Source organism: Anaerostipes faecalis (genome assembly GCF_018982945.1).
Taxonomy (GTDB): domain Bacteria; phylum Bacillota; class Clostridia; order Lachnospirales; family Lachnospiraceae; genus Anaerostipes; species Anaerostipes faecalis.
Genome location: NZ_JABRXE010000011.1, coordinates 1 through 57,671 on the forward strand (window position 1 = coordinate 1; position 57,671 = coordinate 57,671).

A 57,671-nucleotide genomic window follows, 5' to 3' on the forward strand; every position below is an offset into this window, starting at 1 on the left:
GCTACAATGTCCATGAGAGTAATCCTCCTTGATATTTGTTTTTTTGGTCGAAAACTATTATATCATTAGAAAGCGATTACTCTCATTTCTTTTTTCTTTATCCAACTAACAATTTCTTTACACCAATCTAGTGAAATGTAAAAAGGCACAGCAAAACAGATTTTTCTGTATTACTGTGCCCTGTCAGCAATTAATTAAAATATTTAAAAAGAAATCCTATCTTACTTCACCTGATTCTTTACTGTTTCTGCAACTGTTTCCAGATCATCCTGTGTCAATTCTTTCTCAGATTTTACCACAATGACATAATTCTTTCCACTTTTAGATGTAATTCCACCAAAAGCATTGTATGCTGTCTCATTGTCGATTTCTTTTACCATAGGAACAAAATCTCCATGTTCCGTTTCGATCACATCCCCGATCTCATAATCGTGTCCCTGTTCTTCCAGTGTGATAACCTCATTGGAGATTGTCTCATCAATATCTTCTTCCATAATCTCCTGTGACTTTCCCTCACATTTCTGAATACTGACATTCATACCATTAATCTCAAAACTGCTATCAGAAGCCTTAGTACTGATATGATTCTTCAATGCCATTCCTCCCGCTACAGATAAACATACTCCAACGGCTACCAGAAATTTTTTATTCATTATAATTTTTCTCATAATACTCCCTCCATCCAAAAGCATTACTTTATCAATATGCTTTATTATAACCGATTTTTATTAGAATTTGCCATCTATTTTATTACATTTTTCTTAATTTTATATTTTCCGGAAATATCTTCCTACTGCTCCAAAGAAACCTTTCCTTCGTTTTGGCACCTTTCTTTGATGTTCTTTAGATTCTTCCAGAAAATACTGCTGAGAATTAATAATTTCTTCCTTTTTATCCTTTTTCACATATTCTCCACTACTCTCAAGTCTAGTGGCTAAAACATTATCTTTTCGTAAAATCATCATCATCTCTTTGATTCGTTTCTGAATCTTCGGATCATATACCGGACATGCAATTTCTACTCTGCGCTTGGTATTTCGGGTCATCATATCTGCAGATGACAGATATATCTTCATATCATCCCCAACTCCAAAACTATAGATTCGGGAATGTTCCAGAAATCTTCCTACAATACTCTCCACATGAATATTCTCCGTTTTTCCGGGAATTCCAGGGCGAATACAGCATATACCCCGAATAAGCAAAAATACAGGAACACCTGATGAAGATGCCTCAGATAATGCATCAATAATCTGACGATCCGTTAGAGAATTCATTTTCATAAAAATTCCAGACGGCTGAAAACTGTCAGCTTTCATCTTTTCTCTGTAAATATATTTTATGATATTTTCTTTTAATCCAGCAGGTGCTACCAGCAAATGCTTATATTGACCATTGAGATTATAAGTGGACATATTCTGAAAGAACCTGGCAGCATCCTGCCCGATTTCCATAGACGAAGTTAAAAGACTTAAATCTGTATATATCTTTGAAGTACTTTCATTATAATTTCCTGTTCCAATCTGAGTAATATAATAAACACCTTTACCGTTCTTTTTGGTAATAAGACAAACTTTTGAATGTACTTTATATTCTTCCATTCCATACATAACCTTACAGCCTGCCTCTTCAAGAATTTCTGAATAATTTATATTATTCTCTTCGTCAAACCTGGCTCTAAGTTCCATCAAAACAAGAACCTCTTTTCCATTTTCCGCCGCTTCACACAGATATTTTACAATTTTCGCCTGTTTAGCCAGACGATAGATTGTAATTTTAATAGAAATCGTTTCTTTATCTCTTGCACTCTCCTTCAACAGCTCAACAAAAGTATCCATTGTTTCAAATGGAAATGATAAAAGTTTATCTCCCTCCAGAACCTGTTTTGTAACAGATTCTCCCGGTGTGATATCTCTGTTAACAGCCGGTGAAAAAGGTACATAGCTGCCTGCTTTCTTTTTAGCTTCCGGAATCCGGTCTGTCAGATCATAAACATACTTCATAATCAGGGGAGTTTCACTTTGAAATATATCCTGTGGACAAAGCTTAAGTCGATCCATAAGATATTTTTCGATCAAACGATGTTCTTTCCCGTAAACTTCCAGTCTCACCGGTTCCAGACGACTTCTCATTTTTATAATTTTCTTCATATGCTCCCGATAATCATCAGTAGTTTCATATATCTCATCATCTGGATTGATATCTGCGCTTCTTGTCACCGATAAAACACATTTTTCCAGTATAGTATAATTTTCAAAAAGGCTGTCACAAAATTCAAGTATAACCTCTTCCAAAAGAATAAATCTTTGTTTCTCTTTTGAAAGAAAAATAATGGAATCCAGATCTTTTGGAACACTGATAATGGCAAAATAATTCTTGTCTTTCTTTTTCAGCATGAGACCAATCTGTAAGACCTTGTTTGGAATATGCGGGAAAGGATGTTGTTTTCCCATTACGATTGGCGAAAGAATTGGCTGAATCATTACTTCAAAATAATCTTTTAAATATTTCTTTTCCTCCTTAGTCAGCTGTTCATATGTACACCGTTCAATTCCTTCTTTTTCCAGGGTCTGTGATACATCTTTAAAAATACTATCACGTAACTTATACAAAGGTCTCACCTTTTGAGCAATCTTTTCCAGTTGTTCTTCCGGTGTAAAATTAGATCTGATGTCCCGATGATCATCATGAATCATACTCATTTCATGAATACTTCCTACTCTGACCATATAAAATTCATCCAGGTTGTTTGTAAAAATCTCCAAAAATTTCAGCCGTTCCAAAAAAGGATTTTCCTTTTTACCTGCTTCCTTTAGTACACGCTCATTAAATTTAAGCCAGGACAATTCTCTGTCCTGAGTGTAAGAATAATCATATTTCTTACCCATGGTATCCCCTCCGTAATTTTTGTCTTTGGAAATCCCTTCCCAAACTATATTTATCATTACCTGAATTTCTCCGCAGTAATATCAGTTAATTATACCATATAAATAGTTACTTTTAAGTTATATTTATGTTAAATAATTTTAATAAAAAAATCCAGGAATTTCAATTCCTGGATTTATGCTAAACAAATTTTAATAAGCAAATTTTTCTTCAAAGTATGCTTTCAGATCTTTGATTTTTACACGTTCCTGTTCCATAGTATCACGATCACGAACAGTAACTGCTCCATCTTCAAGAGAATCAAAGTCATATGTTACACAATATGGTGTTCCGATTTCGTCCTGACGACGATAACGTTTTCCGATATTTCCACGCTCATCAAATTCACAATTATACTGTTTTGCCAGTTCTTCGTAAACTTTCATAGCTCCTTCACTTAATTTCTTGGATAATGGAAGAACACCGATCTTTACAGGTGCAATTGCCGGATGGAAATGCATAACTGTTCTTGTATCTCCGCCTTCTAATTCTTCCTCATCATAAGCTGCACATAAGAAAGCCAGTGTCACACGATCTGCCCCTAATGACGGTTCAATTACATATGGAATATAACGTTCTTTTTTCACGTCATCAAAATATGTCAGATCTTCACCTGAAGTATTCTGATGCTGTGTCAGATCATAATCTGTACGGTCTGCAATTCCCCAAAGTTCTCCCCAGCCAAACGGGAACATAAATTCAATATCAGATGTGGCTTTTGAATAATGAGATAATTCTTCTTTTTCATGATCACGAACTCTCATCTGATCTTCTTTAATACCTAAATCCTGAAGCCATTTAATACAGAATTCTTTCCAGTATTCAAACCATTCTAAATCTGTATCTGGTTCACAGAAAAATTCCAGTTCCATCTGTTCAAATTCACGAGTACGGAATGTAAAGTTACCTGGAGTAATTTCATTACGGAAAGATTTACCAATCTGCCCGATTCCAAATGGAATTTTCTTTCTTGATGTTCTCTGAACATTTTTAAAGTTCACAAAGATACCCTGTGCAGTTTCCGGACGTAAATATACAGTACTTTTCGCATCTTCTGTAACACCCTGGAAAGTTTTAAACATCAGATTGAACTCACGAATTTCTGTAAAATTTTTCTTTCCGCAGGAAGGACATGCAATATTATGTTCTTTAATGAATTCTTCCATCTGATCCTTTGTCCATCCATCCACAGAACCTTCAATTTCCATTCCATTTTCCTGCATATAGTCTTCAATAAGTTTATCTGCACGGAAACGTTCATGACATTCTTTACAATCCATCAACGGATCAGAAAAACTTCCCAAATGCCCTGATGCAACCCATGTCTGAGGATTCATAAGAATTGCACAGTCAACACCTACATTATATGGACTTTCCTGAATGAATTTTTTCCACCATGCTTTCTTCACATTGTTTTTCAATTCAACACCAAGATTTCCATAATCCCATGTATTCGCAAGTCCTCCGTAAATTTCAGAACCACTATAAACGAATCCACGAACTTTCGCTAAGTTAACGATTTTCTCCATTGTTAATTCCATTTTTAATTCTACCTCTTTTATTTCTTTGTCTATGATGTTTAATTGTATCTTGTAATGCATATTTTTTCAAGATATATTTGAAATATGCATAGTTTTAAATATAACAAATATATTAATTGAATATTACTTTTTTGTTTTTTTTATATTATAATGCTTGTATACTACTATATAGGAGATATAAAGAAAGGGAATTTAAACCATGTATCAGATTGATTATACCAATGTTGGTAAAAGAATGAAAACATTGCGTAAACAAGCTGGATATACTCAGGAACAAATCGCAGATGCCCTTGATGTTACTGTTGCTTTCATTAGTAATATTGAAAATGACCGCGTCAAAATGAACCTGAGAGTTTTATCCTATTACGCAAAACTCTTGAACGTATCTATTGACTATTTACTTCGTCCGGAATCCGATGAGAATGGTGAAAAGGACAATGTTTTAAACAAAGAAATTCTTCGTCTTCTTGAGAAATTCTCAACTGATGATAAAGAAAAAATGGTCAAAGTTTTACGTATTTTATGTAAATAATATTCATTCAAAAAAAAGAAACTTTAAAGTGTTTGTCTGCTCCTATATTTACAAACACTTTAAAGTTTTTCTTTTTAATTTAAAAATGCCAGTGATTTAAATTCATGATCCAGATGTACTCTCATAAATTCTTTTACAATTCTTTTCAGCTCCAGCAAAACCTCCTGGCTTACCCGAAAAGTATATAATTTCTCAACAGGACTTGTTATAATAAACTGTAATGTATAAAGAGTAGAAGGACTTACCGGAAGCATTTTTCTTCCACAGGATGAACAAACAACTCCTCCCTCTGCCGGATGAAATCCTGTCAGATTATCTTTTCTCTGACATCTGACACATTGAAAAACCTCCATACCAATTCCATAAAATGCAAGTATTTTTATCTCATAAATATAACGGATCAAAGCCGGAGAAATTGTCTTTTTTTCCAATGCCCTAAGACTTTGATAAATCAGTTTTAAAATCTGCAATTCATCATTATTTTCCCGGGTCAGATAAGATGCAAGTTCACAAAAATAGCTTCCATAATAAATAAGATCCAGATCTTTTTTCAGATTATCAAAATAATTATCCACCTCTGCCCACATCAGGTTAAACGAATTCTTCCCTTCATACAAAGAAAATTTACCAAAGGTAAAAGGCTGGCATGCAGCTGCATAAGGACTGGTTGCTTTTTTTGCCCCACGGGCAAAAGCGGAGATTCTTCCCCGCTCTTTCGTAAGCAATACGATCCTCCGATCATATTCTCCAATATTTCCTGTCTGCAATACCAGACCTGTTACCTTAATTTCCTGCCCCATATTTAGACTTCTTTCTTATCGTATCCATAATTTTTCAATAACAGGTCACTATCTCTCCAGTCTTTTTTTACCTTTACCCAAAGCTGCAGGTTGACTTTTATATCCAGAAGATTTTCCATTTCAATTCTCGCCTGGCTTCCAATCTTTTTAAGCATAGATCCCTGTTTTCCAATGATAATTCCTTTATGGGAATCTCTTTCACATATGATTGTTGCATCAATGTCAATAATATGTCCATGACGTCTTGTCTTCATGGAATCAATGACAACTGCAATTCCATGCGGAATCTCCTGACTCAGCAAACGCAATGCCTTTTCTCGGATTAATTCTGCACAGATCTGACGCTCCGGCTGGTCAGTAATCGTATCTTCATCAAAATACATAGGTCCTTCATCCAGATATTTAAAGATTGTATCAATTACATCATCTGTATTTTTACCTTTCAGAGCAGAAACCGGAATAATTTCTGCAAAATCGCACACATCCTTATAAGTATCGATTGCTTCAAAAATGTCTTTTTCCTCTACCGTATCAATCTTATTGATTACAAGAATAATCGGAGTCTTAACTTTGGAAAGCTGTTCAATGATATAACGCTCTCCCCCTCCGATAAATGTACTTGGTTCAACCAGCCAGAGTACAACATCAACTTCATTTAATGTTCGTTCAGCTACCTGAAGCATATAATCTCCCAGTTTATTTTTGGCTTTATTAATACCTGGTGTATCCAGAAAAATAATCTGACCCCTGTCATCCGTATAAACTGTCTGAATACGATTTCTTGTTGTCTGAGGCTTGCTTGATGTTATCGCAATCTTCTGGCCAATCAAGCGATTCATCAATGTGGATTTTCCAACATTTGGACGACCTATGAAGGTTACAAAACCTGATTTAAACTTTTCTGTCATTTCATTTCCTTTCTCTTAAAGTACATGCTTAATCTCATCAAAACAGTTATCTGCCTGATTCAATTTTTCTTCATTACCTACACAGCAGCGATTTCCCGCATCAACTACAGTGCGGATCAACGGAGCCAATGCACGAATATCTTCTTTTGTACAGGATAATACCTGATTTCTATCCTTCTGTAAATCCTCTTCTGTCTTACCCATTAAATAAGCATGAAAACTTCTCACACCCATATCATCCGGTTCCATAGGCATATCCATATTGCTGATAGTTCCGATAATATATTTCTTCATATCCCTTTCATCTACATCGAAAGTTTCAACATAATCAGCCGCATGCTGGTACACCTGATAGGTCTCTGTCAGATTTGGATCTCTGTAACTGACAAACATGGAATCACCCTGTGTTCCAAAGCTGCACATACATCCATATGCACCGCCTTTCACCCTCAGCTGAATCCAGAGATATTCATAGGAAAAGATTACCTGCAGTACCTTTAAGGCTCCTGTATATTCGTATCCCTTTTCCATAAAGTTACCTGCACATGCAGCATACTGTACCCCTCCAGCTGTGGCAAAACCTTCATTTTTATGAGTACAGATTACTTCTGCTCTTTCTCTGTTTTTCTGATCTTCATAAAGTCGGTCTGCAAAATGTTTCAACTGATCTGCCATAAAAGAAGGTTCTTTTTCATTTCCAGTGTAGCTTACAATCATGTTCTGTTTCTGGAAAATAGCACGGCTGACGTTTCTCATTCCCTCAACGATATGTTCATATTCATCCTCAAAATTTTCATACCATTTTTTCACTGATTCATACATGGTCACACCCTGGATTACTTCACGATATGCCGCATATTTTGAAAAATATGACATGGCACGATTGGCAGCTGTCTTATGACCAGTCTCTGTAAGCTGAATTTTCAGGTTAGTATAAATCTGTCCTATAATTTCCTTGATACGCTTTTTATCTTCCAATTTACTTTCAAAAGCAATCTCTTCCATCAGTTCAAATGCTTTCCCTGCATTTGGATAGAAACATTTGGTTTTCAGCACAAACATTGGCAGAAATTCATTATCTTTTTTAGGCAGCACATTCATCGTAGCTGCAATTCCTCCGGTTTCGATGCTGATTTCATTTCCAAGCTCCTGATAAGTGTGTGTCTTAGTATCTACACCTGTGAGAATTTCTGTCAGTAGCGAAGCATACGGAACAAGATCCATAGGAACAAAAGTCATATCAAATGCCAGTTTCAGATAACAGATCTGATTAGTGAAATATTCATGCCATAAAACTTTTATGCCATCCAAATCTACTTCTGTATTAGAAAAAGGTTTTACTTCTTTTCTAATATCCTCAATATCAAGAACCGGAATCTTTTCCATTTCTTCTTTTGTGGAAGGCTTCTCCTGAATTTCCTTCAGATGTCGGGTCTCATCCACAAGTTTTTCTATTTCTTCTTCAGAAAGAGAATCTTTGTATTTTTGTAATATTTCCACTTCTTTTTGATCTTTAATCTTTTGAAGTCCTTTTTTCGGCTTCATGACCACAATGGATTTATGCTGATTTTTCAAAAGCCACTGTTCTATCAACTGTTCAAAATAACCTGTATCCATTCGTTTTCTAAGAATTTCAAATACTTCATTAGTCTTAATATGGATAAATGGTTTTTCATCATCATACAGCCAGCTGTCAAACATCTGAAGGCCATACATAAGCCCCTTTGGAAAACGTCCGAAGTTTGCTTCTTTATATTTAAATTCATAATAGTTAAATGCAGCTTCCAGGCTTCTCTTGGGAATTCCATCTTCTACAATCTTCTGCAAAGTCTCTTTAATAATCTTTACAAAATCCTGTTCCTGCTCATCCCTGGCTTCCTGTGCAACAATGGAAAATACCGGCTGCTCAATTCCGTTATCATAAGAACTGGAAATATCCTTTCCTATTTCAGCATCCATAAGAGCTTTCTTCACCGGTGCTCCTGGAGCTCCAAATAATGCTCTGTCGAGAATCTGAAAAGCCAGATAAAGTTCTCTATCAAGACTTGTTCCAATTACCGCATTATAAGAAAAATATGTCTTTTCCTCTTCCGGATCATTTTCACCAACCGGATAATACTCTTCAATTCGCTTGATCTGTTCAAATGCCTTCTGTTCTTCCCAAGATGAATCAATATTTTTATAATCAAAATCTTTTAAATAATGTTCATGAATAAAATCCAGATATTTATCCACATCCATATCTCCGTAAAGATAAATATAGCTGTTAGACGGATGATAATATGTCTTATGGAATTCCAGGAACATGTCATAGGTCAGATCCGGAATAGCTACCGGATCTCCTCCTGATTCAAAACCATATGGCGTATCTGGAAGAAGTGATTTCTGAATAATTCTTGCCAGCTGCTGATCAGGTGATGAAAATACACCTTTCATCTCGTTAAATACAACTCCATTGTAAATAACTGGAGCATCTTTATCCTCCAGATCATAATGCCATCCTTCCTGTTTTAAAATTTCCGGCTTTTTATAAATATTAGGATAAAAAACTGCATCAAGATACACATGTACCAGATTAAAGAAATCTTTATCATTCTGACTGGCTACCGGATAAACGGTTTTGTCAGGATATGTCATTGCATTTAAAAATGTATTTAGAGACCCTTTTACCAGTTCCACAAATGGATCCTTTAAAGGGAATTCTCTGGAACCACATAAAACAGAATGCTCAAGAATATGAGGAACTCCTGTATCATCTTTTGGCGGAGTCTTAAATCCTATCTGAAATACTTTATTATCATCATGATTGGAAACCACAACAACTCTGGCACCCGTCTGATTATGACGTAAAAGATATCCGGTACCATCCAGCTCTTCAATTTTTTCCTCTTTTATCATTGTATAATTTTTATTCATACAATACTTACTCCTTTTTCTTTCTATTATACCTAACTTTATTTTTCTTATAAATGGATTCTTGTAAAAACCTAAAACAAAGAGGCGCCGTATAAATACAACGCCTGTCATAAACGGACCTGTCCGCTTTCATTTTATTTTAGGAAGCCATTTATAATCTGCTCTTCTGCCTCTGTCTCTGTAAGTCCCAGAGTCATCAGCTTAATCAGCTGTTCCCCTGCAATCTTTCCAATGGCAGCTTCATGAATCAATGATGCATCAGGATTATCTGCACTGATTTCAGGAATTGCACTGATTTTTGCATCTCCAATAATAATGGCATCACACTCTGTATGTCCATTACATTTTGCATTTCCATGAACCTTGGAAATAAATGTCTGAGAAGATGAATCTTTTGCAACAGAACGGGATACAATGTGCGCTCCTGATTCCTGTCCATCAAGATTAACTTCAAACTCGCTGACTGCATTCTGCTGTCCATGTGTCATTAAACGTTCCATAACAGTCAGAGTAGCACCTTCATCAAGTTTTGCAGTTGTCAGTCGTTTTGTTGAATCTACACCTTTAATCTGAGCTGTATCCATTTCCATATAACCATTCTTTCCAATTTCAACAATGGTTTGCGGATTCATGATACGCTTTCCGTCTCCATCTCCACTTCCATAATGTTTTTCAATATAACGAACCCTGGCATTTTCTTCAATAAAGAATCTGTGGATTCCATCATGTTTACTGTCTTTATTTCCGCCATTGTGAATTCCACAACCAGCAATAATCGTTACATCTGCATCTTTTCCAATATAAAAGTCATTATAAACAAGATCTGTAAGACCTGCCTGACTTAAAACAACCGGAATATGGACACTCTCGTTTTTTGTTCCAGGCTTGATTTTAATATCAATTCCATCCCCATTATCTTTTGGAATAATTTCAATATTTTCTGAACTCTGTCTTACAAGTCCTTTTCCATTTGCACGAATATTAAAAGCTCCTACTGGGATTTCATGAAGACCGGACACTTCCTCAAGCAAATGTTTCTGAATCGGATCCATTTTTATATCCATTTTAGCATCCCTCCTTCTTCCAGCAGCGACATCCAGGTTCATCTGCACTATCAAGTAACTTAGGCAAAAAGTTTTCAGCAGTTTCATGCTCAAGAATTTCTCCATCTGCAATGACAATAATTTCATCTGCAATTCTTAAAATTCTCTCCTGATGGGAAATAATCAGAATAGATCCCTGAATATCTTCTCTCATTTTTTCAAAAACTTTGATCAGATTCTGGAAACTCCACAAATCAATTCCAGCTTCCGGTTCATCGAAAACAGATAACTTAGTACCTCTGGCAAGAATCGTAGCAATCTCGATACGTTTCAACTCTCCTCCGGAAAGACTTCCATCAACTTCACGATTCACATAATCCTTGGCACACAAGCCAACCTCTGACAGATAATTACAAGCTTCCCCTCTGGAAATATCATGTCCTGTAGCAAGCTTAATCAAATCATAAACTGTAATACCTTTAAAACGAACCGGCTGCTGAAAAGCAAAGCTAATACCCAGATTAGCACGTTCAGTAATATTTAAATCAGTAATATCAGTTCCGTTCCAGATAATCTGTCCAGATGTCGGTTTCTCAATCCCAACAATAATCTTCGCCAAAGTTGACTTTCCACCACCATTAGGACCTGTAATAGCAATAAATTTCTGATCATCCAGGCTCAGGCTGATGTCCTTAATAATTTCTTTTTCACAATCCTTCTCATCTCTTACAGAAAATGAGATATTCTTCAGTTCTAACATGTTTCCTCCATCCTAGAATCATCTAGATAATTCCATGATGATTCGATATAATACATCGTCTACTATGCTACTATAAACACTCAAAAAAAGAAAGAGTCTCAGATGGTTTTTTTACGTATTTTTACCATATCAAAAACATTTTGGGGCAAAAATCTTTTTTTCCATATATATCTTTTAATATTTTTTAAAAATATTCTTTAAAGTATTGAATATATTTCTATAAATTGATAATATATAAAATGTATAGAAATTAATATATTTTTATTGAATACAAATGTAAAATATTGTAAAATGTATATATCTTATAACTCTTCTGAAATCATATCTATTTTTCATATGGCAGTTCTGCCGGATTTTCAGAAATAACAACAGGATATATACATAGCATCCTCTTTTTCTGATGTTGTGCATATATCACGACAACAGAAAAGGAGGTTCCAATGGGTGAAAAAGACAAGATAGAAAAGCTTTTTATGGATTATGAAGATGTTTTTGCTGATATCATCAACGTCCTGCTCTATAACGGCAGACAGGTCATAAAATCAAAAGAACTGGCACAGGCCAACGTGATATCCCATTACAAATCAGATGATTCCATGATTCATGAACAGGAAAGAGATATCGCCAAGTTCTGGGTGAAGAATCATACCCGCCAGGCCCTTCTCGGGATAGAGAATCAGACTGCCGCTGATGACGATATCGCATTACGGATTATGGGATACGATGGAGCATCCTACCGCGGACAGCTCTTATCTGAACATAAAGAACGTCCCTATCCGGTCTGTACACTGGTACTATATTTTGGAAACAGTCACTGGAAAAGCAGCAGGTCACTGAAAGATCGGATTCCCTCTTACAACGAATTAGAAAATCACTGGAACGATTATCCGGTCAGAATATTTGAGATATCTTTTCTAAAGGAAGAACAGATTAATCTGTTCCAGAGCGACTTTGGAATCATCGCAGATTATTTTGTAAAACGTCAGAAAGGCATTGAGTATGAAGGAAACCATAAAGAAATCAAACATATAGATGCCATGATGAAATTCATGGCAGTATTTGCAGGAGATCAGGAGTTTTTAAAATTACATTTTACAGAAGGAGAGAAAATTACCATGTGTGAAGTTGTACAGAAGATAAAAGAAAACGGCAGAATTGAAGGCAGAATTGAAGGCAGACATGATGCTATCCTGGATTTATTGTCTGAAACAGGGCAGGTTCCGGAATACCTTAATCATAAGATTACAGATCAGACGGATCAGAAAAAATTAAAACAATGGCTTTTTATTGCCTCCCATTCTTCTTCCATACAAGAATTCGAAGAAAAAATCCAGTAATTTAAACACGTACTTTTTTCTCTTCCCCTCTCTCTTTCCATCTACATAAAAATCACCTTACACTGACGAAACATCTGCACCGAGCTTCGCGAGGGAAGCGTTTGAAAATGGGTATCTCCATTTTTTCCCTTTCTACTTTCTCTTCCCTCCTCTCTTTCCATCTACATAAAAAATCACCTTACACTGACGAAACATCTGCACCGAGCTTCACGAGGGAAGCGTTTCGGAACGGGTACGGTGATTTTTTTATTTTATCGTTTTATTGTTTTTACTGTTGAATAACTGCTTATATAGTATTTTCCTCCTACTTTTTTATAGGAACGAACTTTAAAATAATATCTTTTTCCTTTCTTCAGTTTCCCTTTAGTGTAAGATGAATATTTTCCTGAAACTGTTTTTATTCTCTTATATCCAGAATTTTTCTTTGTGGACATATAGACTTGATATCCTGTTGTTCCACTGACTTTTGTCCAATAAATTTTAATAGATTTTTTACCTGTACGTTTTAATTTTGTAATTCGGTTTGTCTTAGGTTTTATAGTAACAGTACAATAAGCGCGTTTTCCATTTGATGTCATTGCAGTAATAGTAACGCGTCCTGCCGATTTTGCAGTTACCACACCCTGACTATTCACTACTGCAATACTGCTATTGGAAGTCTTCCACTGCACATTCTGCTTAGGATTTGTTGATGAATATACTGTAGCTGATAGTTTATAAGAAGTACCGTTTGTCAAATTTAATGTTGTTTTATTTAAACGAATTCCTGTAGTTAATGGTGCCGGTCCCCAAGATCCTAACTTGAAATTCAAGTCAACATTTCCGGATATTCCATCAATACAACCAGCACTTGTATACTGCCACATATGATAGCTGCCTTTATATGAACAACTGCTATTATACTGAGCCACCCATTTTGGATACTGACTAAAAACGGAAGATGTCAACTTATTGTTGAACCATGTTGTATTCGCATAAACACCTACATTAGTATATCCTGCCTCTTTTAAGGTATCAAAAAACGTCTTAGCAATCTGTCCTAATTCATCCGCCCCAAGATTAGCTTGTGTATTGTCTTCCATATCATAATAAATCGGATAGGTTAGATGCTTACCTTCCAGCAGTCGAATTACATGCTGTGCTTCACTTTTTGCAGCTTCTGCGGATGTAGCTTTCCCATATAAATAAGCCCCATAAGGAATTCCCAATCTCTCACATTCTCTGGAATTATAATCCCATTTTGGATCATCTGCATAAGTAAAATCTCTTCCATATCCACATCGAATAATCGCATAATCAACTTTACCTGTTGACTTCACTTTCTGCCAATCAATATCTCCATTATGGTAGCTAACATCAATTCCCTGTGCAGTCGCATTTTGAGGAATCGTCACCTGAATAATACTGCTATTCGTTATTGTTCTAGCCTTGTTTTGAATCTTTTCTTCCAGATTCTGCTTCAAATTTCCATCCTCATAACGCCAGCTATTTGCCTGATCATTTTTCTCTTCAACAGAAGCCACTGTCTCCTGCTTTTCAGCAGCCCAAATCCTATGTATATTACAAAAAAACATAAGACTGCTAAACAATAATAAACATAGTCCTATAATAAAACTAATTATTACGTATAACCTTTCATTTTTCCTCATAAATACACCCTTAAACCTTTCATAAAGTCAGTATAACATGAAAAAAGAAAAGAAAAAGGAAGTATTTCTTAAGATTCGTTCCGCATCATAAACGCTGAAACGCTTCCCTCGCTACGCTCAGTCCAGATGTATTCAGCTTTTTATGATGCTCCACACTAATTTATTTCATCCACACCTCTATTGCAATCACCACCCCATGTCTAAACACAGTTTATGCTTCTTCTCCTCTCTTCCACCTCTATTGAAATCACCTTACCCTGACGAAACATCTGGACTGAGCTTTGCGAAGGAAGCGTTTCGGAACGGGTACGGTGATTCTATCTACACTCCCATTTTTGCCATTTCTTTTTTTAGTCTTTTTATGATTTTCTTTTCCAGTCTTGATATATATGACTGTGATATTCCCATCATATCTGCCACTTCTTTTTGTGTTTTTTCTTCTCCGTTTTTCTGATTGATTCCGAATCTTAGTTCTATGATTTTCTTCTCCCTTTCCGTCAGAATCTTCATGGCTTTTAACAATAGTTTTCGATCTACTTCATGTTCCAGATCCCGATAGATGATATCTTCATCTGTTCCGAGAATATCTGATAACAATAATTCATTTCCATCCCAGTCTACATTTAATGGCTCATCAATGGATACTTCCATCTTTGTCTTATTATTTCTCCTGAGATACATTAAAATTTCATTTTCAATACATCTGGATGCATAAGTTGCCAGTTTTATTTTTTTTGCCGGATTAAATGTATTAATGGCTTTTATCAGGCCTATGGTTCCTATTGATATTAAATCTTCCACGCCAATGCCCGTATTATCAAATTTCTTTGCTATGTACACAACCAATCGAAGATTTCTCTCGATCAGCATAGCCCTTGCCTCTGGCTCATCTACTGTTCCAAGCATATGAATCATTTTCTGCTCCTCATTTGCTTCCAGCGGTGCGGGAAGAATTTCGGCACCCCCTATGTAATGAATTTCATTCCCTTTTGCAAAAAATGCTTTTCTACCGCTTACCAAATTTAATCTCAACACACTATAACCTCCCACAAATCAGATTTGGATGAATCAGCATCTGATAATTGCCAGATGCACAAAGAGAGTCTTTTGTAACCCCTATGACTCCTTTTCCCACTTCAATCCTTCGATTTCCATTTGTAATCTTCATATCAGTGACAAGAATTCCAGTCATAACTCCATTTTTTCTCCCTACAGAATGAAATGGAATTATCCTTATATCCTCTACACTATGTTCGTTTATCATTTTCGTTAATGGCTTACTGAAGTATTCCAGAAAAACAGATTCTTCCATTACAGAAACCGGCATTTTGCTGAAAGGATCAAATAAGCAGTTTCCCGTGTCAAGGTAACCACAGACCTGAAAGGTTTTATGATTCCACTGAAAAGTAACATGATATAAAAAATCCTTCTCATCAAAAAAATTTTCTATGATTCCTTTATAAAAAAGATATCCTATACCAATACTTAGAACAAAGCCTGGCAGCCATGATACTTCTCCTGACATTTCCCATAATGCCGTCCAGATTCCACCAAAGAATACAGAAATTATCAGCAAATATCCTGCAGTTAATATGAGCTTTTTCCCTTTCACTGAAAAAGAAATTCTGACAGTTACAAATATGGCAGATAACAGCATTAAAATCTTCCATAAAAGGCAACAGGTAGGAATTATCACCATCCCGCATCCCAAAAGGCTTCCTGTTATGGCAGCACTGGTCACTCTCTTAATGGAACTTTCCATCTTTATGATTCTACTCAAAAGCAGCAGTAGTACTTCCAGCACGATCCATTGTTCCAGAAACATTATTACCAAAAACATAATGCCATTATAAAAAATATTCGGAAAATTCTTTGTCAAAAAATGATACAGAAATATGTGCTGTTTCTACAAAATCTGCAATTATCTGAAAAATCTGCTACAATAGATTCATTACAACATTTTAAAGGAGTTTTCTTATGGAACATGTAGTACATCAAATTCATCCGGTCTTTAACAGTCAGTCAGAAATTCTGATCTTGGGTTCTTTTCCCTCTGTAAAATCCAGAGAAGCCTGTTTTTTCTATCATCATCCGCAAAACAGATTTTGGAAGGTTCTATCCGCAGTCTTTCAAGACTCTGTGCCTGAGACAATTGAAGAGAAAAAAATCTTTTTATTAAAACACCATATTGCTGTATGGGATGTGATCGCTTCCTGTGATATCAAAGGATCCAGTGACAGCAGTATACAAAATGCTGTCCCAAATGATTTTTCTAATATATTAAAAGCGGCACCCATCCGTCAGATTTTCACCAACGGCGGCACCGCTTATAAACTTTATACAAAATATTCTGAAAAAATCACAGGAATTCCAGCAGTTAAACTTCCATCCACCAGTCCTGCCAACGCCTCTTTTTCACTGGAACGTCTCATTGACAGCTGGTCTGTAATTAAAAATTAAAGATCTTCAAAAACCTGTCCTGGTCCTGTAATTTCATGAACGATCTGATTCCATTTTCGACCGTCTTCACAATGAAGATAATGTTTTGTAATATTATAGGATCCAAAACAATGCATCGGGAATACATCTTTTACATGAACATGCTCAAGAAAATAATTCATGCCCCAGCAGTATTTATCCTCCTGTCTCGGATCCAGGAGCATAAATGCAACATCTATTTCCTTTCCTTCCAGTAATTTTATTTCTTCCTGGAAGGTGTTTTTATAATATAAATTATCCTCTTCCGGCTCACCATTCCAGTGCCACCAGTTGAGATCTCCTCCATGATAAATACATTTTCCTTCTGCATACACAAGAAATGCAACTCCAAGATCATTTGATTTTAAAGTTTCCACCTCCATATCATCTAACTGTATTTTTTCATGAGGATGCATAAACACAGCTTCTTCTTTTGTCTCAATATCATCAGATAAAATATAAGTAATATTCTCATATTGTTTTTTCAGACTCCATATTGCCGGATTATAATGATCTCCATGGCTATGGGATGCAAAAATATAGATTTTCTTGCTTTGTGGTAACGGCGGAATCTCACCTTTATAATAATCAAAAATCAGGACAATATTTTCCATTTCCAGAACAAAGCCACTATGCTCTATAAAAGTTATCTTCATTTTCCCGCATCCTCCAGTATCTTGTCTTTCAATCCAGGATCAAATACTCCCTTTTTCAGCATTTCTATCTCATATTTATATGGCGGATACGATTTTTTCCCATCCGGCTCTTTTATATATGGTGTTTCCAGAATTTTAGGTATGTTCTCAAAATCCTTATGTTTAACTATACACTCCAGCGCCTCAAATCCAATTTCACCAAATCCCAGATTTTCATGTCTGTCCTTTGCCGCTCCCATAGGATTTTTACTGTCATTTATATGAAATACGGCTATCTGATCTTTTCCAATAACCTGATCAAAGGTATTAATAATATCATCAAAATGATTTTTCACATCTAATCCGCTATCGTTCACATGACAGGTATCAAAACATACTCTAAGTTTTTCCGGATATTTGACCCCATCATAAATCCGTTTCAGTTCTTCAAATTCACGTCCGATTTCGCTTCCTTTGCCTGCCATGGTTTCCAATGCAATATGAACCGGTGTTTCTTTGGTAAGAACCTGATTGAGTCCTTCAATCACACGCTCAATCCCCGCATCCGCACCAGCCCCTACATGGGAACCTGGATGAAGTACCAGAGTAGAGCTTCCCATAGCTGCAGTCCGCTCAATTTCAATCTTCAGAAAATCCACGGCCAGCTGAAATGTCTCAGGCTTCACAGTATTTGCCAGGTTTATAATATATGGAGCATGGACAACAAATGTCTCGATTCCTGATTCTTTCATCAGTTTCTGTCCTGCCTCTATATTCAGTTCTTCTATTTTCTTACGTCTTGTATTCTGAGGTGCCCCTGTGTATACCATAAAAGTATTGGCACCATAAGACAGTGCTTCTTTCACAGAGCCAAGGAACATATCCTTCCCTTTCATTCCAACATGAGATCCTATAAGCATAATTTTTTCTCCTCAAATAATATTTTATATCAGATGTTTTCAGCACCTTTACTGCTGTAAACTGGCTTCATTATAAATGATAACTGGAATAAATCCAATATTTTTTAAAATTCTATAATTTTTTTTGATTTTTTTATTGACTTATATGTAATGCTGTGCTATTATAACCTTGTTGCGCAGTTGTGGCGGAATTGGCATACGCGCTAGACTAAGGATCTAGTCCGGGTTAACTGGGTAGGGGTTCAAGTCCCCTCAACTGCACTTTGCCGATGTGGCGGAATTGGCAGACGCGCTGTCTTCAGGTGGCAGTGAGTGTACGCTCGTGCCGGTTCGAATCCGGCCATCGGCACGAACCGAAGTAGATACTTCGGTTTTTTTTATTACATAGGAAATTCCTTTGAATTTCCTATGTAATAAAAAACGCTCTGCGCGGATGTGCACGTTACATATTACATAATTACATATATTTCACAAAAAATAAAGCGGACAAGAATCCGCCCTTAACCAGGAATTAATCCTGGTTTTTTCTTTTTTCTAATAAGCTATCCACCAGACTGGTCACTGTATTTATGACCACTCTTCGTTCTCCCGCATTACATTGTTCCAGCATAACTTCCATTTCTTTAAAGAAAACATCCTGACGTTTTTCTCTTGGATAACTGTCAACTAATAACTGATCTACTGTAACTTCCAGAACTCCAGCAATTATAACAAGAAGTTTCAATGATAATGTTTTAGATGCATTTTCAATATTGGACATATGCGTTACAGATATTTCTGCTTTTTCAGCCACATACTCCTGTGTCAAACCCTTTTTCTGTCGTATTTCTCTTATTCTGGCACCCAAAGCTTTGTAATCAATTTCCATACATTTTCTCCGTTTCTTTCCACTTATCAACATTCTAGTATGAAAATGATCAACAAATAATAGTCTCTAAGAATACCTTATATTCTTGTAGTTGATTGTGTCTTTTGATAAAATAACATATGAAGCAATATATTAAACAACGCACGAAAGGTTATATATGAAGATTTTACACTCCAACTACAAGTATTTATTTTTAATCCCTATTTTCACTGTAATCACTCTGATTGTAATGCTTATCAGAAGATACCTATGGAAACAAAAACAAGAGTATGCAAAAGCTCTGGTCAAACACTGGAAAGATCTATATAAACCTTTCCAATGACAAACTTTTCCACAAAAGAATTCCCTGTTCCATAATTTCATCAGGGAATTCATATTTTGATGTATGAAGCTGCGGATGATTTTCTCCGGATCCAAGACCAAGGAAAATTCCATCTGTTTCTTTTTGATACCATCCAAAGTCCTCTGACCACCGAAACGGATCATAGATTCTCTGACTTTTCCATTGATAATATTGACAGCATTGTTCAACTATTTCCAGAGATTTAATATCATTTGCAGTTTCAGGAAAAACATCCACTTCCTTTATCTGATAATTCAATCCATATTTTTCACTATTTTTCTCTGCCAGAGACTTTAGTTCTTCCTTTAGTCTGTCTAAATCTTCTTCTCTTTCACTACGAATAGTCATCCACACCTCTCCTTTGGATGCTGCCACCCCAAAGGCTTTCTCTCCTATCCTGCTTCCTATGACAGTACATAAAATCATCGGCTTATCTGACTGAGGTTTTTCATAAATTTCCATGGCTTTTATAAGATCCGCAATGGCGTAAGACGGATTCTTCCCGGCCTCCGGATAGGCTGCATGAGACGGTGCTCCCATGAATGTAATCTCAAGGCCCATAGATGCACATGCAAAAGTCCCTTCTTTTAGCAAAATACATCCTTTCGGATATCCTGGTATATTGTGAAGTCCATAAATCTTTTCAACATTTTCCCTTGTTATCACAGATGCACAGGAAACAGCTCCCTCTCCCGTCTCTTCTCCATGCTGAAAGATCAGAACAATATTTTTACCGCATATTTCCCCTTCCAGTTCCAATGCAAGACCACATAATATTGCACTATGCCCATCATGACCGCATAAATGCTTTGCTTCCCCGCTGTCTGATGAAACCCCGTCAAAATCCCCTCGAAATGCCAGAGTCCTTTTAGCATATTTTTCTCTATGAACTGCATAGAACCATTTTCCGCAGTCATGAATCTCCATTGAAGTATTTGTTCTGATAAATTCCATCAGTATCTTTTTTGTTTTTATTTCCTGTCCTGAAAATTCCGGGGTATTATGTAACTGTTTTCTCAATAATATACATTTCTCCAATGTACTTTCCTTTAAAGTCATTTTCTTCACCAATCTTTCATGTCTGTCTTACTTGTAAATTACTGATATATATTTTAATCCCCTTTCCATAGAAATGCAAAAAGGAATCTCTTTCGAGATTCCCCTTTTTTATTGAATAATTCTTCTTGCACAAACCGGAGTTCTGTAAAATGCGTTGGAAATTTTAATTCCACCTTTTGGATATGGTGCAGAATTGCTGGCATGAACAACCTGGCCGCCTCCAATATACATAGCTACATGATTGATTCCGCCTTTATCTCCATAGAATAATAAATCTCCAGCTCTTAAATTGCTGGTTGAAACTGCAACTCCTTCTGATGCCTGTGAGCTTGATGTACGACTGATGCTATAACCAAATTTAGCAAGTATCTGCTGTGTAAAACCAGAACAGTCAATTCCTCCTGTCAGACTGTTTCCTCCATAACGATATGGATTTCCAACAAACTGCTGCGCATAATTGGCAACCTTCTGTCCAATGGAAGATCCTGATACTGAAGATGCTGATACCGAAGATCCAGATGCTGAAGATCCGGAATCAGCTGCAGATGTACCTGTTGTACCGGATGTAGATGTTTGTGCTGCTGCCGCAGCCTTTGCTGCTTTCTCAGCCGCTATTTCCTTCATGGATTTTGCTTTTCCAAAAGAATATGTTACCTGTGCATAATCCTTGGAAATATATCCTGTTTTTCCATCTACTTTAATTTTAGCCCAATCCTCAGACTGCTTCTTTACACTATAAGTTTCATTTTCTGAAACCAGTCCGATTATTTTTGAATCAGTTGATGCTTTCTTTCGTACACGTAAAGTCTGTGTTGTTACTTTAGCAACTTTTTTCACATTTTCCTTTGCGTACTCTTTAATATCATCTCCATATACCAGATATTTATTATTTACATATCCGGTAACATTTCCTGATTTTACCTTTGTCCACTGGCTGCCTTTTTTAATTACATCGGCAATATTCCCTTTTTTCAGTTTGCCAATAATTTCTGCATCCAGACTTCCTTTTTTTCTTATATTCAATGTGGTATCAGAATTAATATCTGCCACAGCCTTCCCAGCATATTTGCTTTCGGATTGTTTCTGGCTTGTTTCTTTTTCTGCCGCAGCCGCCGGAGTGGTTGTAAGAACACTTCCTGCCAGTGCCACAACAGCCATGGACAATCTCATTTTCTTAATAATCATATGTTTCCTCCTAAGATGTTACAAAATTGTTAACTCGAACATGTATTGTATTATAACACTTTAAAAATGAATGTCAACAGTTTCCCAATATTTTATGTAATATTTTTGTAACAATTTTGCGATATTTTGTAACATCTTGTCAGATAATGGTATTTTATGGAATATTCATCTGAAAAAGAAGAAAAAGTAATAAATTTTCATCACTATCCCATGATTCTCCTGGAAATCTCATCAGCCTTTTTATAAATTTCATCGGGAGCAGTTCCAATATAATACTCCCCATTTTCATATAAAATTTTCCCTGCAACCATGGTCATTTCTACATTCTGTTTACTTCCGCTATATACAAGGTTCTTCTGGATATTATGCACCGGCTGCATATTTGGCTGGTTAAGATCAATCATAATCAGATCTGCCTGTTTTCCTTTAGCAAGAATATCACAATCTGTAAGATTCATTGCTTTGGCTCCTCCAACTGTAGCCATTTTAAGGACCTGTTTTGCATCCACAACAGAAGCATCCTCTTCTCTGTACTTTGCCAATGCTGTCACTAAAAACATTTCTCTGAACATATCCAGACAATTATTACTTGCCGGTCCATCTGTTCCAATGGCAAGATTAATTCCTTTATCCAGTATTCTGGCAACAGGTGCAATTCCACTTGCCAGCTTCAGATTAGACGCCGGATTTGTCACAACCGTCATATTCCTCTTTTTCACGATTTCCAGATCTTCCTCTGTCATGTGAACACAATGATATAACCCTCCGCCATATTCAAACAGTCCCAGACTATCCATATAAGCTGTAGGTGTCATTCCGGTCTTTTTCAGGCATTGCTCAACCTCCGGCTGCCCTTCTGAATTATGTGTATAAACCGGTGCATGATATGCCTGTACAAGTTTCGCCATTCCCTGAAGATTTTCTTTACAGTTGGTATATTCTGCATGAAATCCCAGTTCAAAATGCACCAGACTTTCCTTTTCCTGATACTTCCGGTACCACTGCTCCATTTCCTCCAGGGACTGGGTAAAATCATTTAACGCCCCTGTCATTACCGTTCTAAATCCACAGTCAATGGACGCCTGGGCTATGGTATCCGGTGTCAGATACATATCAAAATTTGCCGTAATTCCACTGGTCAGATACTCCATAATGGCAAGTTTTGATAAATGATAAATATCTTCCGGAGTCAATTTTGCCTCATAAGGAAAAACTTGCTCATTAAGCCATTGCAGCAAAGGCAGATCGTCCGCATGAGATCTTAAAAAAGTCATTGCAGAATGAGTATGAGCATTTTTAAATCCAGGCATGATAAGATTTCCTTTGGCATTAATCTGTCGATCCCATTGGTTTTGGGCTGCTTTTTCAGGAATCATATCCCCAATGTAAGATATTTTCCCGTCTCTAATCCACAATTCTCCATCAAAAACCGGCATTTCATCTTCCATAGTTAAAATTCTGGCATTATAGATTCGTATCATATTTTCCCCTTCTTTCTAATGCTATAAAAGACCTGCACCAATTTTCTCTATTGATTTTGTTATCAGCCGTTTAAATTCTGGCGCTGCTTTATCTGCCATTTCCTGCACTTCCTTATGACTTAACGGCTGTCCACTGATTCCTGCCGCCTGATTGGAGATACAGGAGATTCCACAGATTTTCATTCCCATATGATTGGCTGCTATAGCCTCACACACTGTACTCATACCTACAGCATCCGCATCCATGGCACTGCACATACGAATTTCAGCTGGAGTCTCAAAATTAGGGCCTGTAAGCTGTATATAAACACCTTCTCGAAGAGGGATTCCCAGCTCCTTTGATACTTCTCTTAGAATATCCTGAAGCTGCTTATCATATACCTCACTCATATCCGGAAATCTTTCACCTAACCGGTCATCATTTGGTCCAATAAGAGGAGACGGCACAAAGCAGGATATGTGATCGGTAATCATCATAAAATCCCCGGCACGAAAATCCGGATGAATTCCTCCTGCCGCATTGGTCAAAAATAAAACCTGTGCTCCCATTTTTTTCATCAATCTAACAGGAAGTACCACATCATCCATGGAATATCCTTCGTAGTAATGAACTCTTCCCTGCATAACCACAACAGGCACATCTTCCACATAGCCAAAAACAAATCTTCCTTTATGCCCTGGTACCGTAGACACAGGAAACCCTTCAATTTCATGATAATCCACAGTATCCTCAATCTGAATAGTCTCCGCAAAATCACCCAGACCGGATCCTAAGATCAATGCAACTTTCGGCATAAAATCTGTCTTTTTACGAATACTGTCATAACATTGATTTAATTTCTCATATACCTGACTCATTATTATCTCCTTCCTGAAACCTTTTTGTTTCTTTTTATTATATCACAGCAGATCGTTTTTTATATCATAAGCAGGTTTCTATAAAACAAAAAACTGCCCACACAATCGTGGACAGCTTTTATCGTAAGCTTATAAAAATATTAAGCTAATTTTTCTTTTGCAACTTCTACTAATGCTGTAAATGCTGCTGGTTCGCTGATAGCCATTTCAGATAACATTTTTCTGTTGATATCTACACCAGCTAATTTTAATCCATGCATAAATTTGCTGTAAGAAAGTCCGTTCATTCTTGCTGCTGCGTTGATACGAGCAATCCATAACTGTCTGAACTGACGTTTTCTCTGTTTTCTACCTGCATAAGAACTTGTTAAAGCTCTCATTACAGACTGTTTAGCTACTCTATACTGTTTAGATCTGGCTCCTCTGTATCCTTTAGCCAGTTTTAATACTCTGTTATGTTTTTTCTTTGCGTTCATTCCGCCTTTAATTCTTGCCATTTCTTACGTTCCTCCTTAAACAATCGATCTACAGATATGGTAAAATCTTCTTCATATTCTTTTCGTTTGTTGCATCTGTCATTGCAGCTTTTCTTAAATTTCTCTTTCTCTTAGGAGATTTCTTTGTTAAGATATGGCTCTTGTATGCCTTATTTCTTTTTAATTTTCCTGTTCCTGTCTTTTTAAATCTTTTTGCAGCTGCTCTACATGTCTTCATTTTTGGCATGGTGATTTCCTCCTTAAATCCTATTGTATCTACTCATATTCGAATATTGCTCCATTAGTTCTTTGGAGCTAAAAACATAGTCATGCTTCTTCCTTCAAATTTCGGCTTCTTATCGATTGTCGCGATATCTTCCAACTCTTTTGCAAAATCATCCAGAATTACTTTGCTGGAATTCACATGTGCAAGCTCTCTTCCTCTGAATCGAAGGGTAACTTTTACTCGTGCTCCTTTTGCAAGGAATTTTCTTGCATGATTAATCTTGGTATTCAAGTCGTTGGTGTCAATATTTGGTGACATACGAACTTCCTTGATATCGATGACTTTCTGTTTCTTTTTCGCCAGCTTTTCTTTACGAGTCTGTTCATATTTGTACTTACCATAATCAATAATCTTACAAACCGGTGGTTTTGCTTTCGGTGAAATCTTCACCAAGTCAAGCCCTGCCTCGTCAGCTAACTTCTGTGCTTCCCTTGCGGACATAATCCCAAGCTGTTCGCCATCATTAGAGATCAGTCTTACTTCTTTATCTCTGATCTGTCCGTTAATCATTAAATCGCTAATAATCTACACCTCCATTAATAATTCGCTCTTAATAATTGAACAAAATCCCTTGTTTCACGAGAAATCCAATGAAACAAAAAAGTGGATAGTTACAAGACTATCCACATAAATTCAAGCATGATCAAAATATATCATATTCTTAAATATTAACCCAAGTCACTGTAACCCTTCGTGCTAAGGTGAGAGTGGATACTCTTCTTTCTTGTTATAATTGCTCCACGCAACTTCTGATATCATACCATACTGACACCGCTGGTGTCAATGGTTTTTCAACTTTTATGTCTTTAATGCTTTTTACTTTTTTTATCTTCCTCTGCATAGTAACCATATCCATAGTCACCATAAGCAGTAACGCGATCATCAACCTTATTTAATACGGCTCCAAGAATGCGGATTCCGCCCCTCTTCAGCTGCTTGATCACATCCTGAACAAGTTTACGCTTAATTACCCCCTGCTCAATTACAACAACTGTTCCATCGGTACACTGACCAATGATAACCGCATCAATTACCAGCCCCAGTGGTGGTGCATCTACGATTACATAATCAAACTCTTCCCTTCATTAGGTACACTACTGGTTACCGTAATTGACTTGATTCCATCTCCACAGAATGCAATATTTGTTTTTAACTGATTTAATCCTTCTGCCATTCGATAATCACTGATATCAGGCAGCTGCATCTTAATTTTTTTCATGACCCTTACCTTGCCTTCCTAACTTTTTTGTTCTTTTTTTCTCCCCTTTTGCCAATGGCAATTTAGCAAGAGTATTAATTCCCAGATATTTTTCAATATCTTCTTCTTTTCGGATGGTATCATTCATCATATGACGAACAATAATAACTGCTGATGCCAGAATAAATCCAAGCAATGCACCAATGATGACATTCTTCAACAGATTCGGACTATCCGGCTCATCTGCCAGATATGCATTCTCAATAATCGTAGGCGCTTTCACATCCATTTTTCTGGATACTGTCTTTGCAGTAACTTCTGCCAGTTCCTGTGTCATCTCTTTTACCTTTTCAGGATCTTCATCACTTACAGAAATCTGCATAATACGTGTGTCTGCAGGATTTTCAATGGAAATCTTCTCTTTCAGTTCTTTATAATCCAGATCCAGTTTAAGATTAGAGATTACCTTTTCCAGTACAGGTCTTGATTCAACAATGACCATGTAGTCCTAAGTCAGCTGATTTCCCATGGTGAGATCGGATAACTGTGACAATCCTGATTTAGACACTACATATAATTGTGCTGTAGAAGAATACTTTGGTGTAATGAGGAATTTTGTAATTCCACCAATAATTCCCGCAAACACTACTGTTGTCAGCAGAATCACCAGAATTTTTTGTTTTAATACAAAAAACAATTCCTTTAAATCAATCTCGATTTCATCATTCTCATTTTCCAGTTCATACATAAATTTTTTCTCCTTAAATATATTTATCCCCAACTACTTTGTCAGCATGATTCTCAAATTCGCATTCTCCAAACTTCTTACGGATAATACCAAGTCCTTTTTCCATATCAGGACAACGTTTCCCCATATCATGACAATCACTGCCTACAAAGCAGACAAGTTGTTCTTTTAAAAGCTTCTTACAAAAAGAAGCTCTTTTATCCAGAAGCCCGCCTAAAAAGCTTCCTGTATTTACCTGAAGATAAGCTCCCGTCTTCACCAATTCCTCAGCCCTGTCCATATGTCCAAAAATAGCTTCATATCTTTCCACATGAGCTATGATCGGTAAAAAGCCTGCATATACCATATCCTGTACAGCCTTGAAAATCCTTGAATAAGAATCTCCAACTCCAAATTCCGTCAGGACATATCTGGTACCAGCCATAGTCAAAGCTTTTCCATCTTTCAGATCCTGTATAGTATCTTTCTGATAATATAATTCACTACCCAGATACAGCTTCATATCCGGATAATATTTCTTTGTTTCTTCTTCTATCTCACGAAACCGTTCCTCAAGGACCTTACGATCCGGACGGCCAAACTTAGGTCCGTAATGAGGGGTTAAAATAATCCTTCGAACACCCTGATCCCATTCTTCACCTATTAATTTCATAGAATCACCTAAACACTCTGCCCCATCATCTACGCCATATAAAATATGTGTATGTATATCTGTGATTCCCATACTCTTCACCTAATACCTTTCTTTATGCAAAATGATCAATGTGAAGATCTATTTCTCTTCATTATATCCTTTAATTAAGTATTTTTTGTTTCTGCTTTAAGATACCATATTTCTCAGTATACTACAAGCATTGTACAATAAAATAAACATTCCTTTTACAAACAAAAGGCACCCTAAACAGGATGCCTCTACATTACTCTTTACTGAATTCCACAAGTTCCAATCCTTCGTTACGATCAAGAACAAACTGAATTCCCCATTCATTCTTAAACAGCAGCAATGGATTGCCTCTCATATCTTTCACTTTCTTAACTTCCGCTACTCCACGAAGCTTACTCATGTCTGTATTACGATCTTTAATCCAGCGAATTGCCTGATATGGAAGTGGCTCTAAACGAATTTCACAATTATATTCATTTTCCAGGCGGTATTTCAACACATCAAACTGCAGTGTACCTACAACTCCAACGATGATTTCTGCAAATCCTGCTTCATGCTCCTGGAAAATCTGTATCGCACCTTCCTGGGCAATCTGTTCCACACCTTTGACAAACTGTTTACGTTTCATGGAATCCAGCTGAATTACACGGGCAAAATGCTCTGGTGCAAAGGTTGGAATTCCTTCATACTCAAAATCATCTTTTGGCAGACATACAGTATCTCCAATAGAAAAGATTCCCGGGTCAAACACCCCAATGATATCACCTGCATAAGCTTCCTCAACGATCTTACGCTCCTGAGCCATAATCTGCTGAGGCTGGGAAAGACGCATTTTCTTTCCTGTCTGAACATGTTTCACTTCCATGTTGGCTTCAAACTTTCCAGAACAGATTCTCATAAAAGCAATTCTGTCTCGATGATTCTTATTCATATTTGCCTGAATCTTAAATACAAAGGCTGAAAAACCATTCTGAGCCGGGTCTACCAATTCTCCTTTTGACAAACGAGGTAATGGTGTATTAGTCATCTTTAAGAAATGCTCCAAAAACGGCTCTACACCAAAGTTGGTTAAAGCAGAACCGAAAAATACCGGTGACAATTCTCCTCTGTGAACTTTTTCCATATCAAGTTCAGCTGCTGCCCCATCCAGCAATTCGATTTCATCCATTAAAGTATCATAGAAATCTTCTCCAATGAGCTCTTTTGCCTGATCATCATTGGCAGAAATAATAGTTTCTTTTGCCTCTTTAGCTCCACCTGTGGAAACCGCTTCAAAACGAAGAATATTTTCAGATGCTCTTTCATATACACCCTTAAACTCTTTTCCACAGCCGATCGGCCAGTTAATCGGACATGTTTCAATTCCAAGGACTTTTTCGATATCATCCAGCAAATCAAAAGAATCCTTGGCTTCACGGTCCATCTTATTGATAAATGTAAAAATCGGGATATGACGCATGACACAGACTTTAAATAATTTAATAGTCTGAGGTTCTACACCTTTGGAAGCATCAATAACCATGACCGCACAGTCAGCAGCCATCAGTGTACGATAGGTATCCTCTGAAAAGTCCTCATGTCCCGGTGTATCCAGAATATTGATACATTTTCCTTCATATTCAAACTGTAACACAGATGAAGTAACGGAAATACCTCTTTCCTTTTCAATTTCCATCCAGTCAGAAACTGCATGCTTAGAGTTTGCCTTTCCTTTTACAGAACCAGCCGTATTAATAGCTCCTCCATACAGGAGAAATTTCTCAGTTAATGTTGTTTTACCAGCATCGGGATGGGAGATAATCGCAAATGTACGTCTCCGTCCGATTTCCTGCTCTATATTATTCGCCATGATAGTATCCTCTTCCTATTTTAATTCAAAAATGCACACATCATTGTATTATAGCACAGATTATCATGGTTGAATATCAGAATTGATGTATTTATTTTAAATCACTAAACAGATCTTCTTTGTAAAATCCTTCTTCAATCAGCTTCTTAAAGCTCTGTACAACAGTCTCTTTATCCTCTTTATATGTAACTCCAAACCATTTATCATCAGTTTCCAGTACCTTTACAGATACTTTATTTTCACGGAGCAGCTGTCCGATGATGATTGGCAGAAGATATTCCACTTTTAATGGATTTCCCGGCTGTGTTTCTTTAAAGAATTCTACAAAACCTTGTTCCAGTACAGGGAGGAATTCCGGTGTCAATCCCCACATATTCATGGAAACATAGGAATCTGCATCAATCTCTTTTCCATCTGCTACTGCACCATTGGCAGTTTTTTCAATATTACCGGTCTCAATGACATCACTCAGATATCTGTCATCACCTACTTTACAGATACCTCTGGTTACACCACCGTTATCACTTAATGTATTCTTCAGGATAAAACCTGCCATACAGAAATCCATTGGTCTGGCAGGATCATATGTCAGAAGGAAATACAGATCTTCACTGCTGTTTGTTTCCTCTTCAATCTGTCTGGCAGGATTATATGTCAGAAGGAAATCATGAATTTTCACAAATGCTTCCTTTCCATAATAATCGTCTGCATTGATGACTACAAATGGCTCATGGATCAAATCTTTGGCAGCAAGCACTGCCTGTCCTGTTCCCCATGGTTTCTTACGATCTTCCGGTACAGTCACTCCCTCCGGAACATCATTCAGATCCTGGAATGCATATCCGATCTCCACACCCATCTTTTTGCATAGTTCTTCCATGCGGTTTCCAATCATCTCCTGGAAATCAGCCTCAATATCCTTACGGATAATAAAAACTATCTTATTGAAACCAGCTTCAATAGCATCATGAATAGAATAATCCATAATAATCTCATTATGTAAGCCAACCGGCTCCAACTGTTTGATTCCACCACCGAAACGAGAACCGATTCCGGCAGCCATGATTAATAATGTTGTTCTCTTTATCATAATATTAACCTCTTCTCTCAATTTTCCCTTAATAAATTCTATCAAACCACCTGTCAGACTTTTCTCATCATTAATAAATTAATTTGTATTGTAATATTCTTTGGATATCAATGTTTATAACATAAACATCTAGTCACTATAAAATATAACCTTTTTATCTTTAGCCATTTTTAATGAATTTTTACTATATTGTCTGTATTCTGGAACTTCTTTTTCCAAACTCCTCATTTTTAATTCCCATTGACACCTTTTAAAAAGTATTCAAAATATATATGATGTAATTGTCTCCTTCTCCAAATTTCTTATCAGATATTTTCAAGGATTATTCCATTATTTTTGATTCATCATCAATCCTTGAAAACATTTATATATCTTCTCATAATCAAATAGTATAATAGATTCTAATTTATGTAATTTTCTTTTTACCTTGCTCCACTCTCATTACTTAACACCACTTGTACCGTCTTAAACAATATCTCAATATCTCTCTTTAAACTCCAGTTATCTATGTAATCTACATCCATATTTACGATTTCTTCAAAATCTGTAATATCACTGCGTCCGCTAACCTGCCATACTCCGGTCAGTCCCGGTGTCATACTGAGACGTTTTTTATGATATCCGTCATATTGCTCAAACTCGTCCACTGTTGGCGGTCTGGTTCCCACCAGACTCATATCTCCTTTTAACACATTCCAGAACTGAGGCAGCTCATCAATACTGGTCTTTCGAATAAATTTACCGATTTTCGTAATTCTCGGATCATCTTTCATCTTAAACATAAGACCATTCATCTCATTCTGCTTCATCAGTTCCTTTTTCCGCTCTTCTGCATCCACATACATAGACCGGAATTTATAGATCTTGAAAATTCTTCCATTCCTTCCCACACGTTTCTGTGAAAAGAAGATTGGTCCAGGAGACTCCAGTTTAATCAATGGTCCTACAATCAACGTCGCAATACCTGTAATAAACAGACCTACCAGGCCTCCCAAGATATCCAGTACTCTTTTGGCAATCAGCATTCTCAAAGACATTTCTTTTCCTGTGAAAGTCACTGCATAATATCCTCCGACTTTATCCAAAGCCTTGGAAATATTAATATTCATATCAAACAGGTCAATGTTCATATTGACCTTGATTCCCATATCCTCAACATTTTGAATTATCATATCCATTGGAGATATTTCTGATGTTGGAACGTGGATAAATACTTCATCCACCACAGATCTCGTTGCATACAGATACATGGTACGATAATCTGCCACAACAGGGATTCCCAGCACATACTCTCCTATCATATTTTTGTCTGTAATAATAACATCTGTAACCCAGATATCCCATGCCTTCTCTTCAATTACCCTCTGAACCACTTTTTCTGCCCTGTCTGCTGTCGTGATAATCAGCATTTTTCTTGCCATACTGGTGTTCTTTCTATTCTTCAAAACATATTTGCGATAACCACGATGTACAATCAGCATCCAAAAGAAACTAAACGCCAGAGTTGTCAGATAAATAAATCTGGAATAATCATCTGCATCTTTCATTAAGTAAGCAATGGTTGCCACAAATGTTCCTGCCAGTAAGTTGGTTTTCACATTGCAGATCAGCTCTTCTTTCAATGTCCGTTTAAAAAAATCCAGATTCGGATAAAACAATATATAAATCAAAGCCAATCCAAATACCATAATAAGCCAGCGATGATAGATATTTACATCAAACACCCAATACTGATGTACTTTAAAAGAAAGTCTTATATAAGTCATCAGAAAATATCCTATGGTTATTCCCATCATATCTCCGGCAAATATGATTAAATTCTGAAGTTGTGAACGCTTTAAACCCATTTTAATCCCCTTTTTCCATACTGCCTCTTACAATCATTTGTATAATTACTATCATATTGTTTTTATACTGCAGATTCTAACATTGTTTTCCATTTTTTTCACGTTCTTTTTCTCACACAATATATTAAATATATATCTTCAATTTATTCTAATTCTTCATTTGGTGTAGAGGCTACCTGACTGATTCGATCACTGATTTCCTGTACCTGAGAAGAAGGTTTATAATCTTTATCGTTAAATAAGTATTTGTGCAGTTCTTTTACATTGCTTTCCAAAGTAACCGGAACTCCATACCATACTCCGCCAATTTTTCCACCCCATAACTTTGTTGGGAATCCTTTGGTCTCTTCCATATTATATTTTGCCAGATAGGCTAAAATATCTGTAACTTCACCTGATGAGTAGTTGGTGCTGATCTTATCCATCATGGTATTAACAATATCAATTAATTCCATTGGATTCTTCTGTTTTGCTGTTTCAAAGACTTTCAACAGTACAGTACGCTGGCGTTCTGCACGTTTATAATCTCCCCCTGCAGTATATCGGATTCTGGAATAAGCAACAGCCTGGGTTCCATCTACTTTTTGAGTACCTGCTTCTGTAATGTGCTCTGAATCTGTCTTATCAACTTTATTTATCTCATCAATATAACCATTGATATATTTTATCTCAGAATCAGTAATATCCAGCTGAATTCCTCCAAGATCGTCAATGACCTCTGCCACATTTCCAAAATTCACGGTAATATATTTATCAATATTCAAATCAAAATTACGGTTTAATGTATCCATTGCCAGTTCCGGTCCGCCAAAAGAATGAGCATGGGTAATCTTATCCAGTCCATGTCCTTTAATATCCACATAGCAGTCACGAAATACAGATGCCACTTTAATTTCCTTAGTCTCATGATTTACATTTGCAATCATCAGAGAATCAGATCGTGTCCCCTTTCCCAGCTGTTTTGATCTGGAATCCACTCCAAAAATTGCAAAAGTCTCTGTCCCTTCTGTTAATTCCTCATGTGCTTCTGTTGTCATCTCACTTTTTAACTGCTCTTCTTTCATCTCTGCAGCTTTGTCATCTTTTGTAAAGAAAAGAACCTTAACGATAACGATACAGAGAACAGCAATAAGAGCAATCAAAATTCCATTTATAACTTTCTTTCTCTTCGAATTCATATTCTAATCCCCCTTGTATATTTTGTTGCTATTATCCGCTATTTTACTATTTTTACGAAAAAAAATTCTACTATGTACTAAATAAAAATCAATTTACATAGTTTTTACATAAATAAGAATATATTCTTAAATTCAACAATATTCTTTATAAATTAACAAAAAAAATAAAGCGGACAAGTCCGCTATCAACTTCCTATGCAACAAAAAAAGAACCGCTTCGCAGCTGTTGGATACGAAACGATTCTTCCATGAAAAGAGAGGATTAAAAAAATTATATGAAAAATTATATTTTTAGTATATCAGAATCCTCCCCTGATACAATATATTGCCTATAAACAATTCTAAAGTAATTATAAACTGTTCTTAAAAAACTAAAAATTCTTGTGAAAGTCTTCAAAAATGAACTTAGGCACACCATCATTCTCACAGCTTTCCAAAATACCGTCTGCATATTCCATGATCTCTGGAAGAGCATTGGCTGGAACATAGCTTCGATCTGCTGCCTGGAGCATTTCCAGATCGTTATAATTGTCCCCAAAAGCAACTATTTCATCCACATCTAACTGATCTGCCAGCATTTTAATCGTAGACGCTTTGGAAACACTGGAATTAAATACGTCAAGAAAATAATCATCTGCATATACATTTTTATTTAAAACACCATATATGTTTTCAGCAGTAGAGTTAATACGTGCCTGCACCCTCTTGACTTTTTCTTCCAATCCAAAAACTACACAATAAAAAGGTGTATATTGAGAATCAGGTGCAGCAAACTGTGGCATGTCTACGATACGTCCCTCATATCTGGAACGGCGTTTATTAAAATATGCCTGATCTTCCGGAGTATAAAGAGGATTATGGAACATGCAGATTTCCTCATTTTTTAACGCATACATATACCCGGTACATTTTTCTTCCCTTAGAATCTGCCCCATAATATCAATATCAGAGGCAGCAAGCTCTGCCACATAAGTATAATGCCTTGTCTGCCAGTTATACATGGCAACACCATTATTTAAAATAATAGGAATCTGGAAATTCAGATCTTTAATTCGCGGTGTGGCTGATGTAAGATTTCTTGCTGTCGCAATACTGATGATTGCTCCTTCATGGATTAACTGATTGATAGTATCCACAGCAAAAGGTGATAAGAATTCATTACTGCCAAGCAACGTTCCATCCAGATCCGATATATATAATGTTTTTTTCATCAGTAACTTCCTTTTATAAAATATCAATTGTAAAACTTAAAGCTTCATCTGCTTCAGGCTCTAATGTACGAATTCCACGTTTATGTTCAAAAATATCATCTTCATCTGTACATGTGGATGTTCCGCTCCATGGTTCAATGGCTACAAATGGACCATCATTGGCACTGGACCATACCCCGAGATAATCAAAATCTGGGAAGGTAACACAGATTCCTTTGTTCTGATCTTTGTGCTTTAAAGAAGCTTTTCTGGATTTTAACTGATCAAAAATCAATGCATCCTCATAGAATAATGAATGCTTTACAGGAAGTAGTGCAGAATCCTCCAGTACTGTTACACGATTACCATTATCAATCAATGCATCCTCATTTAATTTGGCACAGTGAGCTGTCTCCGGATATTCAAATTCCACAACATAGTCTTCAAAAGATTCTCCCTCTGAGATTGGACAATTAAAAGCAGGATGACCGCCAACACAGTATGGCATCACAACAGAATCGTGATTGATTACTTTATGAGTAATTTTCACACCGGAACCTTCCAGCTCATAAATCATCTGTAATTCAAAGTCAAAAGGATACTGCTCCTTAGTTTCCTCATCTGCCCTTAAAGAAAAGACAGCCTTTGTATCTGTACTGGAAAGTAAAGCGAATTCTTTTTTTCTTGCTATTCCATGTCGTCCAAAAGAACAGGTCTTATCTCCGGAAACAGTTGCCTTCCCGTTTCTTAAACACCCAATAATCGGAAATAAAACCGGTGCCTGTCCGCTCCAGTAATCAGGGTTACCCTGCCATAAATATTCAGTACCGGCAGAATCCTTTATGGAAATTATTTCTGCACCTAAAGACTTTAGGGTTACAGTTATAGACTGATTTGTCAGCTGAATTGTACTCATATATTTCCTCCATTCTTGAACCTCTCATCATTCAAATGACGAGAATTTTTTAAACAGGCTTCTGATAAAGCCTTATTTACCAGGCTACTTCCGTTATACCAACGGTTAGTGTTCATTAGTTCTAAGCCGCTGAAAGCCATTATCACTGGCTGACCTTTGATATAAGATAATAGATGTATTTATTATAACATGTCACAAAAGAAAAATCATCGTACCCATACAGTAAAAATCATCGTACCCGTTCCGAATCACAGTAAAAATCATCGTACCCGTTCCGAAACGCTTCCCTCGCTTTGCTCAGTCCAGATGTTTCGTCAGGGTAAGATGATTTTTATAGAATAAGAAACCTGTAGTGTATTGGGTTTCTCCTTCAAATTATTTTAAAATGACTTTTTTGTAGAGTGAGAAACCAATTGTGTGTCGGATTACTGTATGTTTCTTTCAAATTCTTCTATGGAACTTGAACGGGCAGCGGTAAATAGCCATTGTTTTAGTTTCTTTTGGTCTGTTTCCTTCATGATGATACGATTTAGATATTCAGGTACCTGTCCGGTATCAGCCAGTAGTCCTAGTATATCATCACGTCTTCCTTTTATGATTCCTATGGATTCTCCTTCAGCCCTTCCTTTTCTAATTCCTATGGATTCTCCTTCAACCCTTCCTTCTATCCTTCCTTTTTCTTTGATCTTTTGTACAACTTCGCACATAGTTACTTTTCCTCCTTTTGGAAAATTGAGTTTTAAAAACTCCTGGTCTCCTGCAAATACTGCCATGAATTTCATCATGGCATCTACATGTTTGATCTCCTGTTGGTTTCCTTCATAGTCGATGCCTTTTTTGCGTTTTACAAAATAGTCTGCTACGATTCCAAAATCACTTTGGAACATCTTCACCTGTTTTTCTTCCAGAAATGATATCTCAAATATCCTGACTGGATAATCATTCCACTGGTTTTTTAATTGGTCGTTGGCACAGATTCGTTCTTTTAGTGACCGGCTGTTTTTCCAGTGATGTCCTCCGAAATATAATACCAGGGTACAGACCGGATATGGTGGCTCCTTATGTTCTGATAGGAGCTGTCCGCGGTAGGATGCTCCATCGTATCCCATGACCCTTAATGCGATATCGTTATCTGTGGTCGTCTGGTTTTCTATCCCCAGAAGTGCATGGCGGATTTGATCCCGGACCCAGAATTTTGCGATATCTCTTTCTTGTTCATGGATAATGGAATCGTCTGCTTTGTAATGGGATATCACATTGGCTTGTACCAGTTCTTCCGGTTTTATTACTTGCCTGCCGTTATAGAGCAGGACATTGATGATATCGGCAAAAACATCTTCATAATCCAGAAAAAGCTTTTCTATCTTGTCTTTTTCTCCCATTTGTTCCTCCTTTTATTGTCTGGATATATCCAGGACATGAGAAAAAGAGGATGCCATGTATATATCCTGTTGGTATTTCTGAAAATCCGGCGGATCTGCCGTATGAAAAAAATAGATGTGATTTCAGAAAGTGTTATTAGATATATACAGTTTACAATATTTTACATTTTCGTTCAAGATATTTATATTAGTTTCTATATATTTTATATGATATCAATTTATTGGAATATTTTCAATACTTTTGAAGATATTTTTGTGACAAATCCCACAAGTCCCATTGCGGTCATCGGATGCTTTGTGTTAACCTTATATTACTTTGGGGAAATCTTATCATTTGCTGTTATATATATATTGAGGTTTGATTTATGAATTGGCATGGAAAACGGTACTATTCTTTTGATAGTTTTTTAAAAAATACCTTTGGTGAGAAAATTTATAAAGTTTCGCTGGATGGAGGTTTTACCTGTCCTAATCGGGATGGTACTCTTGGTACCAATGGCTGTATTTTCTGCAGCCAAGGCGGCTCCGGAGATTTTGCATCTGATGCCTCCCTGTCTGTCCATGAGCAGATTACACAGGGCATCTCTCTTTTGTCTAAAAAAGCTGAAACCTCTGGCTATATTGCTTATTTTCAGGCTTTTACCAACACCTATGGTCCTATTGATAAGCTTAGGAAGCTTTTTACAGAGGCCATTGATGATGAACGGATTGTTGCTCTTGCCATAGGCACACGTCCGGATTGTCTGCCTCCGAAGGTTCTTGATCTATTGGAGGAATTGAATCGGAAAAAACCGGTTTTTGTGGAACTTGGGCTTCAGACGATTCACGAAAAGACTGCCGATTTTATTCGAAGAGGATATCCTTTGTCCTGCTTTGAACAGGCTGTTTTTGATCTTGCAAAGCGAAAGATCCTTACTGTTGTGCATTTGATTCTTGGACTTCCTGGTGAAACAGATGATATGATGCTTGATTCCGTACGATACTTAAATAAATTACCGGTTCACGGTATTAAACTTTCCATGCTTCATGTACTGAAATATACGGATTTGGCAGATTTTTATAATAAAGAACCATTTCATATTTTTGAAATGGATGAATATGTACAACTTGTTTTAAAATGTATTGTAAATCTAAGAAAAGATATGGTCATTCACCGTCTCACCGGTGATGGTCCTAAAGACCTGCTGATTGCTCCCAAATGGAGCCTTCATAAAAGAAAAGTATTAAACGAAATCGCCCATCAGCTGAAAGTAAATAATCTGCATCAGGGCGACTTATTATAATATATTGTATTTTATAGCATAGATAACAGCCAGATGCTGAGAGTTGATAAGATAATTCCTGAGATTGCTCCACATAACACATCCGTCAGAAAATGTACGAAAAAATAAACTCTGGTAAATCCAATCAGTGCTGCCCATATCAATGCCAGGATTCCTACAGGCAGACAGATTACACACAAAGTAACTGCACATGCAAAAGCAACTGCGGTATGACCGGAAGGAAAAGATGATCCACATGGTCGCTTAATCAGCAATGGCACATGTTTGAATATATCACATGGACGTTTTCTCATAACCAGTGATTTTATAACCAGATTATTTACAATAGCTGTGATAATTAATACTTCCAGAAAAAGAATTCCGGAACTTCGTAAATGTGAAATCCCCAGCATACATAGTCCAATGAAAATCCAGATAGCTCCTGCATCTGCGGATTTTGTAATAAATAATAAAACTCTGTTTCGTAACGGTGTTTTGTGTTTTTGGATTCCCATAGATGTACGTATATCAAATTGAACCATTGTATTCATTGCAATCACTCTCCTTTTGTCATTATCATACCGTGTGATCTTTAAATCTATACAATGGTTCTGTTAAATTTCAAAAAAATCTTTTCAGTTTGTCTTTAGAACTGATTAATAGCAGCAAAAATAACCAGTTTTATTCTATTATTCCTTTGATTGTCTCAAGCAAATCTTCCTCTGTATTTACTTCAATATCAGGAACAATTTCCCCATCCGGCATAGGACGCCTTCTGTGATTAAACCATATCACATGCCATCCAGCTTTTTTTGCTCCAACCACATCTACCTCAAAAGTATCCCCGATAAACCATGTATCTTGTTCATCAAGCTTCATAGCTTTCTGGACAGCCTTAAATGCTCTTTCATCCGGCTTGGTATATCCGATACCATCTGATATAAACATAGTCTCTTCCTGAAACCATTGATTCAATCCAAGCTTTTTTATTTTTTTACCCTGGTTTGCAACAGTTCCATTGGTAAGAACTCCTGTAGTCACCTGATTTTTCACACAATAATCAAGTATCTTTGTGATCTTTTCCGGCACATGTATATGATCCTGATAATAACGATATCTCTCTTCAAACTGTTTTGCTTTCTGCTTTTCTACCTGAAGTCCTGCATCTGCATAGGTTTTGATAATTCTATAGGCAAATTCATCTTCCTTAGGCAGCTTTCCTTTTCTGACCATATAAAAAGCTTCATCACTATATATTCGGGAAGCTTTAAACAGTTCCTCACAATCTGCATCTGTATCCTTTTGAAAAATTTCTTTATGAGCATGTTCAAAGGGTTCCATCAGATCATACAATGTATCATCCACATCAAAAATAATATTACTCATTTAAATTAATCCTAATTTTTCCAAGGCCTGTGTTATTCCTTCTTCTTTTACAGTTCCTGTTACCATAGATGCCACTTCACCAACAGCATCACTATGACGACCCATTGCAATTCCTGTTCCAACTGCCTGCATCATTTCCACATCATTATCTGCATCTCCAAATGCATAGCTGTCTTTCTTATCAATACCCAGCTTATTGATCAGTTCTGTAACTGCATCTCCCTTTGTGACACCTTTTAATGTGATGTCAAAGAAATTCTCTCTTACATGTTTTGCACATTCAAAGTCATTAACAAATTCCTTTTTAAAGTCTTCAAACACATCCTGAGTCTTATAGTTTATTACCAGTTTTGTAATATGATGTTCTTTTTTTCTATATTTCCATGGAGCATACCATCTGTCCGGAAGATTGAATAGTCGACAGAAATAAGAAAAGAATTCTGCATCATTATGAAGATAATAAGTTACATCCTGTGTATCCATCTGAATAATCGTATCTCTTGGGAAATATTCATCAATTACTTTAAACAGTAATTCATCTGGAATAAATATATCACGGATGATTTCGCCTGCTACTTCTGTATAACTTCCATTACAGGTAATTGCACCCTGAAATTTATCAATATCAGCTTCCAGAAACCGTTTTGTACGTCCTGAACATAACATTGTTAAATATCCGTTTTCGTCAAGTTTCTTCAGGGATTCAACTGTTTTTGGAGTTGCTGTCTTAATTCTGTCTACTTCATCAACAGTTGTTCCATCATAATCAAAAAATACAACACCTTTATATTGTTTCATAATTCCTCTTTTCTTTTTAAATTGATGCTAATATCTCGTTTAAAATTTTATTTACGATTCCAGGATCTGCTTTTCCTTGTGTTGCTTTCATTGTCTGTCCTACCAGGAATCCGATAGCTTTTTTCTTTCCTGCCTTATAATCTTCTACAGATTTTGGATTGTTTGCGACAATTTCTTCAATTGTCTTGCGAAGTGCACCTTCGTCATTCATGGATTTTAATCCATGTTCTTCTACATAGGCAGCCGGATCTATATTTTCTTTGAAAATCTTTTCAAAAACATCTTTTCCAACTTTTCGATTGATTTCACTCTTCTTGATCATTTCAATGAGTTTTGCAAGATTTTCCGGTGCAAATGCCACATCATCAATATCCATTTCTGATTCATTGACAAGACGCATTGTCTCACCCATTAACCAGTTGGAAACCTCTTTTGGATCTGATCCCAATGCAATGGTTGCTTCAAACAGATCCGCAAGATGTTTTGAACCTGTAATAATATCAATATCATAATCAGGAAGATCATACTCTTCTTTGTATCTAACTTTCTTTTCATCACGGAATTCAGGCTGCGCCGCTTTGATCTGTGCAATCCATTCATCACTGATTTCCACAGGAACCAGATCTGGATCTGGGAAATAACGATAATCCTGTGCATCTTCTTTGGAACGCATAGCATATGATGACCCTTTCGTATCATCCCATCGTCTGGTTTCCTGAACAACCTGCTCCCCGGATTCAATCAGATCAATCTGTCGGTTCATTTCCCCTTCAATGGCTCTGCTGATTGCCTTAAAGGAGTTTAAGTTCTTCATTTCCGTACGTGTTCCAAATTCCTCGGTACCGGCTTCACGAACAGAAAGGTTAACATCCGCTCTCATGGATCCTTCCTGGAGCTTACAGTCAGACGCACCAAGATACTGAATGATCAGACGTAATTTTTCAAGATAAGCGATAACCTCATCTGCACTGCGCATATCCGGTTCAGACACGATTTCGATCAATGGCACACCAGAACGGTTAAAGTCTACTAAAGAATCTCCTGTCCATGGATCATGAATCAGTTTTCCTGCATCTTCTTCCATATGGATTTCATGAATACGGACATCCTTTTTCACTCCATCCACTTCAATCTCAACTTTACCATTTCTGCAGATTGGAAGATATAACTGAGAAATCTGATAGTTCTGCGGATTATCAGGATAAAAATAGTTTTTACGGTCAAATTTACAATTCTGGGTAATATCACAGTTGGTAGCCAGTCCTACTGCTGTAGCATATTCTACAACCTGCTTGTTTAAAACCGGAAGTGAACCTGGCATTCCGGTACATACCGGACATGTATGGGTATTTGGTGCACCACCGAACTCTGTACTGCATCCACAGAAAATCTTTGTTTTTGTTGCTAATTCCACATGGACTTCCAGTCCAATGACTGTCTCATATTGTTTACTCATTATCTGGCACCTCCTTTTGCAATTTCCGGAGCCTCATATTCTCTGGTCTGTTCAAATGCATAGGCTGCACGAATTACATTTTTCTCCTTAAAACAGTCTCCGATGATCTGAAGTCCGATTGGCATTCCATGACTGTCTTTTCCGCATGGGAGGGACATTCCCGGAAGACCTGCCAGATTTACAGAAATTGTATAAATATCTCCTAAATACATCTTGATCGGATCACTTAAACTGTCTCCAAGTTTTGGAGCTGTTGTCGGTGCTACCGGTCCTAAAATAACATCATATTTTGCAAAAGCTTTATCAAATTCTTTTTTGATCAGGGCTTTTGTCCTTAGAGCTTTCAGATAATATGCATCATAATATCCTGAACTTAATACAAAGGATCCCAGCATGATACGACGTTTTACTTCCGGTCCGAATCCCTCGGAACGAGTCTTTTTGTACATATTATGAAGTCCTTCATAATCTTTGGCACGATATCCGTATTTTACTCCGTCGAAACGTGAAAGGTTGGAACTTGCCTCTGCTGATGCAATTACATAATAAGCAGGGATCGCATACTCTACCAGTCCAAGATCAAATTCTTCTACGATGGCACCTTTTTCTTCTAATTTTTTCGCTGCTGATAATACAGCATCTTTCACTTCAGGATCCAGTCCTTCTCCAAAATAGTCCTTTGGAATACCGATCTTCATTCCTTTTACATCGTCTACCAGTGCAGATGTAAAATCATATTCATCCAGTTTTACAGAAGTTGAGTCTTTTGGATCATGAGATGCAATAGCTTCCAGTAATGTAGCACAGTCTGTTACATCTTTCGCAATCGGTCCAATCTGATCCAGAGAAGAACCATATGCAATCAATCCATAACGGGAAACTGTTCCGTATGTTGGTTTCATTCCTGTAACACCACAATAGGAAGATGGCTGACGAATAGATCCACCTGTATCAGATCCAAGTGCCATAAAACATTCATTAGCTGCAACTGCGGCAGCAGATCCTCCTGAAGATCCACCAGGTACCTTATTTAGATCCCATGGATTCTTTGTTACACCATAAGCTGATGTCTCAGTAGTACTTCCCATGGCAAATTCATCCATATTTGTCTTTCCAAGGAATACCACACCTTCTTTGATCAGATTCTCTATAGCCTGTGCAGAGTAAGTCGGTACAAAATTTTCCAGGATTTTTGAACTACAGGTAGTCTTATAACCTTTTGTACAGATATTGTCTTTGATTGCCATAGGAACACCGGCTAACGGACCTGTATAGGTTCCATCGTCGATTCCTTTCTGAACTTCTTCGGCTCTTTTCAAAGCACTTTCTTCGTCGTATGAAACATAACCATGCACATCCGCATCCACGGTTTTGATCTGTTCCAGTACAGCCTTGGTTGCTTCTACAACCGTAATCTCTTTATCTTTAATCTTTTTGCCTAATTCCACGGCAGTTAAATCTAAAATACTCATTTCTGCCTCCTATACGATTGTCTTCGGTACAACAAAAGAATGATCCTGTTCTTCTGGTGCATTTGCTAAAGTATCTTCGCTTCCGTCTCCATTTGCCACCACATCTTCACGGAACACATTGTGTACCGGGAATACATGAGACATAGGTTCAACCCCGCTGGTATCTAATTCATTTAACTTATCTACATAATCAAGCATGCTTTCCATGTCTTTTTTTGCCTGTTCCTTTTCTTCACCGGATAACTCCAGCTTCGCAAGGATTCCAACATATTCGATTGTTGCATCATCAATATGGTTTGCCATGTTTTCTCCTCCTGATATTTTCTTATGGAATTAATGTTAACATAATTTTTGTATTTTTCAAACAATAACCCTATGGTTTAGAACTTTTTTCCCCATTATTATGAAAATGGTAGCATACTTTTTCTGTAAATGCAAACAAGGAAGCCACTTAGGCTTCCCTGCTTCTGAATAAAATTTAGGATTATTTCTTTAATACAATTTTGTTTTTTTCTGGAAAAGCCCGAAGGGTCATAACTTCTTCTCCTCCATTGATATATATTTCCAAAAACGTATTATCATAATATAGACTAAGACTTGAAATGGTGCCTTCTTTTGTCTGTAATCTGCGGACATATCCGTATTCTTCTGAAATCTTATGCAAAAGATTGGTTCTATCTGCTGTGATGTATCCATTCACAGGATCAATTTCGATAGTCAGGCAGTCTCCATCTTCTCCGATCTGTATGCCGGTACAGGATTCTTTTGTCAGATCCAGATGTAATTTCCATGTTTTTTCAGAAATCTCCCTGCTTTCGAACTGACTGGAAATTTCCTCCGGAATGGTCTGATATAGTTTCCCATTTTTTACAGATAAAATTCGAGGCATTGTCAATGCATGAATCCACATGTCTTCCTTTGCATATGGAAGATCCTGGACCCCACATCCAAACCATGCAAACATCATTGGCTGCTTATTCTCACCATAAAATGCCTGAGGTGCATAGAAATCAAATCCTTTATCGATTTCATCATAGCTTTCAACATGAAATTTCATATTTTCCAGATCAAGTTCCCCAATAAAATACAAACTGGAAAATTCATTATGATAGCGGTCTCCTTCTGGTTCACGTCCCATAAGAGACAGGAATAATACGTCTTTACCATCCACCTGAATGTAGGAAGGACATTCAAACATATATCCCATTTCCATACCATCAACATGTACGTCTACTGTTCCCTGGTACTCCCAGTGGAACAGATCCTCGCTTTTGTAAAGAAGAAGTTTTGCTTCACCGGAAATACTTCCTCCCCCAAGGAACATATAGTAAGCACCATCTTTTTTAAACACAAATGGATCTCTGATTTCCCCAATGAGACCTTCCGGTTTTTCATCGATGATAGGGTTACCCTCATATTTATGTAAGGAACCATCTTCCTCCAGCCATGCCATCGCCTGTTTCGGTACTTTTCCCTGTTCAGTCTTATAGTTAGCTGTATAATACAAATATAATCTGTTATCTGCTTCTATAGAATTTCCGGAATAACATCCATTTTTCTCATATTCCTGATCAGGAATCAGTATTTCATCAGACCATTTCCAGTCAGAAAGATTTTCTGAGGACACATGTGCCCAATGTTTCATTCCATGTTCCGGACCAAATGGAAACCACTGATAAAAAACATGGTACTTTCCTTTGAAATATGCAAGTCCATTTGGATCATTCATGAGTCCGCATGGAGGGTGGATGTGAAATTTCGGATGTCGGGGAGTTTTGCTGCAATACTCCATCAGCTGACCAATATATTCTTTATGCTCTTTTTTTAATGCTGTATATTTTTCAACTTTTAAAAATTCCATTTTATTCTCCAACAATGTCTTTTCCTGCTGTTACTTTGATTCCTGATTTAAAGTTCACCGGATTCCGGTTACCTTCATCTGTTTTTACAAATACAACAACCGGATTCAATCCTTTTGCTTCAATTTTAGCTTTATCAAATGATAATAACTTATCTCCTGCCTTGACTTTATCTCCTACTTTTACAAAGCACTGGAATCCATCTCCATTCATGGATACTGTGTCAATTCCCACATGGATCAAATATGTCATATTATTTTTTACACGAATTCCTACCGCATGATTGGATCCTTCCATTACTGTACAAATTTCACCGTCTGCAGGTGCAATTACTGTTTCATTTTCCGGGATGATTCCAATACCATCACCTAAAATCTTTTCAGAAAATACTCCATCTTTTATATCTTCAACAGGAATGACTGTTCCATCAACCACTGCTTTTACACTAACTTTTGCTGTTTCATCAAGCTCTATAGATTCTGCTTCTTCTGTTTCATCTTCTTCGTCTTCCTCTTCTTCTTTTGGAACACCTTTTGTTTTATCATAAAGAAGAATAAATACAATTGGAAGTACAAAAGCAATCAGGTTACCAATCACATAAAATATTAATTTATCTGGAACAACCAGTAATAATCCAAGAACACCTGTTAATCCCTGTCCAATGGCACGAACACCTGCAAGTTTCATAAATGCTCCACCGAATCCGGCTCCAAGACATGCACATACAAATGGGATCACTGAATATTTAAGGTTTACTGCGAAGATTGCCGGTTCAGAAATACCTACTAATGTAGGAACAAAACTTGATACTGCAATATCTCTGTCTTTTGAATGCTTTTTCGCAAGGAAATACATTCCCATGGCTCCTCCACCCTGTGCAATGATAGACACAGACCAGATTGCCTGAATATAGTTAAATCCTGTTGTAGCAATTAAGTTAGCTTCGATACCCTGAATTGCCTGATGAGTACCGGTTACTACTAACGGCTGAAGCATAGCTGCAAAGAAAAATGCTCCAAATGCACCTAAACGATTATAAAGAATATCAATTAAACCTGCCAGACCATTTCCGATGAGATTACCAACTGGTCCAAATACAGTGAACAATACCACGTTGGCACAAAGAATAGTAATTGTTGGTACCAGAACAAATGAAACAACCTGTGGTACATGTTTCTGAGCGATTTTCTCTACTTTAGACATAAACCATGCAGTTAAGATTGCAGGGAAAACTCCACCCTGATATGCAACTTTTGCAATTGCCAGAGGCCCAAAATTCCAGTACTCTGCCTGAGATGGGTCCAATACAAAGGCATTACGATTCATAAGATTTGGATGAACCATAACGATACCAACTAAAATACCGAGAATTGGATTTCCGCCAAATCGTTTTACAGCACTGTACATTACCAGAATTGGGAGGTAATCAAAAGTTGTTGCAATAATAGCCAGGAAATCAGCAATATCAGCAATCAGTTTGCTCTGATCAACTAGGGCACCTTCTAAACCAAACATTCCTTCTGCTGTTAATAAAGCTTTTACACCAATAATAATCGCTACTGCAACGAATGCAGGAATAATCGGAATAAAGATATCTGAGAAAACTTTGAATACCTGCTGTACTTTTCCCATTTTGCTGACACCTTCTGCTTTAGCATCAGACTGTGATAATTCTTTGGCACCGGTTAACTCAATAAATGCATCATACACATTGTTTACAGTTCCTGTACCAAAAATAATCATCAGCTGTCCACTGTTAAAGAGAACTCCTTTAACACCATCAATTTTTTCCAGTTTCTTTCTGTTGTATTTTGTTTCATCATTTAAGATCAAACGTAATCTTGTGACACAGTGGGTCGCACCTTTGATGTTTTCCACCCCACCGATCTGATCTACAACCTCTTGTGCAATCTTTTTGTAATCCACTTTCTTTTCCTTTCTTAATCTTTCTTGACTACTTTTGAAAGTTTAGTATTTTCAGTTATTATTTCACCATCTGTTACGGTCAGTGCCAATGCCATTCCAGGTTTCTCATAAAATCTCACATTTAATGCAGTTCCATTCACATACAAAGTTGCAATATCATCTTCGATGATTAATTGTACATGATAATCCTGACCGGCTTCAAGTTTTACCGGTCTCTCCAGTCCTGTATTAAAGCACTGATACCAAGGATAATTTGGACATTTATCAAAAACAACTTTGTTCTTTCCAACATAAAAACGGAATTCATAAGATACTCCGGTTTCCATATCTTCATAGAATTTCAAAGAAAATTCTCTTGTTCCTTCTGCAAATTTTAAAGTTGTTTTAAATACAGCTGTTGTCCCTGTATCTTCACAAAGAATCTTTTCATCTTTTGTGTCAATCGTTTTCATACAAGGGTTAAATAAATCCTTCCACTCCACAAAAGCTTCCATCATGCTATCTAAAGGTTTTACCCCTAAAGTCCCATCTTCTCTTTGGAATACTTCATGTGGTACGAAGGTTCCTCCCCATAAATATGAATTTTTATCCTGCTGACCATCTTTTGTTGGAACCCATCCAAATAATACTCTGCGTTTTCCATCAAAAGCTGTTCTTCCTGCATAATAAGCTCTTCCATCAAAAGCATCATCTGTCGTTGCAGTCCATGGCCCGTATAAATCCCTGCTCATGCGATAATGAATTTTATTCTCATCACTATACTCAGAAAATACCAAATACCACCAGTCTCCCATTTTAAACAGTTCCGGCATTTCAAACATAGTGTAGATTCCAGGTGACCAAAAGTCTCCTTTGAATTCCCATGTTTTCAGATCTTTTGATGTGAAATGAACCAGACGTCCTGTCTGCTTTCTCTTGTCTTCACCTTTCCTTGCTCCAAGAATCAAAAGATATTCTTCTCTTTCGTCATCCCATATGACAAATGGATCTCTCCAGTTTCGCTTATCATATCCTTCCTGCGGTGGAATTTCTAAAGCTTCTTTTGATTTCTCCCATGAGATTCCATCAGAGCTGGTTGCGTGAAGCAATGTTTGTGATGTCTTTCCTGCTTTTAAGAATTCTCTGTTATATCCTGTATAAAATGCATGAAAACATCCCTCTGCTTCAAAAACACTTCCTGCATAAATAAACTGGTCTGCCTCCTGGTCTGTTCCTCGTTTTAGGCTTTCTCCGTAATCTTTATAATTTACGAAATTTTCTGTTGTTGCCAGTGACCACCCAAACGGCTCTCCGAATGGACCCGGATTTCTTGTATCACGTTGATGATATATATAAAATCTACCATCTTTGCCATACGGCATGATATCACCCACCCAAATTCCATTTGGCTGATAATACAATTTATACATAGTCTTCTCCTTTCCTTGTTTCCTTGATGTCCTTATTATATGTCAACCGTTTTCATATGTCAATCGTTTTCGTAACGTCATTTTGACCAAACTATCATAGGTTTTTTTGTAAAAAAAGTACAAAAAAGGGAGAAATCTTAACTATTCCTCCCTTTCATTTCTTATGTTGTTTCTCCCTCCAGTAATCTTACCGGTAAATCAAGACAACTTTGGCTTTCTTTTCCTTCGATTAAATCAATCAGTTTTTCCACTGCAACCCGTGCAATTTCTTTTGTGGGCTGCTGTATGGTCGTTAATTCCGGAACAAATCCTACAACTTCTTTCGTTCCATCTACCCCGATTACCTTTAAATCTTCTGGTATTCGTATTCCTTTCTGCCTTGCAATATGCAGGACTATAATAGCTAGAGAATCATCTCCGGCAAACACTCCATCAATTTCCGGATGGCCATTGAGCATATCATAGATTATTTTCTGCTTCTCCACATATTCTTTTACAAATGGTACTTCCAGTATCAATGGTTCATAACCTGACTTTTTCATCTCATCGATATATGCCTGACTTCTTTGATTACCTGGCATTTTCAGTTTACTGTTACCACGAATGCATAAAATATTACGGCACCCTTTTTCCAGCAAATGCCTTGTTGCCATCCGTCCCACTTCATAGTTATCACAGGATACGATTGGAACATTCTCACCTAAAAACCTGTCTATACCTACAACCGGCATTTTCAATTTAGAATAATCTTCCACTACCATGTTATGAGTTCCCACGATCATCCCATCTACCTGATTTCTGCGCAGCATATCAATATATTTCTTTTCTGTTTTCAACTGATTCTTACTGTTGCATAAAAGCATTTTGTAATTCTGCTGTGAAAGAAAGTACTCTACCTGTTCCACAACCTCAGCATGGAAAGGGGCTGTTACTGTGGGTACAATGACTCCTACAAAATATGTTCGATTATTCAATAATGCTCTGGCTATTTCATTGGGATAATAATTTATCTCCTCCATGGCTGCATATACTTTTTGTCTGGTCTCTTCACTGATATATCCTCGGTTGTTGAGAACCCGGGATACTGTCGTAGGTGAAACCCCAGCCACTTTTGCCACATCTTTAATTCCAGGTTTCATTTTACACTTCCAATTCTATACTATTTAAAGAATTCCATCTTCTCTTAACATTTTTCCTGCTTCTATATATTCCGGAACACTATCTGCAATATATTGCTTTTCTTCTTCCGTTAAAGGTCTTTTCACCTTTGCCGGACTTCCCATAACGAGCATTCCATCGGGAATTACAGTGTTCTGGGTAATAAGACTTCCTGCACCGATCAGACATCCTTTTCCGACTTTTGCACCGTTCATTATAATGGATCCCATTCCAATCAAAGTGCCGTCACCGATTTCACATCCGTGAATCACACAATTATGTCCAACAGTAACACCATCTCCGATTTTAACTCCAAATCCTTCATCCACATGAATCGTACAATTTTCCTGAATGTTACTTTGTCGACCGATTTCTATGGTCTGAGGATCTTCTGCACGCATGACAGTATAAAACAAAACTGTTGTTTCATCTCCAATGGTGATATCCCCAAGCAGTATTGTTTCCTTTGCTACGCTTGCAGTTTCTGAAATCTTTGCCTTTTTATAATTCATTACTTCCCATCTTTCTTATTTTTTTTATTATTCTGAGAGTAATTCATTCTTCCTTCTTTCCAGCCATACTTATCTGTATTATCCCAATCCAGATTGTCACCGAAAATATAACGTGTCTCCCATAACAGGCTGGCTGTTGGAACAATAACCCAGAAAGTTCTGGAATTGCTGGTCATAAGGAAATCCAGGAAATTCACTCCCATAAAATGCAACACAAGTACAATGGCCCATAAGATAATCAGCCAATATGTAATATTATATACCTGTGGCATATCTCTTCCCATTTCTTTACCAAAATAGAATCTTTCTAAACTTAAAATCACAGATGAAAAAACTGTCATCTGGATACAGATTTTATAAAAAACTGCACCATCCATATGCTTTCCAATAAACATTCCAAAGAATGCAATGATGAACATAACGATCAGACATGCCCATAAAATCTTCTCCAGCTTACCTTTTACATTGATCTCCTGTTTGTTTTTTGCGTTACCTTTCATAAATACACCTCAATCTTTGCTTTCAATTAGCAGTAATATTCCTTCCTTGTAGTAAATACTACCCTCATCCTTTTCCAGCTCATTGCTGATTCCCCAGGACTCATGAAATACAAGTGTATCATTATTTAGAGGATATTTAAACCCCTTTAATGTTACTCCTTTAGCTTCATATACGGGAATCAGTGAAATATATTTTCCAAACTGGCCCTCTCGCCGGATTTTCCGACCATTTTTTACCACGGAAATTCGGTTGCATGGATCGACAATCTGAGCAAAAACTCCATGTCTGGCAGCAAAAACCAGTTGCCCCATGTTTCCCATAACATGATCAAGTCTTGTTCCAGTGGCTCCAAGAATCAGAATCTCATCTGCCCCCATCTCAATTGCTTTCTGCATTGCCAAACCTGTATCGGTATCATCTTTTTCGCATGGTACCAGTATTTTTTGTTCTGTAGAGAATTCGTCCATAACTGTTTTATCACAGCTGTCAAAATCTCCAAGAATCACATCAGGCTCAATGCCACATTGACGGGCGTAAACCAGTCCTTTATCTGCCGTAATGATCTGATCCGGCTTCCATTGTTTTATATAAGAGCAGGCGAAAGCCAAATCTAGGCTTCCACCTGTCAAAATCAATATTTTCATTACCATTTTCTCTTTTCTTTTAATTCTGTATAAATATTTACATAGTTGTCATAGCGAATCTGGCTTATTTTTCCTTCTTCCAATGCCTTCTTCACACCGCAGTCAGGTTCGTGTGTGTGACTGCATCCCTGAAAACGGCATTGTCCCTCATAAGGAGTAAATTCCTGAAAATACTCTCTAATCTCATCTTCTTCAAAAGTATGGATAAACAGGGAACTAAATCCCGGTGTATCAAGTACAAATGTGTTTTCTTCAATACAAATCAGTTCAGAATGTCTTGTAGTATGCTTCCCGCGTTTAATCTTTTCACTGACTGCTCCGGTCTCCATATTTGCCTCCGGCTGCAGAAGATTCATCAGTGATGACTTGCCTACTCCGGAAGGACCGGCCAGTACTGTCGTCTTTCCTCGGATCAGATTTCGAATTTCTTCGATTCCTTCTTCTTTTCTGACACTGATAAACATAACCTTATGTCCGCAGTTTTCATATGTCTGATCCAGCAACGCCAGTTCTTTTTCTTTTGCAAGATCCATTTTATTGAAACAGACAATAACCGGAATCTGCTGCTTTTCCATCATCATAAGAAAACGGTCCAGCAGATTATAATTAGGCTTTGGATTTCTGGCAGCAAATACTACCAGTGCCTGATCTACATTTGCAACAGCAGGACGGATCAGCTCATTGGTACGTGGCAGAATCTCTGTAATATTTCCTTCCAGATCAGTTTCATCTAAAATATCAATATCCACATTATCTCCTACCAGCGGCTTGATCTTCTTGTTACGGAAAATGCCTTTTGCCTTACATTGATAAATTTTATCTCCTGTTTGTACGTAGTAAAAACCTGCTATTCCTTTAATGATCTTTCCCTGCATGAATATCTTACACTCCTGCTATTCTTCTGTATCCTGCATTTCTTCTGTCTCAGTGGTTTGTGGACGTTCTCCAAGGCTGATTACGATTCCAACAGCTGTTCCTTTGGAAACCTTTCTTCCTTTTGTAATTGACTGACGGATAACCTGTCCTTTTTCAACCTCACTGTTATATTCTTTTGAAACACTTCCAAGCTTCAATCCCATTCTTTGAAGCTGCTGTTTTGCTTCTGACTGGGTATAATATCTCAGATCAGGCACCTGAACCTGATTGCTTCCTTTGCTTACAACAATAGTAACTGTAGAAGATTTGGAAAGTTTCACCCCTCCTGAAGGAGACTGTGATATTACATAACCTTCTGATACAGTAGAACTATATTCAGATTCCACAAGAACATTAAACCCGAGATTTTTCAATGTCTTTGTTGCCGTTGACTGAGTTTCTCCCGTCACATCAGGAACTGAAGCTTTATTCTCTCCTGAACTTACAGTGAGAATAATGACTCTCCCTTTTTCAACCTCCGTATCTCCTTCAATACTCTGGCTGATAACCTGTCCTGCCTCATACCGGCTGGACTGTTCCTCTTTTGTTGTAATCTTGAGATTATCTCCGATTTCTTCTTCTGCCCGGGATAAAGACATTCCTACAACATTCGGCACTGTATATTTTTCACTTTCTGTTTTCTCTGCAGTAGTTGTCACTTCCAAAGTAGCAGAGCTGGGTTCGTCTCCGGATTTAAACACACCGGAACTTTTGATAACAAATACAATAATAGAAACCAGGATAATTGCACCTACAACAGCTGCCAGTACAATGACCAGTTTCTCCAGCTTGGAATTCATTCCCTCATCTTCGTCATCATCCGGATCTAAATATGCATTTTCATCATCTGCTGCTGTATGATTCTCTATCTGGTTTTTCAATTCATCCTGATCCATCATAATCGTTGGAGAATCATCAATCATCGGAACAACACCAACGTAGTCTCCAGAAGTATCTTCAAAGACCAGTTTCAGATCCTGAATCAGTTCCTCTGCAGTCTGATAACGTTCTTCCGGCTTCTTCATGGTACATTTTAAAATGATCTTCTCCAGGCTGTTTGGAATATTTTCTATCAGCTCACTTGGAGGAGTAATCTCATTCTGAAGGTGCATTAGTGCAATGGTTACTCCATTTTCATGATCAAACGGCACCTGCCCGGTTACCATTTCATACATGGTAATCCCCAGAGAGTAAATATCACTTTTCTCATCGCAAAAACGTCCTTTTGCCTGCTCTGGCGAAATATAATGAACAGATCCAATGGCGGTTGCTGTGGACGTAACAGTATTACTGTTTGCAGCTTTTGCAATTCCAAAATCCGTTACTTTAATATTTCCAGTCTCAGAAATCAAAATATTCTGTGGTTTAATATCACGATGAATTATATGATTTTTATGAGCATGGGCAATAGCCGATGCAATCTGAATAGAAATATCAACCGTTTCTTTGGCTGATAAATATCCCTTTCTGCGAATGTATTCTTTTAATGTAATACCTTCTGCCAGTTCCATTACTATATAATTAATTCCATCTTCTGCTCCTACATCATAGATATTGACTATATTAGGATGTATCAGACTTGCAATAGCCTGAGCTTCAGTCTGGAATTTCTTTATAAATTTCTCGTCGTCAACATATTCTTTTTTCAGTACTTTTACTGCTACTTTTCTATTTAATTTATGGTCTTTTGCCATATAGACATCTGCCATTCCACCGACACCAATCCTTTTGAGGATTTCATAACGGCCGCCTAGCATTGCACCTATATCCAACATCTGTTTTCACCTCATTTCTTCAAATCAACGATCACCAGTGAAATGTTGTCCTTGCCGCCATATTCATTGGCTCGTCCCACCATCTGGCTGACTTTGTTTTCCAACTGGCTGTGATCTAACAGAAGTTCTCTAATTTCATCATCATCTAACATATTGGTCAATCCATCACTGCATAACAGCAAATAGCCCTCCTTGGCTTCAAACTGAAAAAAGTCAGGTTCAGCTGATGCTGCTCCGACAGCTCTGGTAATTAAATTCTTTTTCGGATGAAGCCTGCTCTGATCTCTCCTGATGGCACCGGCTTGAACCAGTTCCTCCACATAAGAATGATCTACGGTAATCTGACACAGATCTCTGGCTCCATAATATAATCTGCTGTCACCGATATTCATAACTGTTACAGCGGAACCGGAAACTGTTGCTGCTACAATGGTCGTACCCATTCCTGCATAAGCTTCATCTTCCCTGCATTTTTTTAAAATTTCTTCATTAACTTTTGAAACTGACATCTTCATGACTTCTATTGGATCTTTTTCTTCGGATTGTTCAATTTCCTCAACAAAACGGCGCACCGTATATGAAGACGCATATCCTCCAGCCTGGTGTCCCCCCATACCATCAGCGACAATATAAAGATTATTCAGTTTTCCCACTGGCTGGTCACTAAAGAAAATCTTATCCTGATTTTCTGATCTGACTTTTCCAATATGTGAAGCTCCTACGGATCGCATATTCGTTCTCCTTTACATTTCTGATTGCAGTTTCTTTCTTCTAAGCTGTCCACAGGCGGCATTGATATCTGCGCCCATTTCTCTTCTTATGGTAACATTTACACGATTTTTTTCAAGTATCTTTTTAAAGTGCTTAACAGATTCTGGTAAAGATTGTTTAAAATCTCTTTCTTTAATAGGATTTACCGGTATCAGATTCACATGACACGGAAAGCCTTTTAAACGCCTGCATAACTCCTGCGCATGCTCCGGCTGGTCATTGACTCCTGCTACCAGGCTATATTCAAAGGTCATTCGACGATTTGTCTCTTGAAAATAGTATTTACAAGCATCAAAAAGCTCATCCATTGAATATTTTCTGGCAATAGGCATCAGTTCCTGACGCATCAGATCATTTGGTGAATGGAGAGAAATCGCCAGCGTGATCTGTAAATGCTTCTGGGCAAGTTCTCTTATTTTAGGGACAATTCCACAGGTTGAGATTGTAAGATTTCTCTGACTGATATTCAATCCATTTTCTGAAGTAATTAACTCCAGAAAACGAAGTACATTTTCAAAATTATCCATAGGCTCCCCTGTGCCCATCATAACAACATTGGATACCCGCTCCCCTGTATCCTTCTGAATAAAATAAATCTGACTTAACATTTCAGATGGTTCCAGATTACGGTCCAGTCCTCCAAGGGTAGATGCACAAAACCGGCATCCCATTCTACAACCCGCCTGTGATGAAATACAGACAGAATTACCGTGCTTATATTTCATCAATACACTTTCTATAATATTTCCATCATGAAGTTCAAACAGATATTTTCTTGTTCCATCCAGCTTTGAAACATAACAATCTACCATTTTTACACCGTAGATCTCAGCGTTTTCTTCTATTTTTTCCTTAAGTTTTTTGGGAATATTATTCATCTCATCTAAAGAAAATGCCAATCGTTTATGCATCCAGTCATACAACTGTTTCCCACGAAATTTCTTTTCTCCGATTGATTCCACAAAAGCTTCCAGCTGAGGAAGCGTCATTGATTTTAAATCCATCCTATTGTCTCCTTAGTTTTCCAATAAAAAATCCATCACAAGGATGAACTCCCGGAAGCAGCTGAATATATCCCTTTCGGGCAGTTTCCATTTTTATCACATCTGGCAGATTTTCCATAAAATCTACTGGAGTAAACCCTGAAATTTCCCTGATCCAATGGAAATTTTCTTCATTCTCTGCCGGATTTATGGTACATGTACTATAAATCAATGTGCCGCCCGGTTTTACATATTTAACAGCATTGGTCAAAATCTCTCTTTGAAGATTGACCAGTGAATCTAAACTATCCTTTGAAATATTATACTTAATATCATTCTTTTTTGCCATGATACCAAGACCTGAACATGGAAGATCTGCTATCACCACATCTGCTTTCCCAATCATCTCTTCATCCAGATTTCTTGCATCAAAAACCTCTGCACAAATATTGGAAAGTTCTGTTCTCTCAATATTTTCCTCGATCAGATCTGTCTTATACTCTGTCAGATCTCTGGCAATTACTTTTCCTGTTCCTTCCATCTGGTCAGCAGTATATAAAGCTTTCCCCCCTGGTGCACTGCATACATCCAGTACCAGCTGTCCTTTTTCTACTTCTGCCAGAGAGGCCGCCAGCATAGAGCTTTCATCCTGAACGATACATTTTCCGTCTCGAAAGGCATCCAGACAATATAAAAAATCATAATCAGAAATTCTAATAGCATTTTTTACTATAATACCATCTTCTACAGTGACACCTTCTTCTGCCAGTTCCTTTTTTAAGGCATCCTTTGTTCCTCTGGAAATCAGGCAGCAAAGGGATGTGCTCCTTTCTTCTAAATAAGAAGCTGCTATTTTCTCTACTGTTTCAAAATCATATGTCTCAAGAAAGAATTCAATAATCCACTGCGGCATAGAATATATAACAGACAAAAACAGCACCGGATCCTTTTCACAGGATGGCCATTTGATTTCTTTCTGTTTTCTGCTGATATTTCTCAATACACCATTTACAAAACCGGATAATCTTGCAAAACCTCTTTTTTTTGCCAGTTTTACTGATTCATTACATGCAGCTGAATCTGGAATCTGGTCCATATAAAGGATCTGGTAGGTTCCCATTCGAAGCAATGCACGAATCAGCGGTTTACACTTGCGAACCGGAGTTTTTGAAAACTGATTGATCACATAATCAATGGTCAGCTGGCGCTCCAGCGTTCCTTCTGTTAATCTGGTAAAAAATGCCCTGTCTCTTTTTGGTGAAAACTGATATTTCTCCAGCACATTTCCAATGGCAATATGGGATAGTTCTTCCTTCTTGTCAACTTTTATTAATACATCAAGGGCACATTCTCTTGGATTATCCATCTTACTCTCCTAGCTTTGTTCCTGTTTCCACATGATATCCAAGGAGAAATGCTGAGACTTTCATACGTTTCTTTCCTGCCAGCTGTATTTCTTTTAATGCCAGCGCACCTTCTCCCGTTGCTGCAACAATGGCTTCCTTTGTCACATCTACAATAGTTCCCGGCTCTGCATCTCCATCATATGGGGTTACATCTGCATCCCACAACTTCATTGTCTTTCCATCCATGGATGTATAAGCACTTGGCCATGGATTCAGTCCACGAATCAATCGTTCAATTTCTACTGCAGATTTGGAAAAATCCACCTGTCCCATATCTTTTGTAAGCATTTTTGCATAACAGCTAAGACTGTCATCCTGTTTTGTGCGGACAGCCGTTCCATTTTCCAGTTTTTCTAATGTTTCCAGCAAAAGATCT

At 37.2% G+C, this 57,671-nt stretch carries 56 protein-coding genes and 2 tRNA genes (1 of these 58 running past the window's edge); 6 read left to right on the forward strand and 52 right to left on the reverse strand.

The features are described from left to right. Nucleotides 1-221: 221 nt before the first annotated feature. The 3 genes from KTB61_RS10830 to KTB61_RS10840 form a co-directional block, all read right to left on the reverse strand. Nucleotides 222-668, reverse strand: coding sequence for a hypothetical protein (locus KTB61_RS10830; protein ID WP_075759320.1), 447 nt, complete (start codon nucleotides 666-668; stop codon nucleotides 222-224). Between the two features lie 99 nt (nucleotides 669-767). Beyond that, a complete protein-coding gene (gene ppk1, locus KTB61_RS10835) occupies nucleotides 768-2,888 on the reverse strand; it encodes a polyphosphate kinase 1 (protein ID WP_216697483.1) in 2,121 nt (706 codons plus the stop codon). Nucleotides 2,889-3,077: 189 nt separating this feature from the next. Continuing rightward, nucleotides 3,078-4,466 (reverse strand): glycine--tRNA ligase, encoded by a 1,389-nt coding sequence (locus tag KTB61_RS10840; protein ID WP_075759321.1) that lies wholly within the window; start codon nucleotides 4,464-4,466, stop codon nucleotides 3,078-3,080. Nucleotides 4,467-4,665: 199 nt separating this feature from the next. Between KTB61_RS10840 and KTB61_RS10845 the strand changes: the two genes are divergently transcribed. Further along, nucleotides 4,666-4,998, forward strand: coding sequence for a helix-turn-helix domain-containing protein (locus tag KTB61_RS10845; protein WP_075759322.1), 333 nt, complete (start codon nucleotides 4,666-4,668; stop codon nucleotides 4,996-4,998). A gap of 74 nt (nucleotides 4,999-5,072) precedes the next feature. On the opposite strand, the gene recO is transcribed toward KTB61_RS10845, so the two are convergent. From recO to KTB61_RS10870, 5 genes are all read right to left on the reverse strand, one after another. Further along, entirely contained in the window at nucleotides 5,073-5,798 is a 726-nt protein-coding gene (gene recO / locus KTB61_RS10850) for a DNA repair protein RecO (RefSeq protein ID WP_075759323.1), read from the reverse strand. A 2-nt stretch (nucleotides 5,799-5,800) separates the two neighbouring features. Next, complete coding sequence (gene era / locus KTB61_RS10855; protein WP_075759324.1) at nucleotides 5,801-6,706, reverse strand: GTPase Era; 906 nt, start codon at nucleotides 6,704-6,706, stop codon at nucleotides 5,801-5,803. 15 nt (nucleotides 6,707-6,721) lie between these two features. Next, the gene (locus KTB61_RS10860; protein WP_075759325.1) at nucleotides 6,722-9,622 is read right to left on the reverse strand and encodes an insulinase family protein; all 2,901 of its coding nucleotides are present in this window, start codon (nucleotides 9,620-9,622) and stop codon (nucleotides 6,722-6,724) included. Between the two features lie 134 nt (nucleotides 9,623-9,756). Then, nucleotides 9,757-10,674 (reverse strand): SufB/SufD family protein, encoded by a 918-nt coding sequence (locus KTB61_RS10865; RefSeq protein ID WP_075760534.1) that lies wholly within the window; start codon nucleotides 10,672-10,674, stop codon nucleotides 9,757-9,759. A 13-nt stretch (nucleotides 10,675-10,687) separates the two neighbouring features. Then, nucleotides 10,688-11,425, reverse strand: coding sequence for an ABC transporter ATP-binding protein (locus KTB61_RS10870; RefSeq protein ID WP_075759326.1), 738 nt, complete (start codon nucleotides 11,423-11,425; stop codon nucleotides 10,688-10,690). Nucleotides 11,426-11,865: 440 nt separating this feature from the next. Between KTB61_RS10870 and KTB61_RS10875 the strand changes: the two genes are divergently transcribed. After that, nucleotides 11,866-12,762: an Rpn family recombination-promoting nuclease/putative transposase gene (locus tag KTB61_RS10875; RefSeq protein ID WP_216697484.1), complete on the forward strand. Its 897-nt coding sequence runs from the start codon at nucleotides 11,866-11,868 to the stop codon at nucleotides 12,760-12,762. A 251-nt stretch (nucleotides 12,763-13,013) separates the two neighbouring features. On the opposite strand, the gene KTB61_RS10880 is transcribed toward KTB61_RS10875, so the two are convergent. The 3 genes from KTB61_RS10880 to KTB61_RS10890 all read right to left on the reverse strand — a co-directional run bounded on the left by KTB61_RS10880 (nucleotide 13,014) and on the right by KTB61_RS10890 (nucleotide 16,251). After that, nucleotides 13,014-14,285, reverse strand: a complete 1,272-nt coding sequence (locus KTB61_RS10880) for a GH25 family lysozyme (protein WP_330656374.1) — start codon at nucleotides 14,283-14,285, stop codon at nucleotides 13,014-13,016. Between the two features lie 447 nt (nucleotides 14,286-14,732). Further along, nucleotides 14,733-15,446, reverse strand: a complete 714-nt coding sequence (gene sigE, locus KTB61_RS10885; protein ID WP_083638306.1) for an RNA polymerase sporulation sigma factor SigE — start codon at nucleotides 15,444-15,446, stop codon at nucleotides 14,733-14,735. A gap of 1 nt (nucleotide 15,447) precedes the next feature. Beyond that, nucleotides 15,448-16,251, reverse strand: a complete 804-nt coding sequence (locus KTB61_RS10890) for a sigma-E processing peptidase SpoIIGA (RefSeq protein WP_216697485.1) — start codon at nucleotides 16,249-16,251, stop codon at nucleotides 15,448-15,450. Nucleotides 16,252-16,388: 137 nt separating this feature from the next. Here KTB61_RS10890 and KTB61_RS10895 point away from each other — a divergent pair, with 137 nt between their 5' ends. Continuing rightward, the gene (locus KTB61_RS10895; RefSeq protein WP_075759331.1) at nucleotides 16,389-16,871 is read left to right on the forward strand and encodes a DNA-deoxyinosine glycosylase; all 483 of its coding nucleotides are present in this window, start codon (nucleotides 16,389-16,391) and stop codon (nucleotides 16,869-16,871) included. Here KTB61_RS10895 and KTB61_RS10900 read toward each other — a convergent pair. Further along, nucleotides 16,868-17,545, reverse strand: a complete 678-nt coding sequence (locus KTB61_RS10900) for an MBL fold metallo-hydrolase (RefSeq protein ID WP_075759332.1) — start codon at nucleotides 17,543-17,545, stop codon at nucleotides 16,868-16,870. The two genes, KTB61_RS10895 and KTB61_RS10900, sit on opposite strands and share 4 nt — an antisense overlap. Further along, entirely contained in the window at nucleotides 17,542-18,444 is a 903-nt protein-coding gene (locus KTB61_RS10905) for a deoxyribonuclease IV (protein ID WP_216697486.1), read from the reverse strand. The genes KTB61_RS10900 and KTB61_RS10905 overlap by 4 nt, the downstream gene beginning before the upstream one ends. A 176-nt stretch (nucleotides 18,445-18,620) precedes the next feature. Here KTB61_RS10905 and KTB61_RS10910 point away from each other — a divergent pair. Together KTB61_RS10910 and KTB61_RS10915 are read left to right on the forward strand one after the other, a co-directional pair. Beyond that, nucleotides 18,621-18,705, forward strand: a tRNA-Leu gene (locus KTB61_RS10910). Between the two features lie 4 nt (nucleotides 18,706-18,709). Continuing rightward, nucleotides 18,710-18,793, forward strand: a tRNA-Leu gene (locus KTB61_RS10915). A gap of 162 nt (nucleotides 18,794-18,955) precedes the next feature. Here KTB61_RS10915 and KTB61_RS10920 read toward each other — a convergent pair. The 20 genes from KTB61_RS10920 to KTB61_RS11005 form a co-directional block, all read right to left on the reverse strand. Next, a complete protein-coding gene (locus KTB61_RS10920) occupies nucleotides 18,956-19,312 on the reverse strand; it encodes a helix-turn-helix domain-containing protein (RefSeq protein ID WP_075759334.1) in 357 nt (118 codons plus the stop codon). Nucleotides 19,313-19,613: 301 nt separating this feature from the next. Beyond that, on the reverse strand, nucleotides 19,614-20,609 hold the full coding sequence (locus KTB61_RS10925; protein ID WP_216697487.1) for a M20/M25/M40 family metallo-hydrolase: 996 nt from the start codon (nucleotides 20,607-20,609) through the stop codon (nucleotides 19,614-19,616). 213 nt (nucleotides 20,610-20,822) lie between these two features. Next, a complete protein-coding gene (locus tag KTB61_RS10930) occupies nucleotides 20,823-21,899 on the reverse strand; it encodes a C40 family peptidase (RefSeq protein ID WP_216697488.1) in 1,077 nt (358 codons plus the stop codon). A gap of 203 nt (nucleotides 21,900-22,102) precedes the next feature. Beyond that, a complete protein-coding gene (locus KTB61_RS10935; RefSeq protein WP_216697489.1) occupies nucleotides 22,103-23,380 on the reverse strand; it encodes an amidohydrolase family protein in 1,278 nt (425 codons plus the stop codon). Between the two features lie 21 nt (nucleotides 23,381-23,401). After that, entirely contained in the window at nucleotides 23,402-24,238 is an 837-nt protein-coding gene (locus KTB61_RS10940; protein ID WP_230973725.1) for a purine-nucleoside phosphorylase, read from the reverse strand. Nucleotides 24,239-24,378: 140 nt separating this feature from the next. Continuing rightward, entirely contained in the window at nucleotides 24,379-24,735 is a 357-nt protein-coding gene (gene rplT / locus KTB61_RS10945; protein WP_075759339.1) for a 50S ribosomal protein L20, read from the reverse strand. A gap of 28 nt (nucleotides 24,736-24,763) precedes the next feature. Then, nucleotides 24,764-24,961, reverse strand: a complete 198-nt coding sequence (gene rpmI, locus KTB61_RS10950; RefSeq protein WP_008393260.1) for a 50S ribosomal protein L35 — start codon at nucleotides 24,959-24,961, stop codon at nucleotides 24,764-24,766. Nucleotides 24,962-25,015: 54 nt separating this feature from the next. Further along, the gene (gene infC / locus KTB61_RS10955; protein WP_075759340.1) at nucleotides 25,016-25,510 is read right to left on the reverse strand and encodes a translation initiation factor IF-3; all 495 of its coding nucleotides are present in this window, start codon (nucleotides 25,508-25,510) and stop codon (nucleotides 25,016-25,018) included. Between the two features lie 296 nt (nucleotides 25,511-25,806). Then, the gene (locus KTB61_RS13075; protein ID WP_230973726.1) at nucleotides 25,807-25,944 is read right to left on the reverse strand and encodes a hypothetical protein; all 138 of its coding nucleotides are present in this window, start codon (nucleotides 25,942-25,944) and stop codon (nucleotides 25,807-25,809) included. Between the two features lie 116 nt (nucleotides 25,945-26,060). Further along, nucleotides 26,061-26,219: a hypothetical protein gene (locus tag KTB61_RS13080; RefSeq protein WP_230973727.1), complete on the reverse strand. Its 159-nt coding sequence runs from the start codon at nucleotides 26,217-26,219 to the stop codon at nucleotides 26,061-26,063. Continuing rightward, nucleotides 26,206-26,700: a YveK family protein gene (locus tag KTB61_RS10965; RefSeq protein WP_230973728.1), complete on the reverse strand. Its 495-nt coding sequence runs from the start codon at nucleotides 26,698-26,700 to the stop codon at nucleotides 26,206-26,208. Before KTB61_RS10965 ends, KTB61_RS13080 begins: the two co-directional genes overlap by 14 nt. Before the next feature lie 6 nt (nucleotides 26,701-26,706). Next, on the reverse strand, nucleotides 26,707-26,946 hold the full coding sequence (locus KTB61_RS13085) for a Wzz/FepE/Etk N-terminal domain-containing protein (RefSeq protein WP_230973729.1): 240 nt from the start codon (nucleotides 26,944-26,946) through the stop codon (nucleotides 26,707-26,709). Nucleotides 26,947-26,959: 13 nt separating this feature from the next. Further along, a complete protein-coding gene (locus tag KTB61_RS10970) occupies nucleotides 26,960-27,670 on the reverse strand; it encodes a CpsB/CapC family capsule biosynthesis tyrosine phosphatase (RefSeq protein WP_075759341.1) in 711 nt (236 codons plus the stop codon). A 193-nt stretch (nucleotides 27,671-27,863) separates the two neighbouring features. After that, nucleotides 27,864-29,459 (reverse strand): peptide chain release factor 3, encoded by a 1,596-nt coding sequence (locus tag KTB61_RS10975; RefSeq protein ID WP_075759342.1) that lies wholly within the window; start codon nucleotides 29,457-29,459, stop codon nucleotides 27,864-27,866. A gap of 91 nt (nucleotides 29,460-29,550) precedes the next feature. Next, a complete protein-coding gene (locus KTB61_RS10980) occupies nucleotides 29,551-30,546 on the reverse strand; it encodes a sugar phosphate nucleotidyltransferase (RefSeq protein ID WP_334300685.1) in 996 nt (331 codons plus the stop codon). A 425-nt stretch (nucleotides 30,547-30,971) separates the two neighbouring features. Next, nucleotides 30,972-32,396 carry a sugar transferase gene (locus KTB61_RS10985; protein WP_216697490.1) on the reverse strand — a complete coding sequence of 475 codons (1,425 nt, stop codon included), beginning with the start codon at nucleotides 32,394-32,396 and terminating at the stop codon, nucleotides 30,972-30,974. A gap of 143 nt (nucleotides 32,397-32,539) precedes the next feature. After that, nucleotides 32,540-33,574, reverse strand: a complete 1,035-nt coding sequence (locus KTB61_RS10990) for an LCP family protein (RefSeq protein ID WP_216697491.1) — start codon at nucleotides 33,572-33,574, stop codon at nucleotides 32,540-32,542. Nucleotides 33,575-33,945: 371 nt separating this feature from the next. Beyond that, entirely contained in the window at nucleotides 33,946-34,785 is an 840-nt protein-coding gene (locus tag KTB61_RS10995; RefSeq protein ID WP_216697492.1) for an HAD family hydrolase, read from the reverse strand. A gap of 13 nt (nucleotides 34,786-34,798) precedes the next feature. Next, on the reverse strand, nucleotides 34,799-35,680 hold the full coding sequence (locus KTB61_RS11000; protein WP_075759345.1) for an aldose 1-epimerase family protein: 882 nt from the start codon (nucleotides 35,678-35,680) through the stop codon (nucleotides 34,799-34,801). A 425-nt stretch (nucleotides 35,681-36,105) separates the two neighbouring features. Beyond that, complete coding sequence (locus KTB61_RS11005; protein WP_216697493.1) at nucleotides 36,106-37,062, reverse strand: Rpn family recombination-promoting nuclease/putative transposase; 957 nt, start codon at nucleotides 37,060-37,062, stop codon at nucleotides 36,106-36,108. Between the two features lie 365 nt (nucleotides 37,063-37,427). On the opposite strand from KTB61_RS11005, the gene KTB61_RS11010 reads away from it, so the two are divergent. Continuing rightward, a complete protein-coding gene (locus KTB61_RS11010; protein WP_216697494.1) occupies nucleotides 37,428-38,345 on the forward strand; it encodes a TIGR01212 family radical SAM protein in 918 nt (305 codons plus the stop codon). Between the two features lie 11 nt (nucleotides 38,346-38,356). Here KTB61_RS11010 and KTB61_RS11015 read toward each other — a convergent pair whose 3' ends face one another. From KTB61_RS11015 to fmt, 19 genes are all read right to left on the reverse strand, one after another. Beyond that, a complete protein-coding gene (locus KTB61_RS11015; RefSeq protein WP_083638319.1) occupies nucleotides 38,357-38,875 on the reverse strand; it encodes a phosphatase PAP2 family protein in 519 nt (172 codons plus the stop codon). 130 nt (nucleotides 38,876-39,005) lie between these two features. Continuing rightward, the gene (locus KTB61_RS11020) at nucleotides 39,006-39,710 is read right to left on the reverse strand and encodes an HAD family hydrolase (protein ID WP_075759348.1); all 705 of its coding nucleotides are present in this window, start codon (nucleotides 39,708-39,710) and stop codon (nucleotides 39,006-39,008) included. Then, the gene (locus KTB61_RS11025) at nucleotides 39,711-40,508 is read right to left on the reverse strand and encodes a Cof-type HAD-IIB family hydrolase (protein WP_216697495.1); all 798 of its coding nucleotides are present in this window, start codon (nucleotides 40,506-40,508) and stop codon (nucleotides 39,711-39,713) included. It abuts the gene before it with no gap. 16 nt (nucleotides 40,509-40,524) lie between these two features. Then, nucleotides 40,525-41,964 carry an Asp-tRNA(Asn)/Glu-tRNA(Gln) amidotransferase subunit GatB gene (gene gatB / locus KTB61_RS11030; RefSeq protein WP_075759350.1) on the reverse strand — a complete coding sequence of 480 codons (1,440 nt, stop codon included), beginning with the start codon at nucleotides 41,962-41,964 and terminating at the stop codon, nucleotides 40,525-40,527. Beyond that, a complete protein-coding gene (gene gatA / locus KTB61_RS11035; RefSeq protein ID WP_216697496.1) occupies nucleotides 41,964-43,436 on the reverse strand; it encodes an Asp-tRNA(Asn)/Glu-tRNA(Gln) amidotransferase subunit GatA in 1,473 nt (490 codons plus the stop codon). The genes gatB and gatA overlap by 1 nt, the downstream gene beginning before the upstream one ends. 9 nt (nucleotides 43,437-43,445) lie before the next feature. Then, nucleotides 43,446-43,739, reverse strand: coding sequence for an Asp-tRNA(Asn)/Glu-tRNA(Gln) amidotransferase subunit GatC (gatC, locus tag KTB61_RS11040; RefSeq protein ID WP_075759352.1), 294 nt, complete (start codon nucleotides 43,737-43,739; stop codon nucleotides 43,446-43,448). 181 nt (nucleotides 43,740-43,920) lie between these two features. After that, the gene (locus tag KTB61_RS11045; protein WP_216697497.1) at nucleotides 43,921-45,297 is read right to left on the reverse strand and encodes a glycoside hydrolase family 32 protein; all 1,377 of its coding nucleotides are present in this window, start codon (nucleotides 45,295-45,297) and stop codon (nucleotides 43,921-43,923) included. Nucleotide 45,298: 1 nt separating this feature from the next. Continuing rightward, entirely contained in the window at nucleotides 45,299-47,221 is a 1,923-nt protein-coding gene (locus KTB61_RS11050; RefSeq protein WP_216697498.1) for a PTS beta-glucoside transporter subunit IIBCA, read from the reverse strand. A gap of 14 nt (nucleotides 47,222-47,235) precedes the next feature. Further along, nucleotides 47,236-48,630 carry a family 43 glycosylhydrolase gene (locus KTB61_RS11055; RefSeq protein ID WP_216697499.1) on the reverse strand — a complete coding sequence of 465 codons (1,395 nt, stop codon included), beginning with the start codon at nucleotides 48,628-48,630 and terminating at the stop codon, nucleotides 47,236-47,238. Nucleotides 48,631-48,791: 161 nt separating this feature from the next. Further along, on the reverse strand, nucleotides 48,792-49,769 hold the full coding sequence (locus KTB61_RS11060) for a LacI family DNA-binding transcriptional regulator (protein ID WP_216697500.1): 978 nt from the start codon (nucleotides 49,767-49,769) through the stop codon (nucleotides 48,792-48,794). A 24-nt stretch (nucleotides 49,770-49,793) separates the two neighbouring features. Continuing rightward, complete coding sequence (locus tag KTB61_RS11065; protein WP_075759357.1) at nucleotides 49,794-50,300, reverse strand: gamma carbonic anhydrase family protein; 507 nt, start codon at nucleotides 50,298-50,300, stop codon at nucleotides 49,794-49,796. Further along, nucleotides 50,300-50,800 carry a hypothetical protein gene (locus tag KTB61_RS11070; protein WP_075759358.1) on the reverse strand — a complete coding sequence of 167 codons (501 nt, stop codon included), beginning with the start codon at nucleotides 50,798-50,800 and terminating at the stop codon, nucleotides 50,300-50,302. Before KTB61_RS11070 ends, KTB61_RS11065 begins: the two co-directional genes overlap by 1 nt. A gap of 9 nt (nucleotides 50,801-50,809) precedes the next feature. Beyond that, nucleotides 50,810-51,445 (reverse strand): thiamine diphosphokinase, encoded by a 636-nt coding sequence (locus KTB61_RS11075; RefSeq protein ID WP_230973731.1) that lies wholly within the window; start codon nucleotides 51,443-51,445, stop codon nucleotides 50,810-50,812. Next, on the reverse strand, nucleotides 51,445-52,320 hold the full coding sequence (rsgA, locus tag KTB61_RS11080; protein ID WP_075759360.1) for a ribosome small subunit-dependent GTPase A: 876 nt from the start codon (nucleotides 52,318-52,320) through the stop codon (nucleotides 51,445-51,447). Before rsgA ends, KTB61_RS11075 begins: the two co-directional genes overlap by 1 nt. Nucleotides 52,321-52,338: 18 nt before the next feature. Beyond that, entirely contained in the window at nucleotides 52,339-54,135 is a 1,797-nt protein-coding gene (gene pknB, locus KTB61_RS11085; protein WP_216697501.1) for a Stk1 family PASTA domain-containing Ser/Thr kinase, read from the reverse strand. A gap of 11 nt (nucleotides 54,136-54,146) precedes the next feature. Next, a complete protein-coding gene (locus KTB61_RS11090) occupies nucleotides 54,147-54,866 on the reverse strand; it encodes a Stp1/IreP family PP2C-type Ser/Thr phosphatase (RefSeq protein ID WP_216697502.1) in 720 nt (239 codons plus the stop codon). A gap of 12 nt (nucleotides 54,867-54,878) precedes the next feature. Beyond that, a complete protein-coding gene (gene rlmN, locus KTB61_RS11095; protein ID WP_075759363.1) occupies nucleotides 54,879-55,910 on the reverse strand; it encodes a 23S rRNA (adenine(2503)-C(2))-methyltransferase RlmN in 1,032 nt (343 codons plus the stop codon). Nucleotide 55,911: 1 nt separating this feature from the next. Beyond that, nucleotides 55,912-57,255: a 16S rRNA (cytosine(967)-C(5))-methyltransferase RsmB gene (rsmB, locus tag KTB61_RS11100; protein WP_216697503.1), complete on the reverse strand. Its 1,344-nt coding sequence runs from the start codon at nucleotides 57,253-57,255 to the stop codon at nucleotides 55,912-55,914. A 1-nt stretch (nucleotide 57,256) separates the two neighbouring features. Next, nucleotides 57,257-57,671 carry the 3' portion of a methionyl-tRNA formyltransferase gene (gene fmt, locus KTB61_RS11105; RefSeq protein ID WP_216697504.1) on the reverse strand. Its footprint extends 515 nt past the window's final position, so the window shows 415 of its 930 coding nt (coding positions 516-930); its start codon lies beyond the right edge, outside the window; the stop codon is at nucleotides 57,257-57,259.

Coding starts and splice junctions, on each gene's coding strand:
- KTB61_RS10830 (WP_075759320.1), bottom strand. CDS start 668: ATGAGAAAAATTATAATGAATAAAAAATTTCTGGTAGCCGTTGGAGTA.
- ppk1 (WP_216697483.1), bottom strand. CDS start 2,888: ATGGGTAAGAAATATGATTATTCTTACACTCAGGACAGAGAATTGTCC.
- KTB61_RS10840 (WP_075759321.1), bottom strand. CDS start 4,466: ATGGAATTAACAATGGAGAAAATCGTTAACTTAGCGAAAGTTCGTGGA.
- KTB61_RS10845 (WP_075759322.1), top strand. CDS start 4,666: ATGTATCAGATTGATTATACCAATGTTGGTAAAAGAATGAAAACATTG.
- recO (WP_075759323.1), bottom strand. CDS start 5,798: ATGGGGCAGGAAATTAAGGTAACAGGTCTGGTATTGCAGACAGGAAAT.
- era (WP_075759324.1), bottom strand. CDS start 6,706: ATGACAGAAAAGTTTAAATCAGGTTTTGTAACCTTCATAGGTCGTCCA.
- KTB61_RS10860 (WP_075759325.1), bottom strand. CDS start 9,622: ATGAATAAAAATTATACAATGATAAAAGAGGAAAAAATTGAAGAGCTG.
- KTB61_RS10865 (WP_075760534.1), bottom strand. CDS start 10,674: ATGGATCCGATTCAGAAACATTTGCTTGAGGAAGTGTCCGGTCTTCAT.
- KTB61_RS10870 (WP_075759326.1), bottom strand. CDS start 11,425: ATGTTAGAACTGAAGAATATCTCATTTTCTGTAAGAGATGAGAAGGAT.
- KTB61_RS10875 (WP_216697484.1), top strand. CDS start 11,866: ATGGGTGAAAAAGACAAGATAGAAAAGCTTTTTATGGATTATGAAGAT.
- KTB61_RS10890 (WP_216697485.1), bottom strand. CDS start 16,251: ATGTTTTTGGTAATAATGTTTCTGGAACAATGGATCGTGCTGGAAGTA.
- KTB61_RS10895 (WP_075759331.1), top strand. CDS start 16,389: ATGGAACATGTAGTACATCAAATTCATCCGGTCTTTAACAGTCAGTCA.
- KTB61_RS10900 (WP_075759332.1), bottom strand. CDS start 17,545: ATGAAGATAACTTTTATAGAGCATAGTGGCTTTGTTCTGGAAATGGAA.
- KTB61_RS10905 (WP_216697486.1), bottom strand. CDS start 18,444: ATGCTTATAGGATCTCATGTTGGAATGAAAGGGAAGGATATGTTCCTT.
- KTB61_RS10920 (WP_075759334.1), bottom strand. CDS start 19,312: ATGGAAATTGATTACAAAGCTTTGGGTGCCAGAATAAGAGAAATACGA.
- KTB61_RS10925 (WP_216697487.1), bottom strand. CDS start 20,609: ATGGAATTTATCAGAACAAATACTTCAATGGAGATTCATGACTGCGGA.
- KTB61_RS10930 (WP_216697488.1), bottom strand. CDS start 21,899: ATGATTATTAAGAAAATGAGATTGTCCATGGCTGTTGTGGCACTGGCA.
- KTB61_RS10935 (WP_216697489.1), bottom strand. CDS start 23,380: ATGATACGAATCTATAATGCCAGAATTTTAACTATGGAAGATGAAATG.
- KTB61_RS10940 (WP_230973725.1), bottom strand. CDS start 24,238: ATGAGTCAGGTATATGAGAAATTAAATCAATGTTATGACAGTATTCGT.
- rplT (WP_075759339.1), bottom strand. CDS start 24,735: ATGGCAAGAATTAAAGGCGGAATGAACGCAAAGAAAAAACATAACAGA.
- rpmI (WP_008393260.1), bottom strand. CDS start 24,961: ATGCCAAAAATGAAGACATGTAGAGCAGCTGCAAAAAGATTTAAAAAG.
- infC (WP_075759340.1), bottom strand. CDS start 25,510: ATGATTAACGGACAGATCAGAGATAAAGAAGTAAGACTGATCTCTAAT.
- KTB61_RS13080 (WP_230973727.1), bottom strand. CDS start 26,219: ATGAAAAAAATTAAGATGCAGCTGCCTGATATCAGTGATTATCGAATG.
- KTB61_RS10965 (WP_230973728.1), bottom strand. CDS start 26,700: ATGGTCATTGTTGAATCAAGACCTGTACTGGAAAAGGTAATCTCTAAT.
- KTB61_RS13085 (WP_230973729.1), bottom strand. CDS start 26,946: ATGTATGAACTGGAAAATGAGAATGATGAAATCGAGATTGATTTAAAG.
- KTB61_RS10970 (WP_075759341.1), bottom strand. CDS start 27,670: ATGGGAATCACAGATATACATACACATATTTTATATGGCGTAGATGAT.
- KTB61_RS10975 (WP_075759342.1), bottom strand. CDS start 29,459: ATGGCGAATAATATAGAGCAGGAAATCGGACGGAGACGTACATTTGCG.
- KTB61_RS10985 (WP_216697490.1), bottom strand. CDS start 32,396: ATGGGTTTAAAGCGTTCACAACTTCAGAATTTAATCATATTTGCCGGA.
- KTB61_RS10990 (WP_216697491.1), bottom strand. CDS start 33,574: ATGAATTCGAAGAGAAAGAAAGTTATAAATGGAATTTTGATTGCTCTT.
- KTB61_RS10995 (WP_216697492.1), bottom strand. CDS start 34,785: ATGAAAAAAACATTATATATATCGGATCTGGATGGAACGTTGCTTGGC.
- KTB61_RS11000 (WP_075759345.1), bottom strand. CDS start 35,680: ATGAGTACAATTCAGCTGACAAATCAGTCTATAACTGTAACCCTAAAG.
- KTB61_RS11005 (WP_216697493.1), bottom strand. CDS start 37,062: ATGGGAGAAAAAGACAAGATAGAAAAGCTTTTTCTGGATTATGAAGAT.
- KTB61_RS11010 (WP_216697494.1), top strand. CDS start 37,428: ATGAATTGGCATGGAAAACGGTACTATTCTTTTGATAGTTTTTTAAAA.
- KTB61_RS11015 (WP_083638319.1), bottom strand. CDS start 38,875: ATGAATACAATGGTTCAATTTGATATACGTACATCTATGGGAATCCAA.
- KTB61_RS11020 (WP_075759348.1), bottom strand. CDS start 39,710: ATGAGTAATATTATTTTTGATGTGGATGATACATTGTATGATCTGATG.
- KTB61_RS11025 (WP_216697495.1), bottom strand. CDS start 40,508: ATGAAACAATATAAAGGTGTTGTATTTTTTGATTATGATGGAACAACT.
- gatB (WP_075759350.1), bottom strand. CDS start 41,964: ATGAGTAAACAATATGAGACAGTCATTGGACTGGAAGTCCATGTGGAA.
- gatA (WP_216697496.1), bottom strand. CDS start 43,436: ATGAGTATTTTAGATTTAACTGCCGTGGAATTAGGCAAAAAGATTAAA.
- gatC (WP_075759352.1), bottom strand. CDS start 43,739: ATGGCAAACCATATTGATGATGCAACAATCGAATATGTTGGAATCCTT.
- KTB61_RS11045 (WP_216697497.1), bottom strand. CDS start 45,297: ATGGAATTTTTAAAAGTTGAAAAATATACAGCATTAAAAAAAGAGCAT.
- KTB61_RS11055 (WP_216697499.1), bottom strand. CDS start 48,630: ATGTATAAATTGTATTATCAGCCAAATGGAATTTGGGTGGGTGATATC.
- KTB61_RS11060 (WP_216697500.1), bottom strand. CDS start 49,769: ATGAAACCTGGAATTAAAGATGTGGCAAAAGTGGCTGGGGTTTCACCT.
- KTB61_RS11065 (WP_075759357.1), bottom strand. CDS start 50,300: ATGAATTATAAAAAGGCAAAGATTTCAGAAACTGCAAGCGTAGCAAAG.
- KTB61_RS11070 (WP_075759358.1), bottom strand. CDS start 50,800: ATGAAAGGTAACGCAAAAAACAAACAGGAGATCAATGTAAAAGGTAAG.
- KTB61_RS11075 (WP_230973731.1), bottom strand. CDS start 51,445: ATGAAAATATTGATTTTGACAGGTGGAAGCCTAGATTTGGCTTTCGCC.
- rsgA (WP_075759360.1), bottom strand. CDS start 52,320: ATGCAGGGAAAGATCATTAAAGGAATAGCAGGTTTTTACTACGTACAA.
- pknB (WP_216697501.1), bottom strand. CDS start 54,135: ATGTTGGATATAGGTGCAATGCTAGGCGGCCGTTATGAAATCCTCAAA.
- KTB61_RS11090 (WP_216697502.1), bottom strand. CDS start 54,866: ATGCGATCCGTAGGAGCTTCACATATTGGAAAAGTCAGATCAGAAAAT.
- rlmN (WP_075759363.1), bottom strand. CDS start 55,910: ATGGATTTAAAATCAATGACGCTTCCTCAGCTGGAAGCTTTTGTGGAA.
- rsmB (WP_216697503.1), bottom strand. CDS start 57,255: ATGGATAATCCAAGAGAATGTGCCCTTGATGTATTAATAAAAGTTGAC.